This is a genomic window from Kribbella sp. NBC_00382, assembly GCF_036067295.1.
In the GTDB taxonomy this organism is placed as follows: Bacteria; Actinomycetota; Actinomycetes; order Propionibacteriales; family Kribbellaceae; genus Kribbella.
The window spans coordinates 3,491,768-3,545,452 of the sequence record NZ_CP107954.1; the positions used below are offsets into that span (position 1 = coordinate 3,491,768).

Annotated in this window: 62 protein-coding genes (2 of these 62 only partly in view); 35 read left to right on the forward strand and 27 right to left on the reverse strand. The window is 67.8% G+C overall.

Annotated features, from left to right (window positions below):
* Positions 1-359, forward strand: partial view of a bifunctional metallophosphatase/5'-nucleotidase gene (locus OHA70_RS17060; protein ID WP_328333636.1) — the 3' portion only. It extends 1,417 nt beyond the left edge of the window; the window shows 359 of its 1,776 coding nt (coding positions 1,418-1,776); its start codon lies beyond the left edge, outside the window; it ends in the stop codon at positions 357-359.
* Between the two features lie 125 nt (positions 360-484).
* On the opposite strand, the gene OHA70_RS17065 is transcribed toward OHA70_RS17060, so the two are convergent.
* Positions 485-1,420, reverse strand: coding sequence for a hypothetical protein (locus tag OHA70_RS17065; protein WP_328333638.1), 936 nt, complete (start codon positions 1,418-1,420; stop codon positions 485-487).
* Between the two features lie 105 nt (positions 1,421-1,525).
* Positions 1,526-2,146 carry a TetR/AcrR family transcriptional regulator gene (locus OHA70_RS17070; protein WP_328333640.1) on the reverse strand — a complete coding sequence of 207 codons (621 nt, stop codon included), beginning with the start codon at positions 2,144-2,146 and terminating at the stop codon, positions 1,526-1,528.
* Positions 2,147-2,269: 123 nt separating this feature from the next.
* Between OHA70_RS17070 and OHA70_RS17075 the strand changes: the two genes are divergently transcribed.
* Complete coding sequence (locus tag OHA70_RS17075; RefSeq protein WP_328333642.1) at positions 2,270-3,151, forward strand: TIGR03620 family F420-dependent LLM class oxidoreductase; 882 nt, start codon at positions 2,270-2,272, stop codon at positions 3,149-3,151.
* A 31-nt stretch (positions 3,152-3,182) separates the two neighbouring features.
* Entirely contained in the window at positions 3,183-3,941 is a 759-nt protein-coding gene (locus OHA70_RS17080; protein ID WP_328333644.1) for an SDR family NAD(P)-dependent oxidoreductase, read from the forward strand.
* 1 nt (position 3,942) lies between these two features.
* On the opposite strand, the gene OHA70_RS17085 is transcribed toward OHA70_RS17080, so the two are convergent.
* Complete coding sequence (locus OHA70_RS17085) at positions 3,943-4,248, reverse strand: hypothetical protein (RefSeq protein WP_328333646.1); 306 nt, start codon at positions 4,246-4,248, stop codon at positions 3,943-3,945.
* Positions 4,249-4,350: 102 nt separating this feature from the next.
* Positions 4,351-5,061 (reverse strand): winged helix-turn-helix transcriptional regulator, encoded by a 711-nt coding sequence (locus tag OHA70_RS17090; RefSeq protein ID WP_328333648.1) that lies wholly within the window; start codon positions 5,059-5,061, stop codon positions 4,351-4,353.
* Between the two features lie 162 nt (positions 5,062-5,223).
* Between OHA70_RS17090 and OHA70_RS17095 the strand changes: the two genes are divergently transcribed.
* Together OHA70_RS17095 and OHA70_RS17100 are read left to right on the forward strand one after the other, a co-directional pair.
* Positions 5,224-5,463 carry a MoaD/ThiS family protein gene (locus tag OHA70_RS17095; RefSeq protein WP_328333650.1) on the forward strand — a complete coding sequence of 80 codons (240 nt, stop codon included), beginning with the start codon at positions 5,224-5,226 and terminating at the stop codon, positions 5,461-5,463.
* Between the two features lie 37 nt (positions 5,464-5,500).
* Positions 5,501-6,877, forward strand: a complete 1,377-nt coding sequence (locus OHA70_RS17100; RefSeq protein WP_328335150.1) for a hypothetical protein — start codon at positions 5,501-5,503, stop codon at positions 6,875-6,877.
* Here OHA70_RS17100 and OHA70_RS17105 read toward each other — a convergent pair.
* From OHA70_RS17105 to OHA70_RS17125, 5 genes are read right to left on the reverse strand one after another with little or no spacing between them, the layout of a single operon-like run.
* Entirely contained in the window at positions 6,840-7,451 is a 612-nt protein-coding gene (locus OHA70_RS17105; RefSeq protein ID WP_328333651.1) for a hypothetical protein, read from the reverse strand. The two genes, OHA70_RS17100 and OHA70_RS17105, sit on opposite strands and share 38 nt — an antisense overlap.
* The gene (locus tag OHA70_RS17110) at positions 7,448-8,071 is read right to left on the reverse strand and encodes a hypothetical protein (protein ID WP_328333652.1); all 624 of its coding nucleotides are present in this window, start codon (positions 8,069-8,071) and stop codon (positions 7,448-7,450) included. Before OHA70_RS17110 ends, OHA70_RS17105 begins: the two co-directional genes overlap by 4 nt.
* On the reverse strand, positions 8,068-8,691 hold the full coding sequence (locus tag OHA70_RS17115; protein WP_328333653.1) for a hypothetical protein: 624 nt from the start codon (positions 8,689-8,691) through the stop codon (positions 8,068-8,070). Before OHA70_RS17115 ends, OHA70_RS17110 begins: the two co-directional genes overlap by 4 nt.
* A 28-nt stretch (positions 8,692-8,719) precedes the next feature.
* A complete protein-coding gene (arfB, locus tag OHA70_RS17120; RefSeq protein ID WP_328333654.1) occupies positions 8,720-9,145 on the reverse strand; it encodes an alternative ribosome rescue aminoacyl-tRNA hydrolase ArfB in 426 nt (141 codons plus the stop codon).
* 4 nt (positions 9,146-9,149) lie between these two features.
* Positions 9,150-9,770 (reverse strand): TetR/AcrR family transcriptional regulator, encoded by a 621-nt coding sequence (locus OHA70_RS17125; RefSeq protein WP_328335151.1) that lies wholly within the window; start codon positions 9,768-9,770, stop codon positions 9,150-9,152.
* A 70-nt stretch (positions 9,771-9,840) separates the two neighbouring features.
* On the opposite strand from OHA70_RS17125, the gene OHA70_RS17130 reads away from it, so the two are divergent.
* Positions 9,841-10,323: a cupin domain-containing protein gene (locus tag OHA70_RS17130; RefSeq protein WP_328333655.1), complete on the forward strand. Its 483-nt coding sequence runs from the start codon at positions 9,841-9,843 to the stop codon at positions 10,321-10,323.
* Between the two features lie 45 nt (positions 10,324-10,368).
* Here the strand turns inward: OHA70_RS17130 and OHA70_RS17135 are convergent, their stop codons facing one another.
* The 4 genes from OHA70_RS17135 to OHA70_RS17150 all read right to left on the reverse strand — a co-directional run bounded on the left by OHA70_RS17135 (position 10,369) and on the right by OHA70_RS17150 (position 16,457).
* Entirely contained in the window at positions 10,369-11,709 is a 1,341-nt protein-coding gene (locus OHA70_RS17135; protein ID WP_328333656.1) for a UDP-glucose dehydrogenase family protein, read from the reverse strand.
* Positions 11,710-11,788: 79 nt separating this feature from the next.
* Positions 11,789-13,051, reverse strand: coding sequence for a hypothetical protein (locus tag OHA70_RS17140; protein WP_328333657.1), 1,263 nt, complete (start codon positions 13,049-13,051; stop codon positions 11,789-11,791).
* Complete coding sequence (locus OHA70_RS17145) at positions 13,048-15,093, reverse strand: right-handed parallel beta-helix repeat-containing protein (protein ID WP_328333659.1); 2,046 nt, start codon at positions 15,091-15,093, stop codon at positions 13,048-13,050. The genes OHA70_RS17140 and OHA70_RS17145 overlap by 4 nt, the downstream gene beginning before the upstream one ends.
* Positions 15,090-16,457, reverse strand: coding sequence for a glycosyltransferase (locus tag OHA70_RS17150; RefSeq protein WP_328333661.1), 1,368 nt, complete (start codon positions 16,455-16,457; stop codon positions 15,090-15,092). The genes OHA70_RS17145 and OHA70_RS17150 overlap by 4 nt, the downstream gene beginning before the upstream one ends.
* Positions 16,458-16,837: 380 nt before the next feature.
* Between OHA70_RS17150 and OHA70_RS17155 the strand changes: the two genes are divergently transcribed.
* The 6 genes from OHA70_RS17155 to OHA70_RS17180 all read left to right on the forward strand — a co-directional run bounded on the left by OHA70_RS17155 (position 16,838) and on the right by OHA70_RS17180 (position 21,245).
* A complete protein-coding gene (locus tag OHA70_RS17155; RefSeq protein ID WP_328333663.1) occupies positions 16,838-17,914 on the forward strand; it encodes an OmpA family protein in 1,077 nt (358 codons plus the stop codon).
* Positions 17,915-18,070: 156 nt separating this feature from the next.
* Positions 18,071-18,550, forward strand: a complete 480-nt coding sequence (locus OHA70_RS17160; RefSeq protein WP_328333665.1) for a TlpA family protein disulfide reductase — start codon at positions 18,071-18,073, stop codon at positions 18,548-18,550.
* A gap of 33 nt (positions 18,551-18,583) precedes the next feature.
* Complete coding sequence (locus tag OHA70_RS17165) at positions 18,584-19,357, forward strand: RDD family protein (protein WP_328333667.1); 774 nt, start codon at positions 18,584-18,586, stop codon at positions 19,355-19,357.
* A 276-nt stretch (positions 19,358-19,633) separates the two neighbouring features.
* Entirely contained in the window at positions 19,634-20,086 is a 453-nt protein-coding gene (locus OHA70_RS17170) for a DUF4395 domain-containing protein (protein ID WP_328333669.1), read from the forward strand.
* 12 nt (positions 20,087-20,098) lie between these two features.
* Positions 20,099-20,947 carry a sulfurtransferase gene (locus OHA70_RS17175; RefSeq protein ID WP_328333671.1) on the forward strand — a complete coding sequence of 283 codons (849 nt, stop codon included), beginning with the start codon at positions 20,099-20,101 and terminating at the stop codon, positions 20,945-20,947.
* 1 nt (position 20,948) lies between these two features.
* Positions 20,949-21,245, forward strand: a complete 297-nt coding sequence (locus tag OHA70_RS17180; RefSeq protein ID WP_328333673.1) for a DUF1416 domain-containing protein — start codon at positions 20,949-20,951, stop codon at positions 21,243-21,245.
* A 63-nt stretch (positions 21,246-21,308) separates the two neighbouring features.
* Here the strand turns inward: OHA70_RS17180 and OHA70_RS17185 are convergent, their stop codons facing one another.
* Positions 21,309-22,040 carry a LamG-like jellyroll fold domain-containing protein gene (locus tag OHA70_RS17185; RefSeq protein WP_328333675.1) on the reverse strand — a complete coding sequence of 244 codons (732 nt, stop codon included), beginning with the start codon at positions 22,038-22,040 and terminating at the stop codon, positions 21,309-21,311.
* Positions 22,041-22,323: 283 nt separating this feature from the next.
* Between OHA70_RS17185 and OHA70_RS17190 the strand changes: the two genes are divergently transcribed.
* Positions 22,324-23,550, forward strand: coding sequence for a choice-of-anchor P family protein (locus tag OHA70_RS17190; RefSeq protein ID WP_328333677.1), 1,227 nt, complete (start codon positions 22,324-22,326; stop codon positions 23,548-23,550).
* 131 nt (positions 23,551-23,681) lie between these two features.
* Here the strand turns inward: OHA70_RS17190 and dtd are convergent, their stop codons facing one another.
* A complete protein-coding gene (gene dtd / locus OHA70_RS17195; protein ID WP_328333679.1) occupies positions 23,682-24,107 on the reverse strand; it encodes a D-aminoacyl-tRNA deacylase in 426 nt (141 codons plus the stop codon).
* 28 nt (positions 24,108-24,135) lie between these two features.
* Here dtd and OHA70_RS17200 point away from each other — a divergent pair, with 28 nt between their 5' ends.
* Together OHA70_RS17200 and OHA70_RS17205 are read left to right on the forward strand one after the other, a co-directional pair.
* Positions 24,136-24,945, forward strand: coding sequence for a hypothetical protein (locus OHA70_RS17200; RefSeq protein WP_328333681.1), 810 nt, complete (start codon positions 24,136-24,138; stop codon positions 24,943-24,945).
* 13 nt (positions 24,946-24,958) lie between these two features.
* Complete coding sequence (locus OHA70_RS17205) at positions 24,959-25,858, forward strand: 3-keto-5-aminohexanoate cleavage protein (protein WP_328333683.1); 900 nt, start codon at positions 24,959-24,961, stop codon at positions 25,856-25,858.
* Here OHA70_RS17205 and OHA70_RS17210 read toward each other — a convergent pair.
* Positions 25,795-26,256 (reverse strand): hypothetical protein, encoded by a 462-nt coding sequence (locus OHA70_RS17210; protein ID WP_328333685.1) that lies wholly within the window; start codon positions 26,254-26,256, stop codon positions 25,795-25,797. The genes OHA70_RS17205 and OHA70_RS17210 overlap by 64 nt on opposite strands.
* A complete protein-coding gene (locus OHA70_RS17215; RefSeq protein WP_328333687.1) occupies positions 26,253-27,431 on the reverse strand; it encodes a molybdopterin-dependent oxidoreductase in 1,179 nt (392 codons plus the stop codon). Before OHA70_RS17215 ends, OHA70_RS17210 begins: the two co-directional genes overlap by 4 nt.
* A gap of 197 nt (positions 27,432-27,628) precedes the next feature.
* Between OHA70_RS17215 and OHA70_RS17220 the strand changes: the two genes are divergently transcribed.
* Positions 27,629-28,192, forward strand: coding sequence for a hypothetical protein (locus OHA70_RS17220; RefSeq protein ID WP_328333689.1), 564 nt, complete (start codon positions 27,629-27,631; stop codon positions 28,190-28,192).
* Positions 28,192-29,709 carry a hypothetical protein gene (locus OHA70_RS17225; RefSeq protein ID WP_328333691.1) on the forward strand — a complete coding sequence of 506 codons (1,518 nt, stop codon included), beginning with the start codon at positions 28,192-28,194 and terminating at the stop codon, positions 29,707-29,709. The genes OHA70_RS17220 and OHA70_RS17225 overlap by 1 nt, the downstream gene beginning before the upstream one ends.
* Positions 29,710-29,731: 22 nt before the next feature.
* Here the strand turns inward: OHA70_RS17225 and OHA70_RS17230 are convergent, their stop codons facing one another.
* Complete coding sequence (locus OHA70_RS17230) at positions 29,732-30,094, reverse strand: DsrE family protein (RefSeq protein ID WP_328333693.1); 363 nt, start codon at positions 30,092-30,094, stop codon at positions 29,732-29,734.
* 166 nt (positions 30,095-30,260) lie between these two features.
* Here OHA70_RS17230 and OHA70_RS17235 point away from each other — a divergent pair, with 166 nt between their 5' ends.
* A complete protein-coding gene (locus OHA70_RS17235) occupies positions 30,261-30,755 on the forward strand; it encodes an FABP family protein (protein ID WP_328333695.1) in 495 nt (164 codons plus the stop codon).
* Here the strand turns inward: OHA70_RS17235 and OHA70_RS17240 are convergent.
* Positions 30,752-31,429: a response regulator gene (locus tag OHA70_RS17240; protein ID WP_328333697.1), complete on the reverse strand. Its 678-nt coding sequence runs from the start codon at positions 31,427-31,429 to the stop codon at positions 30,752-30,754. The genes OHA70_RS17235 and OHA70_RS17240 overlap by 4 nt on opposite strands.
* The gene (locus OHA70_RS17245; RefSeq protein ID WP_328333700.1) at positions 31,422-32,678 is read right to left on the reverse strand and encodes a sensor histidine kinase; all 1,257 of its coding nucleotides are present in this window, start codon (positions 32,676-32,678) and stop codon (positions 31,422-31,424) included. Before OHA70_RS17245 ends, OHA70_RS17240 begins: the two co-directional genes overlap by 8 nt.
* A gap of 150 nt (positions 32,679-32,828) precedes the next feature.
* Here OHA70_RS17245 and OHA70_RS17250 point away from each other — a divergent pair, with 150 nt between their 5' ends.
* On the forward strand, positions 32,829-34,205 hold the full coding sequence (locus OHA70_RS17250; RefSeq protein WP_328333702.1) for a cation:dicarboxylate symporter family transporter: 1,377 nt from the start codon (positions 32,829-32,831) through the stop codon (positions 34,203-34,205).
* An 81-nt stretch (positions 34,206-34,286) separates the two neighbouring features.
* Here the strand turns inward: OHA70_RS17250 and OHA70_RS17255 are convergent, their stop codons facing one another.
* Positions 34,287-35,111: an LLM class flavin-dependent oxidoreductase gene (locus OHA70_RS17255; protein ID WP_328333704.1), complete on the reverse strand. Its 825-nt coding sequence runs from the start codon at positions 35,109-35,111 to the stop codon at positions 34,287-34,289.
* 107 nt (positions 35,112-35,218) lie between these two features.
* Here OHA70_RS17255 and ygfZ point away from each other — a divergent pair, with 107 nt between their 5' ends.
* The 5 genes from ygfZ (at position 35,219) to OHA70_RS17280 (ending at position 38,848) form a co-directional block, all read left to right on the forward strand.
* Positions 35,219-36,214 carry a CAF17-like 4Fe-4S cluster assembly/insertion protein YgfZ gene (gene ygfZ / locus OHA70_RS17260; protein WP_328333706.1) on the forward strand — a complete coding sequence of 332 codons (996 nt, stop codon included), beginning with the start codon at positions 35,219-35,221 and terminating at the stop codon, positions 36,212-36,214.
* Positions 36,215-36,284: 70 nt separating this feature from the next.
* Positions 36,285-37,280, forward strand: a complete 996-nt coding sequence (locus OHA70_RS17265) for an asparaginase (protein WP_328333708.1) — start codon at positions 36,285-36,287, stop codon at positions 37,278-37,280.
* A gap of 80 nt (positions 37,281-37,360) precedes the next feature.
* Positions 37,361-37,846, forward strand: a complete 486-nt coding sequence (locus OHA70_RS17270) for a helix-turn-helix domain-containing protein (RefSeq protein ID WP_328333710.1) — start codon at positions 37,361-37,363, stop codon at positions 37,844-37,846.
* 23 nt (positions 37,847-37,869) lie between these two features.
* Positions 37,870-38,403, forward strand: a complete 534-nt coding sequence (locus tag OHA70_RS17275; RefSeq protein WP_328333712.1) for a hypothetical protein — start codon at positions 37,870-37,872, stop codon at positions 38,401-38,403.
* Between the two features lie 91 nt (positions 38,404-38,494).
* Positions 38,495-38,848, forward strand: a complete 354-nt coding sequence (locus tag OHA70_RS17280; RefSeq protein WP_328333714.1) for a DUF2516 family protein — start codon at positions 38,495-38,497, stop codon at positions 38,846-38,848.
* A 3-nt stretch (positions 38,849-38,851) separates the two neighbouring features.
* Here OHA70_RS17280 and OHA70_RS17285 read toward each other — a convergent pair whose 3' ends face one another.
* The 3 genes from OHA70_RS17285 to typA form a co-directional block, all read right to left on the reverse strand.
* Complete coding sequence (locus tag OHA70_RS17285) at positions 38,852-39,661, reverse strand: L,D-transpeptidase family protein (protein WP_328333716.1); 810 nt, start codon at positions 39,659-39,661, stop codon at positions 38,852-38,854.
* Between the two features lie 187 nt (positions 39,662-39,848).
* Complete coding sequence (locus tag OHA70_RS17290; protein ID WP_328333718.1) at positions 39,849-40,403, reverse strand: L,D-transpeptidase; 555 nt, start codon at positions 40,401-40,403, stop codon at positions 39,849-39,851.
* Between the two features lie 141 nt (positions 40,404-40,544).
* Entirely contained in the window at positions 40,545-42,407 is a 1,863-nt protein-coding gene (typA, locus tag OHA70_RS17295; protein ID WP_328333720.1) for a translational GTPase TypA, read from the reverse strand.
* A gap of 259 nt (positions 42,408-42,666) precedes the next feature.
* Between typA and OHA70_RS17300 the strand changes: the two genes are divergently transcribed.
* The 3 genes from OHA70_RS17300 to OHA70_RS17310 all read left to right on the forward strand — a co-directional run bounded on the left by OHA70_RS17300 (position 42,667) and on the right by OHA70_RS17310 (position 44,926).
* Positions 42,667-43,302: a TetR/AcrR family transcriptional regulator gene (locus tag OHA70_RS17300; protein WP_328333722.1), complete on the forward strand. Its 636-nt coding sequence runs from the start codon at positions 42,667-42,669 to the stop codon at positions 43,300-43,302.
* A gap of 104 nt (positions 43,303-43,406) precedes the next feature.
* Positions 43,407-43,997 (forward strand): type IV toxin-antitoxin system AbiEi family antitoxin domain-containing protein, encoded by a 591-nt coding sequence (locus OHA70_RS17305; protein ID WP_328333724.1) that lies wholly within the window; start codon positions 43,407-43,409, stop codon positions 43,995-43,997.
* Positions 43,994-44,926, forward strand: a complete 933-nt coding sequence (locus tag OHA70_RS17310) for a nucleotidyl transferase AbiEii/AbiGii toxin family protein (protein ID WP_328333726.1) — start codon at positions 43,994-43,996, stop codon at positions 44,924-44,926. Before OHA70_RS17305 ends, OHA70_RS17310 begins: the two co-directional genes overlap by 4 nt.
* A 6-nt stretch (positions 44,927-44,932) precedes the next feature.
* Here OHA70_RS17310 and OHA70_RS17315 read toward each other — a convergent pair whose 3' ends face one another.
* Together OHA70_RS17315 and OHA70_RS17320 are read right to left on the reverse strand one after the other, a co-directional pair.
* Entirely contained in the window at positions 44,933-45,679 is a 747-nt protein-coding gene (locus OHA70_RS17315) for an SDR family NAD(P)-dependent oxidoreductase (RefSeq protein WP_328333728.1), read from the reverse strand.
* Between the two features lie 43 nt (positions 45,680-45,722).
* Positions 45,723-46,493 (reverse strand): SDR family oxidoreductase, encoded by a 771-nt coding sequence (locus OHA70_RS17320; RefSeq protein ID WP_328333730.1) that lies wholly within the window; start codon positions 46,491-46,493, stop codon positions 45,723-45,725.
* A 142-nt stretch (positions 46,494-46,635) separates the two neighbouring features.
* Here OHA70_RS17320 and OHA70_RS17325 point away from each other — a divergent pair, with 142 nt between their 5' ends.
* The 4 genes from OHA70_RS17325 to OHA70_RS17340 are packed head-to-tail and all read left to right on the forward strand — an operon-like array spanning position 46,636 to position 50,067.
* Positions 46,636-47,529 (forward strand): helix-turn-helix transcriptional regulator, encoded by an 894-nt coding sequence (locus OHA70_RS17325; protein ID WP_328333732.1) that lies wholly within the window; start codon positions 46,636-46,638, stop codon positions 47,527-47,529.
* 4 nt (positions 47,530-47,533) lie between these two features.
* Positions 47,534-48,826 (forward strand): D-inositol-3-phosphate glycosyltransferase, encoded by a 1,293-nt coding sequence (mshA, locus tag OHA70_RS17330; RefSeq protein ID WP_328333734.1) that lies wholly within the window; start codon positions 47,534-47,536, stop codon positions 48,824-48,826.
* On the forward strand, positions 48,823-49,311 hold the full coding sequence (locus OHA70_RS17335; RefSeq protein ID WP_328333736.1) for a YbjN domain-containing protein: 489 nt from the start codon (positions 48,823-48,825) through the stop codon (positions 49,309-49,311). The genes mshA and OHA70_RS17335 overlap by 4 nt, the downstream gene beginning before the upstream one ends.
* A 9-nt stretch (positions 49,312-49,320) precedes the next feature.
* Positions 49,321-50,067 (forward strand): phosphoglyceromutase, encoded by a 747-nt coding sequence (locus tag OHA70_RS17340; protein WP_328333738.1) that lies wholly within the window; start codon positions 49,321-49,323, stop codon positions 50,065-50,067.
* A 62-nt stretch (positions 50,068-50,129) separates the two neighbouring features.
* Here OHA70_RS17340 and phoU read toward each other — a convergent pair whose 3' ends face one another.
* On the reverse strand, positions 50,130-50,837 hold the full coding sequence (gene phoU, locus OHA70_RS17345) for a phosphate signaling complex protein PhoU (RefSeq protein WP_328333740.1): 708 nt from the start codon (positions 50,835-50,837) through the stop codon (positions 50,130-50,132).
* Positions 50,838-51,045: 208 nt separating this feature from the next.
* Here phoU and OHA70_RS17350 point away from each other — a divergent pair, with 208 nt between their 5' ends.
* The 4 genes from OHA70_RS17350 to OHA70_RS17365 all read left to right on the forward strand — a co-directional run.
* Positions 51,046-52,269 carry a sensor histidine kinase gene (locus OHA70_RS17350; RefSeq protein WP_328333742.1) on the forward strand — a complete coding sequence of 408 codons (1,224 nt, stop codon included), beginning with the start codon at positions 51,046-51,048 and terminating at the stop codon, positions 52,267-52,269.
* Positions 52,266-52,943, forward strand: coding sequence for a response regulator transcription factor (locus OHA70_RS17355; RefSeq protein WP_132189066.1), 678 nt, complete (start codon positions 52,266-52,268; stop codon positions 52,941-52,943). Before OHA70_RS17350 ends, OHA70_RS17355 begins: the two co-directional genes overlap by 4 nt.
* Positions 52,944-53,217: 274 nt before the next feature.
* Positions 53,218-53,535 (forward strand): hypothetical protein, encoded by a 318-nt coding sequence (locus OHA70_RS17360; RefSeq protein WP_328333749.1) that lies wholly within the window; start codon positions 53,218-53,220, stop codon positions 53,533-53,535.
* 143 nt (positions 53,536-53,678) lie between these two features.
* A protein-coding gene (locus OHA70_RS17365; RefSeq protein ID WP_328333751.1) for an iron-siderophore ABC transporter substrate-binding protein crosses the window boundary here: on the forward strand, positions 53,679-53,685 show its 5' end (the start). It continues 1,001 nt past the right edge of the window; 7 of the gene's 1,008 nt are visible here — the first part of the coding sequence; it begins with the start codon at positions 53,679-53,681; the stop codon falls past the right edge of the window.

Consider the following 53,685-nt stretch of genomic DNA (forward strand, 5'->3'; position numbering starts at 1 on the left):
ACATGACCGGGACGCAGATCAAGACCCTGCTGGAGCAACAGTTCTCCGGCGCCAACCAGGCTGCGAACAAGGTGCTCCAGGTCTCGGGCATCACCTACACCTACAACCCGGCCGCCGCGCCGGGCGCCAAGGTCGTGGCGGGTTCGATCAAGATCGCGGGCCAGCCGCTGGTCGACGGTACGACGTACCGGATCTCCACGAACAACTTCCTCTCCGACGGCGGTGACGGCTTCCCGGCCTTCACCACCGCGACCGACAAGTTCTTCGGTGGTCTGGACATCGACGCCTTCGCCAACTACCTCGCCGCACACGACCCGTACACCCCGGGCCCGACGGACCGGATCTCGCTCGGTTCCTGACCCACGCCGCAGCACCAAGACGCCCGGGCGGTTCTCCACTGACCGCCCGGGCGTTGCCCCACCGCCGCCAATAGGAACGCACCCAAGGCCTGCGACAGCCGGCGTCGTCGCAAGCTGGTCTGCGGTCAGATGGCGAACTGCCAGTCGTAGCCGCGATCGAGCGGTTCGGTGAAGGTCTCTTCCTCGCAGCCGCGAGTGAAGCCTCGCGCGGCGGCGTCCCAGTCCGAACCGGTCCGGATCGCTATCCCCAATGAGCCGCGCAAGCCCGTAAGTGTTGCTGTGCTCTTGGCGCGCAGATACATCGATGCCTGGGTCTTGCCCGAGGTCGACACCACGATCAAGGCGTCGGTCGAGCGCTTGTTGGTGACCCGGATCTGCGCGGAACCACGCTTCCCGACCCGCTGCACCACGTGTCCGTTGGTCCCACGCCGCGGCGCCGGCATCCGCGGTGGAGCCGGCAGCAACTTGCGGCCGAAGGTGGTCCGTCGGCCTGTCGGATTCATGCCCTGCGTGATCGCGTCGTAGATGTCGAGGTTCGCGAAGTAGATGAAGGTGGCCAGAGGTTCCGCCACGGTGCAGCCGTCGACGGGACTGTTCAGGAGGTCGCCGATCAGACTGCCGGAGAGGGTCTGCAGTGCATCTTCGTGCACAGCGGCGAGCCGGGGCGGAGGGTCGACGAGGCGGAGGATCACGGCCTGTTGGGCGATCACCGCAGTCAGCAGTTCGCGATAGGCGTTCGCCGAGGCGATGGACTTCGCCGCCATCGCCCTCGTCAGGTTGCGCCGCATCGTGGCTTCGATCCGCGCGAGCACCCCCTGGTACGCCGCGACGCTGAGCGGCCCCGAAGTCGTGGCGGTCGGCGCCGGGGTGCTAGTCGATGGCAGGGTGCTGGTCGATGCCGGAGTGCTCGTGGCAGACGCGTTGGCCGCAGCCGCGGGTGACCCTGCGTCCGGCGAACAGCCACCACACACCAGCACGACCCCCACCAGACCAGCAATCCGCCGCCCAGCAATCCACTGCCCAGCAACCCATGGCCGGGCGATCCGCCGTCCAGTAACCACCATCGCTCCTCCGAAGGCCGGGGCCGAAGCCGAGGTCCGGATTGAATGGTCGCCCTGTCGACGGTTGCGCTGAGTCGCCTGTCCGCTTCCTGCCGACGCCGAGAGTCAGCGGTTTCCGCTGGAAGCCGGCTGGGTGGTCATTGCTGTGAAGGCCTGTTCGGCGATGGCCGCAGACTTTTGCAGAGCTTCGCGCGGTACGCCGGCAGCCGCGTGCACCGCATGGCCTTCGGACACCACCATCACGAATCGTGCCAAGGCGTCCGGGTCGGCGTCGGCTGGTAGATCCCCCTGCTCGATCGCCAGACGGAACCGGTCGGCGAAAGCCTTCTCCCCGCCGAGCCGGCTGGCCGCGAGGAACTGCGCGACATCCTGGTTCTCCGCGCTGCAGGACACGCCGCCCTGGATCGACAGGCACCCGTTCGGCTTGTCCTCGAGCGTCACCGCGACCACGTTGTCGCGCAGAAACCGCTGGACCACACCAAGCGCGGTCGGCTCCGCGAGGGCAGCAGCCGCATAGGCCATGTCGTGCTCGGCGTAGTGCGCGATCACCCGGCGGAAGAGATCCGCCTTGCCGCCGAATACGGCGTACAGGCTGGGTTTGTTGACGCCCATGGCGGTGGTCAGGTCGGTGATCGACGTGCCCTCGTACCCCTGCCGCCAGAACACCTCGACGGCGCGCTCCAGCGCCTCGTCCTCGTCGAACGTGCGCGGTCGTCCTCCCGGCATCTGCCACCTCCTGCTCCCGACCCTACAGTTCTTAACCGCTCGGTTCAAAAATTTGCCTGAAGCTTCAACCACTGCTAGCTTGAGTTTCTAACCGAACGGTATGAAACCCAAGGAGTTAGAGCTATGGACGGCAGTGTTGAGCAGGCCCTGGGGCGGGTCGGGGTCTGGAGCATGGAGCTGCGCAATGCAGGGCAGCCAGGGGTCGAGGCCGCGGCCGAGCTGGCCGAGCGGGGGATCACCGCAGTCTGGATCCCAGGCCTCGACGGCCGCGGCATCTTCGACGACACGGACGAGTTGCTGACCGCATCGCCCAGCACGTACGTCGTACTCGGTGTGCTCGGCATCTGGCGCCAGGAAGCATCCGTCCTGGCGGCGAAGGTCCAAGAGCTCGACCTCCGGCACGGCCCGCGGACGATCGTGGGACTCGGTGTGAGTGATCGCAACGCGGCCGCCGCAGTGGGGCAGACCTATACGAGCCCAGTCGGGGCGGTCAGCGACTACCTAGATGAGTTGGCCAAAGAGCAAATCCCGAGTGATCGGTTGCTGCTCGGCGCTCTCGGTCCGCGGATGGCGCAGCTCGCGGCGGACCGTACCGCCGGGATTCACCCCTTCCTGGTGAGCCCGGAGTACACCGCGAGAATGCGCGCCCAGCTGGGTGCCGACGCGCTCATCGCGCCGCATCAGGCGGTCGTGTTCAGCACTGACGCCGAGCAGGCGCGTGCGGTGGCTCGCGATCAGCTCGGGATGTTCATCGGATTCGATGCCTACCGCAACAATCTTCGACGGCTCGGCTACACCGACAGCGATCTTGTACCCGGCGGAAGCGACCGCCTGATCGACGCACTGGTCGCGTGGGGCGACGACGAGGCCATCAGCCGCCGACTTCGCGAGCACCTGGATGCCGGAGCCGACCACGTCGCCGTACAGGTGCTCCCCGCTACACCAGTTGCGGGTCTTCCAGTCAGGGACTGGCGCCGACTGGCGGATCTCGCGCTCTCTATCTGACCTTCTCAACCATCATCGAAAGGATCTCATCATGGGACAGCTGGACAACAAGGTCGCACTCGTCACGGGTGCCACCAGCGGTATCGGCCTCGCTTCGGCCCGCCGCCTCGCGACCGAAGGTGCTCACGTCTTCATCACCGGCCGCCGCAAGCCCGAGCTCGACGCCGCCGTCGCCGACATCGAGCAAGCCGGCGGACAGGTCACCGGAATCGCGAGTGACGTCGCGAGCCTCGACGACCTCGACGCGCTCTTCGGGGCAATCACCCAGTTCGGCCGCGGGCTGGACATCGTCCACGCCAATGCGGGCGGTGGTGGATTCGCGCCGCTCGGCACGATCACGCCCGAGGACTTCGATCAGACCTTCGGGATCAACGTCCGCGGCACGCTCTTCACCGTGCAGAAGGCGCTCCCGCTACTCAACGACAAAGCCACGATCGTCCTGACCGGTTCGACCTCGGCCACCGACGGGACGCCGGCGTTCAGCGTGTACGCCGCGACGAAGGCCGCCATCCGGTCCTTCGGCCGCACCTGGGCCGCGGAGTTGGCGCAGCGCGGGATCCGGGTGAACACCGTCATCCCCGGCCCGACCAACACCCCGGGGCTGGCGGGTCTGGCGCCGGACGCGGAGCAGGCGACCGCGTTGCTGGGCTCGATCGCTTCAGGTGTGCCGCTCGGGCGGCTCGGTGAGCCCGAGGAGATCGCCAACGCCGTACTGTTCCTGGCCTCCAGCGAGAGCAGCTTCATGACCGGCGCCGAGATCTTCGTCGACGGCGGCACCAACCAGCTCTGAGCTAGAGCAGGAACCTGAGGACGACCAGGGCGAAGGCGACGCCGGTCGAGAGGGCGGCCTTGATGGAGCCGACGCCCTGGCGCAGGCCAGTGGCGAAGACGGCCACGGTAAGCGGTACCAGCATGACCAGCAGGGTGACGCCGGCCGCGTGGACGCCGACGTGGGAGCGGCCGGTCAGGACGACCCCGAAGATCAGCGCGAAGGTCAGGCCGAGCCAGGTTGTGGGCTGGATCGGGCCGTCCGTGCGGACCTGACGGTGTGAAGCGCGAGCGCCTCGGCGGTGCGAAGTCGGAGCAGCGTGCGCCATCGGTCACCTTCCGTGAAAAGACCGAATACGCACCGTAGCAGCACGAATACGCTGCGGGTCAAGCCCGGAACTTACGCGCCCGGTCCAGTCCGGAATGCTCGATCAGACGGAGACGTCGGCTGTTTCGCGGTCCTTGGAGGGCGGGATGACGAAGCGGTAGCCGACGTTGCGGACGGTGCCGATCAGCGACTCGTGCTCGGGGCCGAGCTTGGCCCGCAACCGGCGGACGTGGACGTCGACCGTACGGGTGCCGCCGAAGTAGTCGTAGCCCCAGACCTCCTGGAGCAGCTGCTCGCGCGTGAACACCCGGCCGGGGTGCTGGGCGAGGAACTTGAACAGCTCGAACTCCTTGTACGTGAGGTCGAGCGCCCGCCCGTTGAGCTTCGCCGTGTACGAGGCCTCGTCGATCACCACGTCGCCGCTGCGGATCAGCGACGTGTCGGGGTCCTCGTTGCGGGCGGCGGCCAGGCGGCCGATCACCAGTCGCAGCCGGGCCTCGATCTCGGCCGGGCCGGCGGTGTCGAGCAGGACGTCGTCGGCGCCCCAGTCGGCGTTCACGGCGGTCAGGCCGCCTTCGGTGACGACCAGAATCAGCGGTACGTCGATGCCGGTGGTACGGATCAGGCGGGACACCCCGCGGACCGTGACCAGGTCGCGGCGGGCGTCGAGGAGGACGGCGTCGGCGTCGGGCGCGTCCACAAGGGCGGCGACCTCGGCGGGCAGGATGCGGATCTGGTGTGGCAGCAGGGCGAGCGACGGCAGCACCTCGGTGGAGGCCTGCAATGCGTTCGTCAGCAGAAGCAACGTGCTCACGCTGTCTCCTTGTGCTGGTCGTCGAGCCCCTGGTGAGCGACCCGGTCCTTATGCACGTCAGGCCCCAGCGGCGTCATTGCCGGGGGCCCGAGTCACACTGGATAGCAACAGCAAGCTGACATAATAGCTGATGACAAACCCGATCAGTGAGGCCCAACCCAGATGCCGGAAGTGACCATCAGGTACTTCGCCGCTGCGCGCTCCGCGGCTGGGGAGGCCGCCGCGACGGCTGAGGCGGGTTCCATCAAGGATCTTGTCGGTGTGGTCTCGGCGGGGAGACCCGAGTTGGCGCGGGTGCTCGGCATCTGCACCTTCCTGCTCGACGGCGAGCGCGTGGACCTCGACACCGGCCTCACCGACGGCGCCCTGGTCGACGCCCTGCCCCCCTTCGCCGGCGGCTGAGGACCCTCTCCGAGCGGTAGATTGCGCGATTGTGGCGATGGAATCGGGGACGTTGCTCACTACGGTGGGTCGCGCGGGGGCTTTGTTCGGGAAGGCTTGGCCGCGGTTGCTGGCTGTGTTCCTGATTGCGCAGCTCGCGCATCGGGGGCTGCAGTGGGTGGCTGTCCAGGCGGGGGCCAAGGCCGAGGCGGCCGGGATCGCGGTGCTGGCGTTGCTGGTGGTGGTTTCGCTGGCGATGTACGTGACGATGTTCCTCGTACTCCGCGGCGAGCTCCCCTTCCACCGGAGAGCAGTCGCCGAGGGCGTGCTGGCCCCTGACGGCGTCGAGCCGGGCAAGGAGCACCGGCCCATCGACGCGATGGCGGCGGCCCTGCTGCCGTTCCTGGCGTTCTACGCCGCGTACAAGTTCCTCCAGAACGAGGCGCTCGACTACGAGTACCAACTGGCTGTCCACAAGGCCAACGACACCTTGGCGACCGTCCTCAACGGCGGCACGGTCGGCGGCCAGGCGACCGGGCTGCAAGCGCTGTCGACCTGGCTGTTCATCGGCCTCGGCGTCTCGGCGTACCTGCTGCGGTTCTTCTTCAAGCGGAAGAAGAACGCCGCCGCCGGCCCGGTCCGCCGGCTGTTCGTCGCCTATCTCGAGGCGCTCTGGATCTTCGTGGTGATCTACCAGGCCTCCTCCTTCATCCCGTCGCCGAAGGACTGGCTGAAGGACCGCCAGGTCGCCGCCTGGGTGCACGACGGGTACGTCTGGGGACTCGACCACGTGCTCGGCGTCGAGAAGGTCCGGGAGGTCTGGGACACCGTCACCGGATTCGTTGCCGCCGGCATCGGTGACCTGTGGAACGCCGCCGTCTTCCCGCTGATGTGGATCACGATGACCGCGGTGATCTACGGCCGGGCCGTGCACAAGGCGGAGCCGGGCGAGCGGCGCTGGCGGTTCGACCGGATCACCCACCGCTGGCAGCAGACGCCGAAGATCGTCCGGGTGGCCGGCAACTCGGTGGTGTCGGACTGGAAGGACCGCTGGACCCCGGTGGCCGAGGCGTTCCGGCTGGTGGTCCGGTCCGGGCTGCGGCCGATGCTGGGCTACTTTCTCGCCTGGGCGGTGGTCACCTTCCTGGCCAGCGAGGTCTGGATCTTCCTCAAGCTCTACGTACTCGGCCCGCACACCCTGCCGTTCTGGCTGGTCATCGACGAGCCGCTGAACCTGGTCACGGACGGCCTGAAGATCATGCTCCAGGTCAGCCTGCTGGCGGCGGCGTACGACCGGATGATCGGCGGCCTAGCGGGCTACCTGAAGACCAAGACGCACGCGGCCCACGCAGCGCCTGGTCCGCAGGTGGACAAGGGCGTCGCGGACCTGACCGCCGCTACCTCGGGAATGCCAGATACTCAGGAAGTTTCGTAGCCCAGGTGACCGTCGGCTCGACCGACGACGCCACCGAGGTCGGCACGATGAAGATCGCCACCGCCTCGAACGGCTTCCCGGCCACCGGCTTCAGGAAGTACGGCGCGATGCGCGGGTCGCGATAGCTCGCAGGCTTGTCGTCATACCCACCCGTGCAGCCGGTCGGCCGGTCCTGGAACTCGTCCTCCAGGATCGACTCGTCCCAGATCCGCCCGTCCGGGGCCCGGAGGTGGATTTGGCAGCCGCTCAGCTTCTCGAGGTCTTTCAGGTCGGCCACCTGCATCCGCAGGTACACCCGCACCCGCGTCGTCCCGGTCGGCAACGTGCTCGGTACGGCGTTCTTGCGCACCGGCTGCGGATCGAGCTCCACGCTGGCGGCGTACCAGGTGGCTTCCTGGTACTTCGTACCGCCGGCCGCCACCGTCACGGCGTCGCGCGGCTCGGCGTCGTACCAGCTCTTGTAATCGGACCGCGTCGTCCACCAGCCGGCCAGCGGCACCGTGATGACCAGCGACAGCAGGGCCGCCGTGTTCTTCCGGAACCACCCCGGCCGGGCCCGTCGCGCGCTGCTCACAACGCATCCGCGGCGTTGATGATCACCACGTCCTTGCGCAGACCGGCCACCTGGTCCTTCTCGACGCCGAGCGGGATCGTTGCCTGCGGCTCCAAATCGTTCAGGAACGGCTTCTCCATCACCTGCAGCACCGCCCCCGGCAGCTTGTCGGCCGGCATCTCCACCACGAACACCCCACGGGCGGGGATGTCCGGCGCGAACTGGAACCCGGTCAGGTCGACGTCGTCGAGCCCGACCCGGTTCGCGCCGAGGTAGACGGTCCCGTCGGACGCCTTGATCGCCACCTTGCCCAGATGGATCGGCTCGTGCACCGCCGTCACCTCGGCCTCGACCACGACGAAGTCGGACAGCGACTCACGGTCCGGCGCGGACTTGGGGATCCGCAGCTTCTTGCCGACCTGGACACCCTTCACGAGCAGGTCGAACCGCGGCGTCTCGAGCAGCTTGCCGACGGCACCGTTCACCGGGACCGGGTCCTGGATGTCCTTCTGGGTCGGCGTCAGCCGGTACAGGCCGATGATCGCGGCCAGCACGACGAGCACCAGTCCGTAGTTCAGCAGCTTGCGCAGCCGGCCGTTGCGCGGGGCAACTTCCAGCGGCGGCGGCACATCCGCGCTCACTTCGTGTTGTCCTTCACCTTGACGGTGCTCTCGGCCGCGATCTTGTCCGCCATCCACTTCTCGTGGTGGTCCAGGATCGACTCGTCGGTGTGCTCGTAGTGCTGCACGGTGAGCTTCACCTCGGCCGGCAGTTCGGTGATCTTCGGCAGCTTCCAGACGTACGCGACGTCCTCGCCGAACTCCGGCGTCAGTACCGGCGTGGGCGTCCCGTCGCGCAGGTTCGTCGTGCCGATCGGGGCATCGGTGTCCTTGATCCCCGGTACGCCGATCAGCCGGACCAGATCGGGTGGCGGGGTGATGCCGGTGTCGTCGGTCACCTTGAGCTTGGTCACCACGGCGATCAGCGCGCCACCGTCATCCGGCTGGAACAGCGGCTTCAGGTGCTTGACCGTGACCACCCGCTGGATCGTCACCTCGAGCTGGCCGCTGTCGATCGCCGTGCCGGCCGCCACCTGCGGAGTCTCGTCAGCCGCCTTCTTCAGGCCGCCGAACGCCGCCGAGATCGCCAGCAGCACCACGCCCGCGCTGATCCCCCAGGTCTTCAGCGACCGGCCGCGCACCTTCAAGTCCTGCAGCTCCGGCAGTTCCTCGCCGTCACCGCTCCCCGTTGCTTCTGGCACGCCCGAAGCCTAACGACCCAAAGGGGCGTCAGTCGGTGGGCCGTCCCCTTAGGCGCTTGGTGTCACCGCGGCGCTTCTTGTCGTCCAGCCGCCGGCGGACCGCGTTCTTGCTGGGCCGGGTCGGCCGCCGCTTCCGGGGCGGGGCCGCGATCGCCTCCCGGATCAGCGCCGCCAACCGGGTCCGAGCCGCCTCCCGGTTGCGCCACTGTGAGCGCTGCTCGGACGCCGCGATAGTCAGTACGCCGTCGACGAGCCGCGAGCCGAGCCGCTCCAGCGCACGGGCCTTCAGTACTTCGCTGAGCGCCGTGCTGGCCGCCACGTCGAAGCTGAGCTCGACCCGGCTGTCAGTGGTGTTCACCGACTGCCCGCCCGGGCCGCTCGACCGGGAGAACCGCCAGCTGAGCTCGGATTCCGGGATGACAACGCCGTGGCGCACGATCAACCCGGTTTCCATGGGGCTATTCAATCAAAGGGCCCAGTGGTGGCGGGGATCCAGCCAAGGTGGCGGCCAGCAGGGACTGTGCCGACCACTTCATCAACCGGACCGCCTCGGCGTGCGGCAGTTTCGCCACATCCAGCAGCCAGCTGAAGGCTTCGATCCCGGCGACGCTCCGGATCGCGATCGCGAGCTGATGGACGGAATCGGCCGGCAGTTCGTCCCGGAGCGGCAGCAGCGCTTCTTCGATCCAGTTGATCGCGCGGCCCTGGCGCAGCGGGAGGGCCGCTCGCTCGGCGGGATCGGCCTCGAGGGAGAGCCGGAGCATCGTGCGTTGCTGCTCCTCGGTCTCGACGATCAACGCGATGAAGGTGTCGATCACGACCGCCAGACGCTGGCTCACATCGCTGGGCGGATCCGCCGGGAGCAAGGAGGTGGCCGTGGTCTCGGGATGGGCGGCCGAGAGCAGGGCGCGCTGGTTCGGGAAGTACCGGTACGCCGTTGGGCGTGACACCTCCGCGGCTGCCGCTGCCTGCTCGACGGTCGGTGTCACCCCGGCGGCGACCAACTCGCGGGCCGCGGCCACCAGGGCGTCTCTGGTGCGCTGCTTCTGCCGGCTGCGGCCACCGGTCTCGTAGGGCATTGACACAATGCCGATGATACCCCAGTCTCGTGGTGAGACCTAAGTATCATAAGCGGGAGGGGTGGACGTGATGAGTGGATTCGTCAGGGCAGCGGACGATGGCGAGTTGCGGTGGTTCTCCGGGGGTGGGGTGCACCGCTGGATGGCTACCGCCGAGCAGACCGACGGGAGCTATCTGCTGTTCGAGGACCGGATGGAGCGCGGCAAGGTCACGCCGCTCCACTTGCACCCCGACGCGGACGAGTCGATGTACCTGCTGGAGGGGGAGATCCTGATCCACCTGGACGGCGTCGAGCATCGCGTGGGTCCGGGCGGCCTGGTGATGGTGCCGCGAGGGACGCCGCACGCGTTCCTGGTGACGTCCGAGACGGCGAGGATGCTCTGTCTGATCACGCCCGGCGTCGGTCAGGAGTTCTTCTTCGACGCCAGCGAACCGTACGTCGAAGGCGTAGCGCACGAGGTCGACTTCGCCAGGATCCAGCAGTCGGCCAAGACCAACGGCAGCACCGAGATCCTCGGCCCGCCGCCGTTCGCGAAACTGCCGGTGGGGTAGTGCCCCGGCGCCGACCTGGGAAGGCCGGCGCCGAGGCGGAAGCCATCAGGCCGCGGGGTCCACGGCGCGGCCGAGGGCGCGGTAGTCCCAGGAGGCTGCACGCCAGGCGACCGGGTCGAGGGCGTGCCGGCCGTCCACGATCGCCCGGACGGCCACGATCTCGCCGAGCCACTCGGGGTCGATCTCGCGGAACTGGTCCCACTCCGTCAGCAGCGCCACGACCTGCGCGCCCTCAGCCGCCTCTGCGACGCCCGAGGCGTAGTGCAGGTCCGGGTACGCCTTACGTGCGTTGTCCATCGCCTGCGGGTCGTAGACGCGCACGATCGCGCCTTCGGCCTGCAGGAGCCGGGCCACGTCCAGCGCCGGCGCGTCCCGGATGTCGTCCGAGTCCGGCTTGAACGCCGCCCCGAGCGCACAGACCGTCACACCCTCCAGCGAGCCGCCGGCCTGCGAACGGATCAGGTCGACCGTCCGCTGCCGCCGCCGCTGGTTGATCGCGTCGACCTCGCGCAGGAACGAGACCGCCTGCCCGACGCCGAGCTCCTCGGTGCGGTGGATGAAGGCGCGGATGTCCTTCGGCAGACATCCACCACCGAACCCGAGTCCGGGCCGCAGGAAGCGGCCGCCGATCCGCGGGTCGTAGGACAGTGCCGCGGCCAGCTGCTGCACGTCGGCGCCGGTCGTCTCGCACACCTCGGCCATCGCGTTGATGAACGAGATCTTCGTGGCCAGGAAGGAGTTCGCGGACACCTTGACCAGCTCGGCCGTCGGCAGATCGGTCACCACGACCGGTACTTCGGCCTCGAGCAGCGGAGCGAAAGCCGCCTGCAGCTGCTCCAGTGCCCAGTCGGACGCGACCCCGAAGACGAGCCGGTCCGGCCGCATCGTGTCCTCGACGGCGAACCCCTCCCGCAAGAACTCCGGGTTCCAGGCCAGCTCGACCTGGTCACCGGCCGGCGCCGTCGACTGGAGCAGTTCGGTCAGCCGGGCCGCGGTGCCGACCGGGACGGTCGACTTGCCGACCACCAGCGCGCGCCGGGTGAGGTGCCGGGCCAGATCGGTCACCACCGCGTCGACGTACGTCATGTCGGCCGCGGGTGAGTCCTTCATCTGCGGCGTACCGACGCAGACGAAGTGCACGTCGCCGAACTCGGCCGCCTCGGCGATGTCGGTGCTGAACCGGAGCCGGCCGGTCTCCAGTGCCTTGCTGAGCATCTCGGGCAGCCCGGGCTCGTAGAACGGGACGCGGCCGTCGGCCAGGGCCGCGATCTTCGCCTCGTCGGTGTCGATGCCGAGTACGTCGAAGCCGAGTACGGCCATGCAGATCGCGTGCGTTGCACCCAGGTAACCGGTGCCCAGAACGGTGATGCGTGGCTTGGCAGCCATCAGAACCCCCCATAGGTTCGCAGGTGGAAGCTGTCCGTCCGGTCTCTCGCCGGGCGGACGGTCGGGTGGAGTCGATGTGTTATTTGCAGGGAATGTTGCTGAGGCCTTCGCCGGCCCCGGTAAATTTGTTGTCACAGGCAACGACATTGGAAGCGGGCTGGCGCAGCGCGATCGCCAGGCCGGGGCCGTCCACGGTCGCGATGTTGCCGGTGAACACGTTGTGGTCACCCCAGCCCTTCAGGATCTGGTGGGTCTGGAAGCCGTCCAGGGTCGACTTCGTCCCACTGTTGCCCTTGATCAGCCAGTTGTTGCCCTTGACATCCACCCAGGAATCGGCGCCGCTCAGCGCCGAGCCGTCGAAGGTGTTGCCCTCGACCAGCCCCCCGGTGGTGCCTTCCTTGATGTCGACGGCCTCTGAGGTGACCTGCGAGATCTTGTTGCCCTTGACGACATTGCGGTCGCTGCGGTCGGGCTGGCAGTTGTTGGTCGTGCACCAGTTGCTGACCGCGGAGCCGATGTAGACGCCCTCGCCGAACTTGTCCCGGCGCTGACCCGTCTTGGAGATGGTGTTGTTCAGGACGACGTTGTCCGTACTGTTCGCGCGCAGGTGGATCGCCTCGTCACCGATGTCGTGCACGGTCAGACCCTGCACGACCGACCCGACGGTGGTGTCGGCCATCACGCCCTTCTGACCGTTCGTGACGGTGAACCCCACCAGCCGCCAGTACTTGGCCTTGTTCAGGTGGAAGACGTACCCACCCTTGATGCCGTCGCCGTCCAGTACTGCGCCCGCTCCGCCGCACAACCAGATCGGTTGTGCCGCGGTACCAGAGGCCTGGGTGACGAACTTCCCGGTGTACGTGCCGTCCTCGAGAGCGATGCTGGTCCCGGGGGCGGCCTTCGACAACGCTTCTTCGAGGCTCTTGGTGTCCTGCACCGTGACGGTGGCCGCCGGGCAGGTGACCGGTGACGAGTTCGGCAGCGGTCCTTGGCCTGCGGCCGCCGCGTTGGCGATCACCGGCGCGTCTTCCGGCTTCTTCTTGCCGTCGCCGCCCTCGCCGTCGTCCGGAGACTCGCTCTCGGTCGGCTGGGTCGCTGGTGTGCTGGCCGGGTCGCTCGGCTCGTCGGTGATGTCCGGGATGCTCGGCTCCGGCGGTACCGACGGAATCGATGGCCCGACTGATGGCAGTGGAGCGGATGTGTGGTCGTCCGGCCAAGCGGCGGCCACGATGCCGCCACCGACCAGCAGGACCGCCCCGGCCGCACTGCCGGCGATGATCAGCTCACGCCGGGACAGCTTGTTCAGCCTGGTCAGTTCGAGCAGCCGGCTCAGCCGGGTCATCTGGCTCCCAAGTGGTTGTTGTTGTCGCCGGCGACCGGGACCGCGCCGGCCGGCACGCTCCTGCCATCGGTCACCGGGCGCTTGTCGGCGTACGGGTGGACGACCTTCCGGATCCGGCGCGAGCCCCGGGCGGCGGTGAAGATCAGCAGGGCGGCGAGGCAGATCCACATCGCGGTCAGCGGCTGCAGGAACCGCTTCAGGGTGACCACGAACGGCGTGGTGTCGTGCCAGTTGTCCTCGTCGTTCTTCCAGCGGTGCATGTTGACGTCCGCGGCCCGCTTGGTGTCGATCGCGCTCGGGCCCCGGCCGCTGATGGTGTTCTCGGTGACCTTGGTCTCGCTCACCGAGCCGACCAGCGAGATGGCGTGCGAGTCGGCGTCCGACATCGTGTTGCGCTGCACCGTGGCGGCCGAGTCGCGCAGGTACACGCTGGTGTTGCCGCCGCTGATGATGTTGCCGGTGACAACGGACTTGGTGACGCCGTCGCGGATCGCGATGCCTTGCCGGATCGGCTCGGTGACCCGGTTGCCGACCACCGAGACGTCCTCGGCGCCGCCCCGGACCACGACGCCCATGTCGTTGCCCTGCAGGTCGTTCGCGTTGACGCCGATGTTGGTGCCGCCGATCACCTCGACGCCGTACCGGGCGTTGTCGATCAGCTTGCTGTTGGACACGGTGTTGTTGCCGTAGCTGCCCAGGCTGGAGCCGGTCGCGCTCGGTCCGTCGGCCAGCGGCAGGCCGGACATGGTCAGCCCGTTGCGGTGGTTGCGGCTGGCCTCGATCTCGGACAGCACGATGCCGGTCGTTGCCCTGGACAACACGAAACCGTCACCGGCGTTGCCGTCGGCGGTACTGGAGTCGATCACGGCGTTGGTGACGTAGCGGTGCATCACGATGCCGTCGACCAGGCTGTCGTCGAACTTGCTGTCCCGGATGTCGAGGCCGTTGGCGCTGGCCGCGAACAGCCCGAACGCGTTCCGCTTGATCGTGGTGTTCTGGATCAGCGCGGAGACGTAGCTGTACTCCGGATCCGCGATGTCCACCTCGGGCAGCGGCAGCTTGCCGGCCGGGAGGACCTGGCTGAGGCTGTTCTTGCCCGCGCCGTTCAGTCCCGTAGTACCGGGGTCGGCCTTCTTGCCGGCGTCCTTCTCGGCCTGGCGTTCCTTGGTGGCGCGCTTGCCGACCCGCATCGTCTCGCCGAGCTTGTCCAGCGATCCGCTGTTGGGGCGGTCGGTACCGGTGAGCGACAGCCCGCCGGTGCGGCCGCTCCAGAAGCCGAGGTCGGACAGTTCGGCGTACCGGAAGCGGACCTGGCCACCGAGCGAGCGGATGTAGGCCCGGCCGTCGTTGGTCAGCGTGTCCGGGCCGTCGGTGTCGCGGTTCCAGCTGGAGATCCGGACCGGCCGGCCGTTCGCACCCTGGACGTTCAGCACGCCGCCGTAGTTGACGATCGAGACGAAACCCTTGTCGTCGCTGGCCAGTCGCAGCGTGAGGCCGCCGGACGAGGCCAGGTTCAGCGTCGCGCCGTTCTGGATCACGACGTGCTCGGACAGCAGGTAGCCGCCGTCCGGCTGCCGGATGAAGGTCTGCGGGGCGAGCCCGAGCAGGTCCTTGATCGTGTAGACCTCACGGCGCGGCGTCAGGACCAGCGTGTACGCCGAACCAGTGGCGATCCGGTACGGCGAATTGAGGGACGTCTTGCTCCACCGGGCCAGCGAGTCGACCGTGCGGACCTCTACCAGGCGGCGGTCCTCGTCGGCGACGTACGCCGCTTCGGCCTCCGGGTCACCCGGGTAGGGGAGCCGGTCGATCGCCTTGTCGTCCTTGGCCTCGCCGGGTGTGGTCGGCTGGGTCGCGTCCGGTGGCTGCGGCTTCGGGGTGGTACTGGGCGTGGTCGCGCTGGGCTTCGGTGTTGGCGACGGTGTCGCGTTGGGCGAGCCGGAGGCGGTGGTCTGCAAGAGGACGAACCCGGCAATACCGAGCACTCCGACCACGGCGACGGCCCGGAGGCCCTTGCGGCTCTTCTTCTTGGGCTCGGTCATGACGCGGGCTCCGTCTGCAGCTCGGCGGACGCGTGCTTGGGGCGGTTCGCTTCGTTGTGCATGGCCGGCTGCAGTTGGCCCGTGGTGGTGGTGTTCTGGTTCGGGCGGATCAGCGAGGCCGCGTCCTGGCCCTCGCCGCCGATGGTGTCCTCGGACCGGGTCAGCCAGCCCTGCTTGTTCATCGTCACGAAGGCGTACAGCTTGATCGGCAGCGCGATCAGGATGACGGTGACGGCGATCAGCGGCAGCAGCACGATCTCGCCCGGATGTCTGCGCAGGTGGGAGATGCCGCGGATGCCGCGGGCGATCGTCATCCAGACCGCGGCCAGCGCGAAGCTCTGCCAGGTCCAGTCGAGCCGGCTGAAGACCATGTAGCCGATGGTGATGCCCATCGTCACCGGCGTCAGCAGGATCTGCAGCACGGTCACCTTGGTCACCAGCGGGACCCGCCACAGCCAGCCCTTGTAGACGGCCGTCAGGTAGCAGCGGTACGAGTTGCGGCTCCAGCGGATCCGCTGCTTGGCAAAGGCGCGGAAGGTGGAGGGGAACATCGAGAGCGCCTTGGCCGACGACTGGTGCACGGTCTTGTAGCCGGAGGCGAGTACCAGCCAGGTCAGCCGGCCGTCGTCACCGGCGATACAGCGCCGGCCGAGGAAGAACTCGTTCTCCAGGTTCTCCAGCACCGGCATCACGACACTGCGCCGGTACGCGCCGGTGCGGCCCGAGACGCAGGCGACCGCGCCGGCCGCGCCCATCGCGGGCACGTAGTCGTAGTACCGGAGGTTGACCAGCCAGTTGGCGACCCGGCGCCAGACGCTGGTGGTGCGCTCGTGCACGTTCTGCTGGGTGCTGACGGCGCCGACCTCGGGGTCGATGAACGGGCGCTGCACAGCCTTCAGCAGGCCGGGCTCCCAGCTCGTGTCCGAGTCGACCAGCAGCAGCACGTCGTAGGAGGCGGCGCGGATCCCGACGCCGAGCGCGGAGCGCTTGCCGGCGTGCTTGAACAGGATCGGGTTGATCCGCGGGTCGTCGAGCGCGACCAGCCGCTCATAGGCCTCGGTGTCCGCGACGTCCAGGACGATGATGATCTCGTCCGGGTTCTGCGCTCGCCAGCTCTCCAGGCAGCGCATCAGGATGTCGGGATCCTCGTGAAAAGAAGGAACCACCACCGAGGTGGTGGTGGTGAAGTCGTTCTCGATCGGTTTGGCCAGCCGGGACAGAAAGAAGCGGTACAGCCAGAGCGCCCAGACCACAATTCCGGCGGCTGCCAGCGGGACCAGATTTCGCCATTGCGAAAGATCGTCCATGGACAATGAGAAATGCGTGATGCGATCCCAGATGTCAGCCAGGCTGAATCGGCTCATGGGCGTAGTGAACACAATCATTCCTTAATCCCCCCACCGCACGAAGCGGTCGAATGTCACCCGGCCACACCCCTGGGACGGGTGACGCCTCGGCCGAGCCTCACGTCGGCCGTTCCCTGCGACGGCTGCGGACAGTTACCAACCTGACCGCGGCCTCCGTCGAAAGTAGTCGCCGTCGCCGCCGCCGTCAACGCGGTGCGACCAGGTCGAAACTAGTCGGATCCATGGCCGAGCACCCGTGAAGTCAGGATCGTTCACGTAACATTAATCGCTGGGTAACACGTGTTGACGTGGCATTTCCGCCGGTTCCGGCCGCATGCAAGACTTGGCCAATGCGGAATACGTCACGGGTGGTGAGGAGTTGTTTACTCGCGATTGCGGTGACGACTGCTCTGGCGGCTTGCAACGACACCGAAAAGCCCTCCTCCGCGGGTTCCGTCCCGCCGACCGGGCCGTCCTCGGTGACCGCTCCGTCGACTCCTGGCACGCCGTCGACGACCGGTACGACGCCCACGCCCAGCCAGGATCCGGAGTGTGTCCCGGGCGCCGGGCGGACCGTCCGGAAGCTTCCTGGAGTCAGTGTGGCCGAGGTGGTCGTCCCGCCGCTGACCTATGACGACAACGGCACCCAGAAGACCGCGGTCGAGGGATTCACGGTCCCGGCGCAGGTCATCGACGCCGGCTGCGTGATCCAGTACGACGCTCCCGGTGGCTGCCTGGGCGCGGTCAAGATCACCGGCGCGACGATTCCGCCGGTGACGATCCCGGGCAGCATGCTGGCCGGGAGCCAGAAGGAGTTCCCCGGGGTGACCGTGCCCGGCAAGGCGCTGCCTGCCGTGACGTCGCCCCAGATCTGCCAGGTGAAGATCAATGGCGTGCTGCCCACGGTGACCCGCAAGGGCGTAGTACGGCGTGGGGAGTCCAGGAACGGCGCCGCCCGGCCGGGTGGCTTCGTGAAGGGCGACGGGACCGTTCCTGACCTGCGGATACAGACAGTGAAGGTGCCCGAGGTCAGGCTGCCCGACGTGGATGTCGATCCTGCCCGATTGGAGTCCCGCAAGCTGCCCGGGCAAGAGAAAGTCGAGGTTTTCACCGGCGAGGGCAAGATCTCCTACGTCGCTCCCGGTGACGTCCTGTTCGACACCGACAAGGCCACCATCCGTCCGGATGCGGCCAAGGCGCTGCATGCGATCGCGGTCAAGATCAAGGGAGAACATCCGGGCGCGAAGCTGCGGGTCGAGGGTCATACCGACGATCGCGGCGACGCGACGTACGGGCTGAAGCTGTCCGAGCGGCGGGCCCAGGCGGTCGCGCAGTACCTGATCGGGACCGAGCACTTCGCCGCCGCGCAGATCACCACCAAAGGCTTCGGGGAGACCGCCCCGGCCGTTCCGAACACCTCGGATGCCAATCGGCAGAAAAACCGCCGGGTGGTCATCACGGTCGCATCAAGGTAAGGCTTACCTGTCAAATACCCCTTGGCGCCCAACGCCCGTTTGAAATGCCGCCGAGTTTGTCCCGGGCCGGTCGCCGAGTTCTCCATTCTTCGCCGTTCGGTCCACAGGGTGAACGACCGGTTGAGCGTAATCAGGACCGACGTACGCTGGATTGTCATGAGCCCCGGGATCATCGTGCTGGTCAGCGCCGTCGCCCTCGGCGTCGTGCTGAGCGTGCTCAAGTCCCGGTTCGACGGCCGGTTCCGCGGTACCCGCGCGGTCCGGGCAGCTGGTGAGAAGGAAGCAGTGGACGACGCGACATCGGCAGCGGACCGGATCTCGGCCGCGGACCTCGGTACCGGGCTCGGCGAGCGGGCCACCATGCTCCAGTTCTCGTCGGCCTTCTGTGCGCCGTGCCGGGCCACCCGGCGGACGCTCGTCGAGGTCGAGGCGATGGTCCCCGGCGTGAAGCACGTCGAGCTGGACGCCGAGTCACACCTCGAGCTGGTCCGCCGGCTCGACATCATGCGGACCCCGACGGTGCTGGTGCTCGACGCGACCGGCGCGATCGTCACCCGCGCGAGCGGCCAGCCCCGCAAAGCCGACGTGATCGCCGCTCTGGGGACCGCCGTCGATGCCACCATCAGCCCCGGATAGCGGGCTGGACCACCGGTACGTGATGCTTTGGCGATGAGCTTCCCGGCTGGCTGGTACGACGATCCGCAGGACCCGACCCAGCAGAGGTACTGGGACGGCGGGTTCTGGACGGACTACCGCCGGCCGCGCGAGGGCCCGCCGCCGTATCAGGGCCAGTTCGGCCAAGGTGGTGAGCCTGCGCAGGATGAGCCTGGCTTCGGACCGGGGCTCGGGCAGCCGGGGATGGGGCGGCAGGGGTACGGGCCGCAAGGCCATGCCCAGCAGGGATTCGGCTACGGGCCGCGGGTGCCGTCGACCCCGGACGGCCAGCAGCTCGCCGGCTGGTGGAAGCGCGTGGCGGCGCGGATCATCGACTCGATCATCGTGTTCGTGATCGGCCTGCCGTTCACCGGCTACTTCTTCTACCGGTACATCCAGGCGGTCAACGACAGCGACATCTTCGCTACGCCGGCCGCTGGGGCCACGCCGAGCTTCGAGCTGCCGGTGGAGATCTACCAGTGGGCCATCCCGCTGTCGATCATCGGCCTGCTGGTCGAGCTGGCCTACTCCTACTTCTTCCTGACCCGGACCGGCGCGACGCCGGGCAAGAAGGCGATGGGGCTCAGCGTGCGGCTGCGCGCGGTCCCCGGTCCGCCGACCGGGTCGACGGTGCTGAAGCGCTGGGCCAGTACCAGCGTGTTCGGCTTCATCTGCGGCTGCCTGAGCCTGGTCGACGTGCTCTTCCCGCTCTGGGACGACAAGAAGCAGGCGCTGCACGACAAGATCGCCGATACCAACGTCGTGGTCGGGCCGCAGCAGCGCCGGTGAGCCTGACCAGTATGTGATCAGTTGTCTCACCAGATGGGACCATTGCTGGCGGTCACCGATGGTTTCCGTACTCTCGGAACCGTGGAGTACACGACATGGCTGACCAAGCGCAGGGCAGTGGACAACTGCCGCATGCGCTCGTCCCTGTGTCGTACCCACTGACCAGGCGGCGTCCCGAGCGCTCCGGAACCGGTAGCTGAGCACGGTTCCCAGTACGTCGCCTCCCGCAGCCCCGGGCGGGTCCGGCTCGAACCACCTCCTTCTCCGGGAGTCGTCATGTCCACTCCGGCGGCACAACAGCCCCAGGTCGACCCGCGCGGACTGCGGTTCGCCGCGGCGCTGACCACGGTCGTCCTGGCGCTGACCCTGATCCTGAACAACCCCTGGCCACTCGTGGTGCAGGCGGTCGTGTTCGCGATCTCGGTCTTCTTCGGCGTCCAGGCCTCGCCGTACGGGCAGCTGTTCAAGCGGCTGGTCCGGCCGCGCCTCGGTCCGCCCAAGGAGCTGGAGGACGCGGCGCCGCCGCGGTTCGCGCAACTGGTCGGGCTGGTCTTCGCGGTCCTCGGCCTGATCGGGTACTTCGCCGGCGTCGAGCTGCTCGCCGTGGTCGCCACCGGGTTCGCCCTGGTCGCCGCGTTCGTGAACGCGGCCGTCGGGCTCTGCCTCGGCTGCGAGGCCTATCTGCTGATCCACCGCATTCGTACGCCATCCACCGCTACTACTTCTTAGGAGCAGCATTCAATGAGCAGGGAATCCTCGCTCGTCTCGGCCGACTGGGTCGAGGAGCACAAGAACGACGCCAACGTGGTCCTGATCGAGGTCGACGAAGACGTTTCGGCGTACGACGGCGGCCACATCGCCGGTGCGATCAAGCTGGACTGGAAGGACGACCTCCAGGACCAGGTCCGGCGCGACTTCGTCAACCAGGAGCAGTTCTCCGCGCTGCTGTCCGAGCGTGGCGTGAAGAACGACGACACCGTCGTGCTCTACGGCGGCAACAACAACTGGTTCGCGGCCTACGCGTACTGGTACTTCAAGCTCTACGGCCACGGTGACGTCCGCCTGCTCGACGGTGGCCGCAAGCGCTGGGAGCTGGACAGCCGCGAGCTGACCGACGAGGTGGTCAAGCGCGAGGCCACCGAGTACCAGGCCAAGGCACCGAACCTCGAGATCCGCGCCTTCCGCGACGAGGTCAACGAGGCCATCGGCGTGAAGAACCTGGTCGACGTGCGCAGCCCCGACGAGTACGCCGGCCGGCTGCTCGCCCCGGCGCACCTGCCGCAGGAGCAGGCCCAGCGTGCGGGTCACATCCCGACCGCGGTCAGCATCCCGTGGAGCAAGACCGCCAACGACGACGGCACCTTCCGCGTCGACGAGGAGCTGAAGACCCTGTACGCCGACGCCGGCGTGGACTTCGGCAAGGACACCATCGCGTACTGCCGGATCGGCGAGCGCTCGGCGCACAGCTGGTTCGTGCTGCACGAGATCCTCGGCCAGGCGAACGTCAAGAACTACGACGGTTCGTGGACCGAGTGGGGTTCGCTGGTCGGCGTACCGGTTGCCCTCGGCGACGAGCCCGGGAAGGCCTGACATGTGCGGAGCAACGAAGGGCGGCCTCGACCTCAAGGGCGTCGACGTCGACAAGGAAGCCGTGATCCAGGGCCAGGTACTGCGCGGCGAGGAGCCGGTCAACGGCGCCTACGTGCGGCTGCTCGACTCCACTGGTGAGTTCACGGCCGAGGTCCCGACCTCCGCGACGGGGCACTTCCGCTTCTTCGCGGCGCCCGGCACCTGGACGCTGCGGACGCTGGCACCGAAGGCCGACCCGGTCGACCGCCAGGTCGTCGCCCAGTACGGCGAGGTGGCCGAGGTGGCCGTCACCGTCTGACCCTGTTAGTTTGCTGACCCCGAAGGGCCCGTTTGCTTGCGCGACGGGCCCTTCGGCTCGTCCTCAGTCGAGGTTGTAGTAAACGTCGTCCAGCCGGCCGTGGTACTGGTCGTTGTTCTTGCCGGCGCTCTTCGCGCCGAGCGTCACCTGCTGCCCGGCCGGGCTGATCGTGTAGGTCGGCGCCAACGCGGTGCTGCCCCGCACGACGGAGTCGACGAGGATGTCGAGTGAGCTCGCCGTCCGCTGGCAGGACACCTTGTGCCAGTTGCCGTCGGCAACACCGACGGTCGACAGAACCACCACTGGGTTGAGCCCGCCGGCCTCCCGGACCACGCAGCTCGGCGCACCCGTCGCGGGCTTGTCCAGCTGAAGCTTCCACTGCGAGGTGGTCGACAGGCCCTTCTGGTACACGTTCGAGCCGTGGTCGGTGGTGAGCTCGGCCAACGTCACGTTGATCCAGGCGCCGTAGGTGAAGGCGGCGGTACCTGGGTTGAGATCCGCGGCATCAGGGCTGGTGATGACGGCCTTGGCGCACGCGTCGCCCGGACAGACCGCCGGGAACTGCACGGCTTGCCCGATCCCGTCCCGGCCCGGTGCGACAGCGGTGATCTGACCACCGTTGGCCGTCACGGCTGTACCGGTATGGCCCTTGCCGCTGTCGTCGACGACTGTCGTGACGACCGCGCTCACGTTGTCGAACTTCCAGCGCAGTTTCTGTGAGACCGCCATCGCCGGCCCGGCCGTCGCCGCCAGCAGGCCGAGTGCGGCCAGTCCCACCAATACTCTTCGCAACATACTTCCCCCTCGTTGCTGTTGTCTGATCCTTCGGACGCTAGCAACGGGGATCGGTTCTGGCTGCGGCGTGGATCTGCAACTAGCTGCAATATCAGGGACTTCCTGTGGCTTCGCTTACACGAGACGAGGTTACGCACAAGATCTCGATTCTCACGGGGCGGCCGATCAGGTAACGGTTTGATCTCGGAGAGGGAACTTCTCGTTACCTACTGCAACCGGCTGAGTTGTGTCTGTGTCCTGGCCCGCTCACTAGGGTCACGTCATCACTCAGGGAGGAGGGGTCATGAGACCCCGCATCGGATACAAGAAGCTCGCTGCCGTCGGAGTTGCGGCGGTTGTCGGCGTAGCTTCGACGATCGCGCTGACCTCGGGTTCGGCGTCCGCCGCGCCGGTGTTTGGCTACAGCGGTTACTCGTTCGGCACCGGCATCGAGGCCGGTATCGTCCAGCACGGCCCGAACGTGGTCGCGCAGTTCAGCTGCACCACGGACTCGAGCTCGAAAGACCGCAACGATCTCGCCACCGCGAACATCAACAACCAGGCGATCGCGCAGACCGTCACCACCGACACCCACGCGTTCAACGACGCGCACGGCAACGGCGTGACCAGCAACGCGACCGCCGCCGACATCAAGGTCGGCAACCTGCTGCACCTGGTCGGCGCCAAGACCACCACCACGTCGGTCTACAAGAACGGCCAGCTGTCGTACACCGGCAACACCACCTTCGCCGCGGTGAAGATCGGTGGCGTCGTGGTTCCGTCGCTGCTGAAGCCGAGCCCGAACTTCAAGGTCGCCGTCCCGGGCCTGGGCTACATCGTGCTGAACCGCGTCGGTGGCGTGAAGACCAGCGCCGGCATCTACTCGTACGCGCAGGCCGTCGTGCTGCACGCGAACGTGAAGAACAAGTACATCCCCGAGGGTGTCGACGTCGCGGTCCTGAAGACCCGCGCCGAGATCACCAAGCCGGCCACGGCCATGGTGATGGGTGACGCCTACGGTTCGACCGTCCAGGTCGACAAGCTGGTGAAGTCGGGCAAGACCTCCTACCAGGCCACCTGCCAGGGCACGGAAGGAAAGACGGTCAAGAACTCGATCGCCGGTATCGAGATCCCGAAGGTCGCCTCCGTGGGCGCGATCTACACCACGAAGAACGGCTACATGGGCGCCGAGAAGTCGGCCGTCAACTTCACCTCGCACATCGCCGGCGTCCGCGTCGGTAGCCTGCGCGTCGGTGCGATCGAGTCGTCGGCTTCCGCCTGGAAGACCAAGGACGGCAAGGTCGGCATCCACTCCTCCTCGAGCGTCGCCTCGATCCAGGTCGGCAACAAGACCTACCAGGTCGCGACCGGCCCGAACGCAGTACTGGACATCCCCGGTGTCGCCAAGCTGACCTTCAACCAGGTCGTGCGTCAGAGCCGGTACGTGTCCGTCAACGCCCTGGTGATCGACGTCTACAGCCTGAACACCAAGGTCGTCCTCGGCCACTCGGCCGCCGGTGTGATCGGCTGATCCAGCCACCACACCACCACCTCGCTGAGCCGAACCTCACCGATTCAGCCAGGTAGCTCTCCAGGACCCCCGGGTCCGGATCCTCGAGATCCGGTCCGGGGGTTCTGTCTGTCCCGGTTCAGTCGTCGAGCTCAGGCGTCGAGGATGAGGGTGACCGGGCCGTCGTTGACGAGGGACACCTGCATGTCGGCGCCGAACCGGCCGCGCTCGACCTTGGCGCCGAGGGCCTCCAGTGCGGTGCAGAACGCGTCGTACAAGGGTTCGGAGACGGGACCGGGTGCCGCGGCGCTCCAGGACGGGCGACGGCCCTTGCGCGTATCGGCGTACAGGGTGAACTGGCTGATGGCGAGGATCGGGGCCTGCTCATCGGCGCAGGACCGCTCGTCACGCAGGATCCGCAGGGTCCAGATCTTCGCGGCCAGGCTGGCCGCCTTCTCGGGGGTGTCGTCATGGGTGACGCCAAGCAGAACCAGCAGCCCGGGTTGGTCGATCGCGCCGACCACTTCACCCTCGACGCTGACCGCTGCCTGACCGACCCGCTGCACTACTGCTCTCATGCCCCCAATTCTCTGTCACCCTCAACCCATGCGCCGCCTACTGCGATGGGTGTTCCTGATCGGCCCCTGTCGCCTGTACATCCTCGGCGAACTGAACGGCGGTGTCGTCCCCGTCGCGGCGCTCGCGGTGATGGTTGCTTTCATGGCCGTGAGCGGCGGCGTCGGTGCGCTGGTTGCCGTCCTCACCGGCGGCAAGGTCGGGGACGCGTTGTTCAACTGGGGCCTCGGCGGGCTGCTGGTCTTGCTCGGCTGGCTGGTCTACAGCCTGCTGCTGTACGCGGTCCTGTGGATAGCCGGCCGTTCGCCGTTGACGGTCGCGGGCCTGGATGACGGCGAAAGCCATGCGCGGCATGCCGCCGGGACGGGTGACTCGCACTGGCGGCGTCGGGGGCGGGATCCGTTGGTGCCGTTGAGTCTTGCTGGGTTCTTTCTGCTGATGGTCGGCTTTCTCTTGGTCGGGTCGACCGTGACGGCGGTGCAGGAGCGGAAGTACGGCGGGGAGAAGGTGGTCGTCGCCGGGGATGTGCTCCGGTACGACGATGGGCCGGGCGGCTTCGGCAAGCGTCACCTGGTGGTGCGGTATCCGGTGGGGGACGAACTGATCACCGGAGATGTGCTGGCTGATGACCTCGACCTGGATCGTGATGTCCCGCGTCCTGGGCAGCAGGTGGACGTCGAGTACTTGGTGGCGGATCCGCACCAGGTCCGACCGGCCGGAGCGACCAAGCGGGTGGCTGACGATGTCGCCCAGGATCGGCTGATCAGTGGGATCTGTGGTGGGCTGGCGGTGCTCTGCGGTGGCGCCTGGCTGGTCGGCAGGTGGCGTCGCCGAGGGTGAGGTGGGCGGGAGAATGTCCGGTTTTCGGGGCGTAGTACGGCGGAATATCCCGTCTGGGGCCGGGATCTGGCACGATTCGTTCATGACGTCGACGTTGATCACCGTTGCTCCCACCGGCGCCGAGACCGCTAAGGCGGACTGTCCGGCGCTGCCTACGACGCTCGAAGAGCTGGTTGAGACGGCTAAGCGGTGTGAGGCGGCGGGGGCCGCGATGATTCACCTTCACATCCGCGACGGGGAGCACCGGCCGACGCTGGATCTCGGGCGGCTGACCGAGTCGGTGGCCGCGGTGCGGGAGAACACGGCGCTGATCGTTCAGTTGTCAACCGGCGGTGCCGTGACGGATCCGTTCGACCACCGGCTGCGGGTGCTGGACGCGGCGCCGGACTCGTGTTCGCTGACGATGGGGACGGTCAACTTCGGGGACGACGTGTTCATGAACCCCTGGCCGTTCGTCACCGAGCTGTACCAGCTCACGCAGGAGCGCGAGGTGGTACCGGAGTTTGAGCTGTTCGACCTCGGACAGGTGGCGGCACTGGGACGGCTGCTGGACAAGTACGGGCTGCCGTACGGCGGCAAGGTGCACTGCGATCTGGTGATGGGCGTTCCGGGTGGCATGCCCGGTACTACGAACGCACTGGTTGCCGCAGTCAACGGTCTTCCCGCGGGTGTGACGTCTTGGTCGGCGACCGGCGTCGGCCGTACGACGCTGCCGGTCGCGCTGGCCGCGTTGTCCTGCGGCGGGCACCTCCGGGTCGGCATGGAAGACACGCTCACGTTGGCCAAGGGCCAGCCGGTCACCCACAACGCGGAGCTGGTCGAGCGCGCCGCCACCATCGCGGCGCTTGCTCAGCGGCCGCCGATGTCGCCCGACGACGCGCGCGACTTGCTGAATATCAAGCGCCGCCCCTGAAGTACGCCGATCACCACGCCGGCGACGATGATGGTGGCCTCTAGCAACAACCAATCGCGCAGGTAGTCCCGCGGCAGCACAGTCGGGTTGACGCCTTTCCCTTGCCTGATCAGCAAGGGAATCGCAACCACCGTCGTCACCCCGACATACAACAACGTCGTCCGGACGACCCCGACGATCCGATGCCGCCCGGGCCCGATCGACCATCGGGTCAGCAGCCAACCTGCGGCCACTGTCAACGGCACCAAGAAGAAGTCATCAGTCACCACCGCGCCCCCGAGCCATAGCGGCAAGCGCACCAAGGCATCCACGCTGACGGCTTGTAGTAGGAGCCGGAGTCCCCACAGGCCGAAGCCGACACCGACAGCACCCAAGGCCGTTCTGATCCAGCGGGTCATGTGAGTACCTCCAGGCGGTGGACCCATTTGGTTTGGAAGACGCCGGGGCGGTTGGGGGCGATGAGGCGGGCGGGGTAGCCGTGGTCCAGGGCTAAGGGGGTGCCGTTGAGGCGGAGGGCTAGGAGGGTTAGGGGGTCTTCGGCGAATTGAGGGGGGAGCTCTCTGGTGGCGTAGAAGCCGCCCTTTTCCATGGAGATGACTCGGAGGTGGGAGCCTTCGGGGGCGCCGCAGAGGGCTAGGAGGTCTCGGATGCGGATGCCTTCCCAGTGGGCGCCTTGGCTCCAGCCTTCTACGCAGGCGATGGGGAGGGCGGAGCGGCTTTGGGGGAGGGCGCGTAGTTCGTCTAGCGAGTAGGACAGTGGCGTCGGGCCTTTGACGGTGAAGCGCCAGTTGGCTTCTACGGGGAGTACTCCAGCGGCCTCGGCAGTTCGGTTGACGGGCAGGCCTTGGGGGCCGATGTTGGGTTTGCGGGGAGCCAATACAGCGATCGGGCCGAACGCCGGTACGGATTGACCGATGGACGCGATGCCGACCAGCGAGGCGGCGCCGGCGACCGTGCGGAAGAGGCCGCGGCGGCTCAGCCCGGTGATTGCTGGCGGCAACGAGTCGGCTTGGTGCGGTACCGGCGTACGGTCGGCTGGAGTACGGCGCCAGTTCGCGATGATGAGCGGGAGCTTGACCGCGAGGTGGACGAGCAGGGCGCCGATGATGATCCAGGCGAGGGCGTAATGCGTTTCCTTGAAGGGGAACGGCCACGGGTACCACTGCAATGTGTTGAGGAAGCCGATGAAGAGCTCCAGCGCCAGCGCCGAGACCAGCACCAGGATCGAGCCGCGTTCGAGCACCGTACCGAGTGCCTTCCTGCTCGGCGGCCAGGGCAGCTTGGCGAACAGCTTCGGGTAGACCGTCCACAGTTTCGCCAACAGGAGCGGTACCGAGACGATCCCGCTGAGCACGTGCAGGCCCTGCGTGACGCGGTACAGGCCGGCCGGCCGGCTGGGGATCACGAGCCAGCCCGGCGTCGCCTGCTGGAAGTGGCTGAACAGGCCGGTCAGGAAGCAGATCGTGATCGCGACCCCGAGCCACCGCCCGAGCACGGTGGCCACGCGCGGATGGTGCAACGGCGACGGGAACGATTCCTCGGTCGGGGGCTGCGGCAACTGCGGCAACTTCATGCTTCTCATCAGAGCGCAGAAATCGCCCACCCAGCGCCCTCCTCCGGTTACTGCTCGCGAACGCCCAGCCGGTACGCCGGATCGCCGCTTACGGCTCGCGTACGAGACCCGATATCCACAGGCCAGGGCTTGCTTCCCAGCGCTATGCCACCCCTTCGCTTTAGGCTGAGCAGGTTCGAGTGAGAGGAGCGGGACAGGTGAGGACGCAGCAGCGGTCGTCGGACGATGACGAGCGCGCTCTGGCCGACCTCGCGGAGGTGTCCGACTGGAAGCGCGTCTGGGGTCCGCCCGAGACGGGGCTGGACGCGATCCGCACGCTGGTGTCGCGCGTCACCGCAGCCACCGGCTGGCGTCCCTGGGCTCCCGGCAACATCGACCCGGACCGCTACACCTGGGGTCTCGTGACCGCGCGCCGGACCGTCATGCTGGTGCTGCCCGATGCCGTACTCCCGGACAGCCCGCGCAGTGGCTGGTCGGCGTACGAGATCGGTGCCGACGAGGTCCGCGCGGCTGAGGACGGCCTCGACGACCGCTGGCCCGACCAACTCGAACTGGCCCGGCGGCACTGGGGTCAACCGGTCTTCGTCGGGCCGGGCACCGATCCGCGGATTCCGCTGGAATGGCGCGACCGGCGCCGCCATCTGGCAGTCTGGTTACGGCCTGGCGCCGAGATGCACCTGTACGCGACCCAGCCCAAGGCCGACCCGGCGGGGACCAGCGCCGGCTTCGGGTACTCCGTCTATGCGAGCGAGGTGGCCTGATGGCGTCGATCGAAGAAGACATGCTCCGGGATATCTACAAGGTGTTCCGGAAGATCGCCGCCAAGTACCTCCGCAAGCGCGGTCCCAGCCTGTCGCAGCGGATGCGGCAGGCACAGGCGCGGCAACAGGCGCAAGCACTCGAGGCGATGCGGGAGCAGGAGTACCGCTCGCTGGTCGAGGACATGCAGAACGAGCGCCGGAACAACCCGGAGTACGCGAGCGCGCTCGACGGGCTGTCCGATGCGGAGCGGACCCAGCGGATCGAGGCTGAGGCGCGTTGGCAGCAGGATCAGCGGGATCGGATGGACGCGGATCCGAACCTGACGCCCGCCGACATCCAGCGGGAGGTCGACCGCGACCTCGACTTCGACGACAACGGGCTCGACGACCGCCTGGACCGGCAGCGGGATGCGGAGGACTTCGAGCGGAACGTCGTCGACCCCAACGGCAACGACAAGGTCGACGCGGTCGAGCAGCGTCAGCAGGCGCAGGCCGAGCGCGACGCCGAGCAGGCGCGAAAGCAAGAGCAGGAGCGGAACGCGGAGGCGCGCGAGACGGAAGGGGCGCGCGGCGGCGATGCGCTGCCGGCGGCCGCTGCGGCTGGGGCTACTGCGATCGCGGCTGAAGAGGTCGCGGAGGGGTTGCAGGAGGAGCGCCAGGAGCAGGAACTCGAGGATCAGCAGGAAGCCGAGGTCCTGAACGAAGACGGTAGTTCGCCGGAGGTGATCGGGGAGACTGAGGCGGAGCGTGACGATCGGACGGCGGAGCCTGAGGTTTCACAAGACGACCGGCTGCTCGATGAGGACGGTGCCGCGCCTGAGGTGATCGGCGAGACCGAAGCGGAGCGCGACGATCGGCTCGCGGAGCCTGAGGTTTCGCAGGACGACCGGATCCTCGACGAGGACGGTGCGTCGCCTGCGGTCATTGGTGAGGACGCGCAGCAGGCTGGGCTGGATCAGCAGGAGCAGGATGACCGGATCCTCGACGAGGATGGTGCGTCGCCTGCGGTGATTGGGGAGGACGCGCAGCAGGCTGGGCTGGATCAGCAGGAGCAGGGGGAGCTCGGGCAGGACGAGGCTGAGTCGGGCGGGCTGGAGCAGGGCGGGACGGAGCGGGAGCGGCGGGAAGAGCAGGTTCAGCAGGGGGAGGCTGGGCCTCAGCCGGGGTTGCCGACCGGCGGAGATCAGGCTGCGGCGGCTGATCAGGAGGCGCAGAACGAGCAGCGCGGTCCGGATTACGTCGAGACGACATTGGAGCAGGCGCGCTCAGAGCAGAACGGCCAGAACGGCCAGAACGGCCAGGGCGAGCAGAACGGTCAGCGGCCGGGGATGTCCCAGGACGAGATGGACAAGCTGCGAGGACTCCAAGGTGGACAGGCCGACGCCGCCGAGGCGACCCGCCCACGCTCCGGGGAGCCCGTCGAGGTCGGTGCAGGCGGCAAGAACCCGGGTGCCCGCGCAGCCGAGCTCCGAGCCGACAAGGGCAGCCGCCGCGACGGCCCCGGCATGGGCGAGTAGCCCGCGCGTACCGGCGTACGGGTTAGTAGACGATTGCTTGGGTGTTTTCGGTGAGGATTTCTTCGGTGAAGGCGGGGGCGCCGGCTATGCGCGTGCCGGGGAGCAGGTCTGCCTCGGTGAGGTCTCGGCGTTTGGCGCATTGGGTGCAGACCGTCAGTTGACCGCCGGCCAGAACGGCGGCCAGGAGGTCGGCGGCGGGGGCGGCGTGGGGGAGCTCGAAGGCTTCGGCCCGGCCGGGGACGGCGAACCAGACGGCCTCTCCGGTGAGCCACAAAGAGACCTGTGCGCCGGAGGCTACGGCGGTGGCGGCGACTGTCAGGGCTTGGTTGGCGCGCTCAGGTTCATCGGCGCCTGCGGTCAGCTTGATCACCAGCGTGCGGGACATCACGCCACCGTAGCTCAGACCGCTGCCGCCATCCCCTAGACTGACAAACGTGCTTCACGTCATCTTCACGACCCTGCTGGTGCTCGTCACCGTGTTCATGGGCTGGTTCTCGGCGTTCGTCGTCTACCGGCTGTACCGCGGCCGCGCGGCGAACTGAGGCGGGCTGATGGCGTTCGAGATCTCGCAGGATATGCACCCCGACCTGATGCCGCTCGCCTGGCTGCTCGGCCGGTGGGAGGGCCGCGGTCACGGTGACTACCCGACGATCGAGAAGTTCGAGTTCGGCCAGCAGATCGACTTCAGCCACAACGGCAAGCCGTTCCTGCACTACGTCAGCCAGACCTTCGTGGTCGGCGAGGACGGCAAGCGCGAGCGCCCGCTGGCGATGGAGACCGGGTTCTGGCGGCCGAAGCCGGACAACAAGCTCGAGGTCGTGATGGCGCACCCGACCGGCTTCGCGGAGATCTGGTACGGCGAGACCGACGGCGCCAAGATCGAGATGCGCACCGACGTCGTGGCCCGCACCGTGACGGCCAAAGAGGTCAACGCCGGCCACCGCCTCTACGGCCTGGTCAAGGGCGAGCTCCTCTGGGCCTACGACATGGCCGCCGAAGGCCTCCCGCTCCAGCCCCACCTATGGGCCACGCTAGTCCGCGTCTAGCTCTCCGACACCCAGGAGTACTCGACCTTCGGTCGTCCGCTCCGCCCGTCGTAGCGCTGTGTGCGCAGCGCCTGGCCTTGATCGGCCAGGTGCTCCAGGTAGCGGCGAGCCGTGATCCGGGACGTACCGATCGACGAGGCGACCTCCTCGGCTGTCCACCCTTCGCGGTCGCCGAGCAGCGTCACGACCCGGTCCAGTACGGATCCCGCCAAACCCTTCGGAACCGACGAGCTGGTTGCCGGGTGCAACAAACGGTCGACCTCGTCCTGATCCGCGACGACCTGCCCGGACTCCGCCGCACGCCGCTGCCGCGCATAGGCCGTGAGCCGATCCCTCAACGTTTCAAAGGCAAACGGCTTCAGCACGTACTGCACGACCCCGATCCGCGCAGCAGCCTGTACTGCGGCAACCTCGCGCGCAGCCGTCACGGCAACCACATCAGTTTGGTTGCCAGCGGCACGCATTCGCCGTACGACGTCCAGCCCGTGCCCGTCCGGCAGGTTCATGTCGAGCAGGACGAGATCGATCTGCTCTTGACTCAGCACATGCAGGGCGCGGGCCGCAGTACCGGCGAGACCGATGCAGACGAACCCGGGCAGCCGATCGACGTACACCCGATGCGCCTCGGCCGCGACCGGATCGTCCTCTACGACCAAGACTCGTAGATCAGGCACTCGCGCTCACCGCCCGCGGCAACCGCACCCGGACGGTCAGCGCCGGTACGTCGTCCAGCTCGGAATCCGGGTCCACCATCAACGTCCCCTGCCAGCGCTCGACGGTACTGCGGACCAGTACCAGCCCTAATCCATGCCCCGGCTCGGCCTTCGTCGTCCAGCCCCGGTCGAACATCCGCGCCAACTCGGCTGCCCCCAACTCGGCGCCGGTGTTCGTCACCGCGAGATCGATGTGCTCGGCGCTCGTCGATGCTTTCAGCTCGACCCGGCGTGGCGCAGTACCGCCGCGCGCCGCCTCGACCGCGTTGTCGAGCAGGTTGCCGACGACGGTGACGATGTCCTGGGCCGGGAGCTTCGTATGCAACGCCTCGGAGCCCAGCTCGAGCGTGAGCAGCACCCCACGCTCCTGCGCCTGGGCGAGTTTGGCGAGCAGCAGCGACGCGAGTACCGGGTCGCCGACTGTGCCGACGACGCGGTCGGTCATCGCCTGGGCGAGCTGCAGTTCGGAGACGGCGAACTCCCGCGCGCGCTCCGGCCGGCCGATCTCGATCAGGCTGACGACGGTGTGAAGGCGGTTGGAGGCCTCGTGGTTCTGCGCCTGCAGTGACTCGGCCAGGCTGCGGACCGCGTCCAATTCGCCAAGCAGGGCTTGCAATTGAGTGTGATCTCGCAGCGTGACGATCCGGCCGGAGCGGGCGGGCTGCTGGTTGACCACGACGACTCCGTGCGCCCCCAGATGCAGTTCGTCGTACGCCGTCCGGCCGGCGCGCAGGAGTCCCGACAAGGTCGCTGGGAGGTGGAGGTCCTCGACCGTCGTACCGGGGGTGAGCTCACGCAGACCGAGCAGCCGCCGAGCCTCGTCGTTGACCAGTTGGACGTGTCCGTGCGAGTCGACCAGGATCAGGCCTTCGCGCGCAGCCCGGAGTACGCCTTCGTAGAAGTCGAGCATCCAGGCGAGCGCCTGGGTGCCCATCCCGCGAGTGGTGTGCCGGACCCGCCAGCTGACCAGCGCATTGCCGGCCACCGCGACGCCGAGCAGCAGACTGGCGACGCCGAGCATGGACCGCAGCTCCATCTGGATCAGGTCGCCCCAGCTGGTCGGCGCGATGCCCGCCGCGGCGGCGTCCCGGTCGGACTGGGTCCGGGAGTGCGCGAGCAGGACGATCCAGACCAGCGCGATCATCACCGAGACCGTGGCCGTCTGCAGCCAGAACACCTGGCGGCGCAGCTCCCACGGGCGGTCTCTCATAGCCGCCATTCTCCACACCACTGCCGCAACTGGCATGCCGCGCGCCTGGCAGCGGGAATCGACTGCGAACGATATGAACGAAATGCGCAGTTGTCCTGTGCGTCACGTCACAGTTACCAGAACCCGCCCGCCCGGCATTAGGAGTCCCCCATGGCGAGCCCCACCGCACCCCGACCGACGCCGGTCCGCAACGACCGGACCCACTTCCTCTACATCGCCGTCATCGTCGCCGTGCTGCTCGGCATCGGTGTCGGTTTCATCTTCCCGGACTTCGCGATCGAGCTGAAACCACTCGGCACCGGATTCGTGAACCTGATCAAGATGATGATCAGCCCGATCATCTTCTGCACCCTGGTCCTCGGCATCGGCTCGGTCCGGCAGGCCGCCAGCGTCGGCAAGGTCGGTGGCCTCGCGCTCGGCTACTTCCTGGTGATGTCGACGGTCGCGCTCGCCATCGGGCTGGTCGTCGGCAACCTGGTCCAGCCGGGTTCCGGCCTCAACCTGACCGAGAAGCTGCGCGACGCCGGCCAGAAGCAGGCCGAGGGCGCGCACGAAGGCACCACCGACTTCCTGCTCGGCATCATCCCGAAGACGATCGTCTCGTCGCTGACCGAGGGCCAGGTACTGCAGACCGTCCTGGTCGCCCTGCTCGTCGGCTTCGCGCTGCAGGCGATGGGCTCGAAGGGCCAGCCGGTCCTGGACGGCATCGGCCACATCCAGCGGCTGGTGTTCAAGGTGCTGTCGATGATCATGTGGGCGGCGCCGGTCGGTGCCTTCGGCGCGATCGCCGCGGTGGTCGGCGCGGCCGGAAGTACCGCGCTGGTCAGCCTGCTGAAGATCATGCTGGCCTTCTACATCACCTGTCTGCTCTTCGTGGTCGTCATCCTCGGCACCATCCTGCGGGTCGTCACCGGGCTGTCGATCTTCCAGCTGCTCAAGTACCTGGGCCGCGAGTTCCTGCTGATCGTCTCGACCTCCTCGTCGGAGACCGCGCTGCCGCGACTGATCGGGAAGATGGAGCATCTCGGCGTCGACAAGTCGGTCGTCGGTATCACCGTCCCGACCGGTTACTCGTTCAACCTGGACGGGACCGCGATCTACCTGACGATGGCGTCGCTGTTCATCGCCGAGGCGATGAACCAGCCGTTCTCGATCGGTCAGCAGATCTCCCTGCTGGCGTTCATGATCCTGGCCTCGAAGGGCGCCGCGGGCGTCACCGGCGCCGGACTCGCGACGCTGGCCGGTGGTCTGCAGTCGCACCGGCCGGAGCTCGTCGACGGCGTCGGCCTGATCGTCGGTATCGACCGGTTCATGTCCGAGGCCCGGGCGCTGACGAACTTCGCCGGCAACGCGGTCGCCACGGTCCTGGTCGGCCACTGGACCAACAGCTTCGACAAGCAACAGGCCCTCCAGGTGTTCTCCGGCGAGGACCCGTTCGACGAGGTCGCCTTCGCAGCCGGCGACACCCACGCAGGCGACGTACCGGAGCCGGCCCCAGCCATCGAAGGCCGTCCCGCCGACCACTGAGCCTCAAAAGACCATCTGTCCCACCCCTCCACGCTGCCCGTCAGCTCCCAACCGTCTGGGAGCTTGACGGGCAGTGTGCTGTTACCTGCCGTTGAGCATCTCGACTACAGGGGCGAGCTCGTCGAGGTAGTCGGTGTTGACGGTGATGTACGACGCCCCGAACTCGTCCCGCCGGCGCTGGAGTTCGTCGGCCATCTCCTGTGGGGTGCCGCGGAGCAGCATCAGCGAGCCGCTGTTCTCCAGCTCGGCGGGGTCCAGGCCGGTCGCCTGCTTGCTCCACGCGGGCAGTTCGGTGGTACCGGCGGCGAACAGGTTCATCGCCAGCTCGATGTGGTCCGCACGCGGGCCGGCCAACTCGCGGAGGTCCTGTGCGAGCTGCCGCAGCTCCTCGCGGGGTGCCGTCGCGGGCTTGGCCAGCGAGACGATGTCGGCGCGGGCGGCGGCCAGTGCGAGCGACTTCGGCCCACCGGACGCGAGCATGATCGGGGTGTGCTGGTCGCCGTCGAGCTTCGCTAACTGGTCCAGCGTCTCGGTCACCTGGTCCCGCCGCTCCTTGGCCGTCCCCCACGGCAGGCCGACCTCGTTGACCTGCTGCTCGGCCTGGGGGCGCCCGGTGCCGATACCGAAGTCGAACCGGCCGTTGGTCAGTACGGAGAGCGTGTGCGCGTCCCAGGCGGCTGTACGAGCCGGCCGCAGGGGTGCGGCCGCTACGAAGGTCCCGACGCGGATGTCGGCCACAGTGGCGGCTACTGCGAGCGTGGGGAAGGGCGACAGCAGCTGCAAGCCGTCCGGCATCAGCACTGTCGAGTACCCGAGCCCGGCGGCCCGGCGTACGGTCTGCTGCCACTCCTCGGGGCCACGGTTGGCACTGCCCACCACACCGAACCGGAATGCCCTGTTCGTCATCGTCCTGCTCCTCTCGAATTGGTAGTACCAGCGTCGCGGACCGTGGTGTTGTCCACATCCCACAGCGGGAGGCAGTCGGCGTACGCCGGTGGACGTACTCTGGTGACATGTCATTGACGCGCAGCCCCCTGCTGGACCTCCCAGGCGCCGTCGAGGCCGACGGACTGGACGCCGGGGTTGCCGCGCACTACGGCTCCGACCTGCGCGAGCAGCGGGCCCTGGTCGCCGGCAAGGGCTTCGTAGACCGCTCCAACCGCGACGTAGTCACCATCACCGGCCCTGACCGGCTCACCTGGCTACACGCGATCACCAGCCAGTACTTCGAGGGGCTGCGGCCAGGCACCTCGACCACTGCCCTCCTGCTGTCGCCCACAGGCCACGTCGAGCACGCCATGTACGGGGTAGACGACGGCGAGACCTTCTGGCTCCACACCGAGCCCGGCGCCGCAGCCCCGCTCGTCGAGTGGCTGCAGAAGATGGTCTTCATGTCCCGCGTCGAGATCAAGGACGTCACCGCCGACTACGCCATCGTCTGGCGTCCGGGCGCAGCACCTGCAGAAGGTCCGTTGACGCGCAGTGGGCAGGACTCACTGGGTGGACATGAAGTGTTTCTTCCCAGGCAAGAGCTCAGTGCGCTTGAAGGACCCGCTGCGGGTGTCTGGGCGTACGAGGCGCTGCGGATCGAGGCTGGTGCGCCGCGGCTCGGGCTGGACATGGATGAGCGTGCGATCCCGAACGAGCTCGGCTGGCTCGGGGTTGGCGTGCACCTGGACAAGGGCTGCTACCGCGGTCAGGAGACGGTCGCCCGCGTGCACAACCTGGGCCGTCCGCCGCGGCGGCTCGTCCGGCTGCACCTGGATGGGTCAGTCGACCACCTGCCGGCGCACGGGTACGCAGTACGGGTGGGGGACAAGCAGGTCGGGTTCATCGGCTCTGCGGCGCGCCACCACGAGTACGGGCCGATCGCGCTCGCGCTGATCAAGCGCAACGTGGACCCGGAGGCTGTGCTCGAGGTCGTCGCCGAGGACCAGCCGACGGTCACCGCCACGCAGGAGCTGCTCGTCGACCCCGAGGTCGGCCTGCACGTCCGCGCCCGGCTCTGAAAAACCTGTGAGCCGGATCATCTCCTATCCACCTGTTTGCACCTGACCTCTGAGCCGTACAGTTTCAGCCGTGACCGAACCTGTGCTCCTGGCCGACGTCGTCCGCAGCGGTTTCGTCGAGGGCCATCATCGTGGCTCCGTCGTGGTGACCGCGCCCGACGGCTCCGTCGAGTGGTCGGCCGGCGTGATCGACCAGCCGATGTTCCCGCGCTCGTCGAACAAGCCGATGCAGGCGCTCGGCATGCTCCGCAACGGCCTGGAGCTGGACGGCGAACTACTCGCGCTCGCCGGCGCTTCCCACTCGGGTGAGTCGTTCCACCTGGACGGCGTACGCCGGATCCTCGCCGGCGCAGGTCTCGACGAGTCGGCGCTGCGCACACCCCCGGCGTACCCGATCGACGACCAGGCTCGCGACGAGTGGGTCCGCGCCGGCCACGGCCTCGACCGCATCACCATGAACTGCTCGGGCAAGCACGCCGCCATGATTGCCACCTGCGTGGCCAACGACTGGCCGTTCCACGACGACACCAACGCTCAAGGTGCCGAGTGGGGACCGAACGACTACCGCTCCCCGAACCACCCGCTGCAGAAGGCGATCCGTACCGCCGTCGAGGACTCAGCCGGCGAGAAGGTCTCCTACGTCGCCGTCGACGGCTGCGGCGCCCCGATCCTCGCCATCACCCTGTCCGGCCTGGCCCGCTCCTTCGGCCTCTTCGCCGCCGCCGCGCCCGACACCCTTGAAGGCAAGGTCGCCAACGCCTTCCGCGCCCACCCCGAGTACGCCAGCGGCTCGCGGCGCGACGAGTCCGCCCTCATGCGCGCCATCCCCGGCCTCTTCTGCAAGGCCGGCGCCGAATCCGTCTACGCAGTAGGCCTCGCGGACGGCCGAGGCCTGGCAGTGAAGATCGACGACGGTACTCCGCGCGCCCGCGCCGTAGTGATGGCCGCGACGCTGCAGAAACTCGGCGTCGACCACGAGGAGATCACCAAGCAGACCCGTTCCCCGCTCTACGGCGGCGGCATCGAGGTCGGCGCGGTGCAGCCGCACCCCAAGGCCTTCGCCTGATCGTCCGCTACCCGGCGTAGTGAGCGGCCTCACGTCGGGTCTGCTTGCAATTGCAAGCACTCTGCTAGCACTATGGACGTATGGCCAGATTGAGTGATCGTGCAGCGGGTGCTGTCGGTTCGGTGGGGGAGTACCTCGCCGAGCAGCGCCGGCACGCGCAGTTGTCGTTGCGGCAGCTGTCCGATCTGGCCGGGGTGTCCAACCCGTACCTGAGTCAGATCGAGCGCGGGCTGCGCAAGCCGTCCGCGGATGTCCTGCAGCAGTTGGCGAAAGCCTTGCGGATCTCGGCGGAGACGCTGTACGTACGGGCCGGCATCCTTGATCCGGACGAGAGCGAGGACGGCGCACGGCGTACGCCGGGAGTGGTCGACGCCGTCTTGCTCGACCCTGCGCTGAACGAGCGGCAGAAGCGCGTACTGCTCGACGTGTACGCCTCGTTCGTCCGTGAGAACACGACCGACGGCTCCGAAGAGCCCACAACGGCACCCGCGCCGGCGAAGAAGCCCGCGGCGGCCAAGAAGACCCCTGCAGCAAAACGCACCACAACCAAGACCCCGCTGAAGTAAAAAACCTCACGAGGAGATGCCTGATGGCAACCCGTACCCCCGTCACGCCCCTGTACGCGATCGCCGGCGCCGGCGACCTGGCCGTGGAGAAATTCCGCGCGGTCAGCGAAGACGTCACCACCCGGTTCGCGAAGCTGGACCAGAAGAGCCTGCAGTCGTCCCTGCAGACCGAGCTGACCAAGCGTCAGGCCGAGCTGAGCAAGCGCCTCGAGGTGCTCGCCGCCGAGGCCAAGACGGTGCCGGCCAAGCTGCGTGAGCTGCCGTCGGTCGCGCAGGCCGGGCTGACCACCGTGCTCGGCCAGGCCGAGGAGACCTACGAGGACCTCGCCGGTCGCGGCAAGGACCTGGTCACCCGGATCCGCACCCAGAAGGCCACCGAGGACCTGGAGGCCCAGGCGAAGACCACGGTGAGCAAGGCCAAGGCCACCCGCACCACCGTGAAGAAGACCGCCGACACCGCGTCCCGCAACGTCAAGGCGACCGCGACCAGCGCCCGCAAGACGGCTGCGAAGGCCACCAAGGCTGCCGAGGCGGCCGCCGGGAAGATCGGCGACTGAGAGTAGCTTTCCGGCTCTGCGTAGTACGGGTGGTCCTGATTCCGGGGTTCGACGGATCGTGGGCCACCCGTGCCTACGTTAGGCTCGTTGCATGCTCGCACTCGCCACGTTCCAGAACCTGTTCCCCGGGTTCGTTGGTCCCATCAACGTGATCTGGTGGATCGTGCTGGGTCTGAAGCTGGTCGCGCTGGTCGATGCGGCCTTCCGGCCCCGGGCGGTGTTCGTCGCCGCCGACAAGCTGACCAAGCCCGGCTGGGTGCTGATCCTGTCGGCCTTCACGCTGTCGCAGATCTTCCAGGGCGGCTGGCTGAGCTTCTTCGGGCTGATCGGTATCGTCGCCGCCGGTGTCTACCTGGTGGACGCCCGTCCCGCACTGCGGGCGGCATCCGGCCGGGGCCGCGGCGGCTGGGGCATTCGCCGCCGCCGGGGTCCCCGCCCGCTCTAGAACCTACGAGCGGTAGACGATCACCTTGTCGCCGACGTGCACCTCGTCGAAGAGGATCTTGATCTTGGCGAGGTCGCGGACGTTGACGCAGCCGTGCGAGGCGCCGTTGTACCCGCGGGCCGCGAAGTCCGACGAGTAGTGCACGGCCTGGCCGCCGCTGAAGAACATCGCGAACGGCATCTTCGAGTCGTACAGCTTCGAGACGTGGTCGCGGCTCTTCCAGCCGACCGTGAAACCGCCTTCGCGGGTGGCCGTCTTCTGGGCGCCGAACCGGACGTCCAGCTGCATCTTCACGACGCCGTTCACCACGTACCGCAGCTTGCGGGTGGTCTTGTCGATGCAGAGCGCGACGCCTGTCGCGCAACGCTGGTCGAGCTTCTTGCCGTTCACGACCGGGGCCGGCGGGAAAAGCTCGGCCTGGGTGGGCTCGTGGGTGGCGGCGCTCAGCTGGGCCCAGGTGTTCTGGTCGACGTACCCGAGCGGCGGGATGCCCTTGGACTTCTGGAACTTCTTCACCGCTGAGCGGGTCATGGTGCCGAAGTCGTTGTCCATCCACTGCTGGTCGAGCAGCTTGAGCTGCACCAGCCGCGCCTCGACCTTCCGCACCTCGGCACCGCTGGACCCGTTGCTCCACAGGGCCTTCGGGTAGATCGGCAGCTCGCCACTCACCTCGAACGGCACCGGCTTCACTTCGGCGGTACCGGCCTGCTGCTCCGGCGCTGCCGACGCGGTGATCGCCGTCCCGCCGATCGCGGTCACCACCACGACCGCCAGCACATTGCGAACAACCAGCGCACTACGAATCCAGCGCATCGGAACCCCTCGAGTCGATCCGTCCCAGTACTACTAGGACGCCACCACGGATCACTTGGTTGGCATCGGGCGGACACCAGTACCGGAGCGTAACTCCGGTATCACCCAAGCCTAAGCCATTCCGGGCCCAGGCAAAGCGAAACGGCCGGCCCCGCGAGGGGGCCGGCCGTTCGTAGTACCAGGTGGATCAGGCGTTGTAGACGAAGACCTTGTCGCCGACCTTGACCTTGCTGAAGATGAAGTCGATCTTCTTGCGGTCGCGCATGTTCACGCAGCCGTGCGAGGCGCCGTTGTAGCCGCGGGCCTTGAAGTCCGACGAGTAGTGCACCGCCTGGCCGCCGCTGAAGAACATCGCGTCGGGCATCGGCGAGTGGTAGATCGAGGAGACGTGGTTCTTCGACTTGCGGTAGACCTTGAACGATCCGTTGCGCGTCGGCGTCTTGCTCGCCCCGAAGCGGGCGTCGCCCTCGGCCACCAGCTTGCCGTTGACGATGAACATCACCTTGCGCGTCTTCTTGTTGATGCACAGGTAACGCCCGGTCATGCACACCTTGGCAATGTGCCGTCTGCCCGGCACCAGGACCGTCTTCTTCGCGGTCGCCTTGGTGGCGACAGCGGCCTTGGTGGTCACCACGGTCTTGGCAGCCGGAGCGGCCTCCGCCGTCGTCGCGGCGGTGAGAACGCCTACTCCCAGCATCGCGACCGCCGTGGTGGTGGCGCCGAGCTTACGCAGAATGCCCATGGTCCTTTTCCTTCCCCCAACTTGTTGTGCTTCCGATATGTCAGACGCCGTAGCCCGCCACCTGGTTCATAACGATCCGGAACTTTCCCCCGCCGGATCGCGCAACCAGGTGAACGGGCTACGTTGAACTAGCTAGCGCTCTCAGGCCTTGTTCTTGCGGCCGAGCTTCGCGCGCTCGATCTGAGTCAGCGCGAGTTTACGGATCCGGATGGCGTCCGGAGTGACTTCGACACACTCGTCCTCGCGGCAGAATTCCAGCGACTGCTCCAGCGACAGCTTGCGCGCCGGGACCAGCTTCTCGAACTCGTCCGCGTTCGACCGGACGTTGGTCATCTTCTTCTCACGGGTGATGTTCACGTCCATGTCGTCGGCGCGCGAGTTCTCGCCGACCACCATGCCCTCGTACACATCGGTACCGGGCTCGCAGAACATCGTGCCGCGCTCCTGCAGGTTCACCATCGCGTACGACGTGGTGACGCCGGTACGGTCCGAGACGAGCGAGCCCGACGGACGGGTCCGCAGCTCGCCGAACCACAACTCGTAGCCCTCGAACACGTGGTGCGCGATGCCCGTACCGCGGGTGTCGGTGAGGAACTCGGTCCGGAAGCCGATCAGGCCGCGCGCCGGGACCAGGAACTCCATCCGGACCCAGCCGGTGCCGTGGTTGGTCATCTGCTCCATCCGGCCCTTGCGGACCGCGAGCAGCTGGGTGACGGTGCCGAGGTACTCCTCGGGGCAGTCGATGGTCAGCCGCTCGACCGGCTCGTGCCGCTTGCCGTCGATCTCCTTGGTGACCACCTGCGGCTTGCCGACGGTCAGCTCGTAGCCCTCGCGGCGCATCTGCTCGACCAGGATGGCCAGCGCCAGCTCACCACGGCCCTGCACCTCCCAGGTGTCGGGACGCTCGGTCGGCAGCACCTTGATCGACACGTTGCCGATGAGTTCGCGGTCGAGCCGGTCCTTCACCAGACGTGCGGTGACCTTGGTGCCCTTGACCCGGCCGGCCAGCGGCGAGCTGTTGGTACCGATGGTCATCGAGATGGCCGGCTCGTCCACGGTGATGAACGGCAGCGCCTTCGGGTTCTCCGGGTCGGCCAGGGTGTCGCCGATCATGATCTCCGGGATACCGGCGATGGCGACGATGTCGCCCGGGCCGGCCGAGTCGCCGGGGACGCGCTCGAGCGCCTCGGTGATCAGCAGCTCGGTGATCTTGACCTTCTGGATGGTGCCGTCGTGCTTGCACCAGGCGACCTGCGAGCCCTTCTTCAGGGTGCCTTCGTGCACCCGGACCAGGGCGAGCCGGCCGAGGAACGGCGAGGCGTCGAGGTTGGTGACGTGGGCCTGCAGCGGCGCGCCCTCGGTGTACTCCGGGGCCGGTACGTTCGCCAGGATGGTCTCGAACAGCGGCTCGAGGTCCTCCGAGTCCGGCATCCCGCCGTCGGCCGGCTGAGTCAGCGAGGCGCGACCGGCGCGGGCCGAGGCGTAAACGACGGGGAAGTCCAGCGCGGACTGGTCGGCGTCGTGGTCGAGCAGGTCCAGGAACAGCTCGTACGTCTCGTCGACGACCTCGGAGATCCGGGCGTCCGGCCGGTCCACCTTGTTCACCACGAGGATCACCGGCATGTTGCGGGCCAGGGCCTTGCGGAGTACGAACCGGGTCTGCGGCAGCGGGCCCTCGGAGGCGTCCACCAGCAGGACGATCGCGTCGACCATCGACAGGCCGCGCTCGACCTCACCACCGAAGTCGGCGTGGCCGGGGGTGTCGATGATGTTCAGCGTCATCTGCTCGCCGTTGGCCATCTTGTGCCGGACGGCGGTGTTCTTGGCGAGGATCGTGATGCCCTTCTCACGCTCCAGGTCACCCGAGTCCATCGCTCGTTCGTCGACGTGCTGGTGGGCTCCGAAGGCACCGGACTGCCACAGCATCGCGTCGACCAGGGTGGTCTTCCCGTGGTCGACGTGGGCCACGATGGCCACGTTGCGCAGATCATTACGGAGGGGCATGCGGAAGCGCTCCAAGCAAGTCGGATTGAGGTCAGGCGGTGGCTACGGCAAGTCCTACGTGCCACTGGAGACGCAGTGCGCAGCCATCTCATCCTACCCGTCACCGGGGGTAGCGCCGAATCCGGTTGAGCCTTTGACATTCGTTCGCTGGACGTACAGTCTATGAGTGGACGCCTGGGGAGGGGTCCAGCCCCGGGAGGCCGAGTGACCGTGGGGGGTGGACTCGGCCTCCGGGGGCAACAATCGAGGAAGAATCCACGTGCCGCGATCGGCCAGTACGAACCGTGAGCAGCGCCACAAGTCGCGTGAGCGCATCCTGAGCGCTGCCCTCGAGGTGTTCGCCGAGAAGGGCTACGAGGCCGCGTCGATCTCCGACGTCACCCAGCGCGCCGAGGTCTCCCGTGGCCTGGTCACCTACTACTTCGCCACCAAGCAGTCACTCGCCGCCGAACTCCTCGATCGCTGGCTGGACGGCATCGGCGCGATCCTCACCCTGCAAGGGAATGCGGACGAGCGGCTGGCCGGCATCATCGACGGCACCCTGATGGCGGCCGCATCGACACTGGAGATCCAGCGGCTGGCGATCTCGCTGATGATGCAGCCGGCCACCCATGACGTCTTCGCCGAGGTCGAGGCGGCCAAGAACGACCAGGTGGTGGAGATCGAGGACGCGATCCGGTCGATCTTCGCCGACCGCGGCGCGGCTGATCCGGCCGTCGAGGAGATGTTGCTCAGGGCAACACTCGAAGGCGTGACGGTAAAGCTGGCGATCTACCCGCAGACGTTCCCGGTAGAGGCAGTCCGGCGCCGCCTGTACGTGTCGTACGGCCTCCCGGAGCCCGCGGCGCCGCTGCCGATCAACTCACCTGTGGCCGATCGGCTGCGCGCCAAGTAGGCAGTCGACCGTCCGCGCCGAGGTTGTGGATGACGGATTGGACACGACGCCGTGAGTGGATCAATATGTCGCACGGACAGTGGAGTCGTGTAACACTTTCATCCATGAAAGAGGTCGAGGGGACGTTGCCGAACACGTTCACCACGCGTACAGCCCTGGGGCTTGGAGTGCATTCGCGCGACCTCTATGCCTGGCGCGACGACGGCAGCATCCTCGAACTCTCGCGGGGTGTCTTCCGCCGTGCCGACGCTCCGGAGCCCTCATATCCGGACCTGCTGGCGGTTGCCCATCGGTCTCCAGGCGCCGTCGTCTGTTGCGTCTCAGCCGCGGCCGTCCACGACCTGACCGATGAACTGCCTGTGACGGTCCAGATCGCCGTACCTACTCGCTCGAGGACGCCGCGAATCGACTATCCCCCGACAACAGCTTTCCGTTTCGACGAGGACACCTTCGAGGTCGGTCTCTCCCGGATCGAAGCGGCGCCCGGTGAATCGGTGCGCATTTACAGCCCGACCCGAACCGTGGTCGATCTGATGCGTTTACGAGGGCGGCTGGGTGAACCGTTGGCCTACTCAGCCCTTCAGCGCTATCTGCGGTCGCGGTCGGCCAAGCCCGGGGTGCTTCTCGATTTCGCCGACAAACTAGGTGTCTACGGTCCGGTACGCCGGGCGCTCGACGTCGCGAGCGCCGGATGAGCCGCCCGACCAGGCAGAGCCAGGGCGGCCGTGTCTACCTCGATCTGCAGAATCGTGCCCGCCGCGAGAAGCGGGGAACCCAGGAACTCCTCACCTTGTACGTGGTCGAACGATGGCTTGCCCGGCTCGCCAGGTCGCAGTACGTCGAAGACTTCGTTCTGAAGGGAGGGATGCTGCTTGCTGCCTTCGGTCAGCGACGGCCGACAGTCGATGCGGACGCGCTGGCGCGCAACCTGGCACGTGATGCTGCGGCCGTGGCGGCTCGGGTCGCCGCCATCGCGGCACAGCCCGATCCCGAGGACGGCGTCGAGTTCCTCATCGACACGGTGAAGACAGCGGCGATCCGCGATGACGCGTTGTACTCCGGGGTGCGAATCGTCATGGAGGCCCGGATCGCTACTGCCGCGGTCAAATTCCGTCTGGATGTCAATATCGGGGACCCGGTCACCCCTGCGGCTCAGCTGATCCGGCTTCCCTCCCTGCGGCCTGAGTCGCCGGCGATCCGCGTGCTGGGATATCCGGTCGAGACGGTGCTCGCGGAGAAACTCAGTACAGCCGTCGCTCTCGGCGCCGCCAGTACTCGAGTGCGGGACTACACCGACATCTACACATTGGCGGCGACGCAGCCGCTGAACCATCGGGCGGTCCGAGCCGCCTTGCTGGCTACTGCACGGTTTCGTGACATCGACCTGCAGCCGCTGTCCGCGGTTGTCGGCAATTTGGTGGAGCTCAGAACTGGCGCCTACCTGGCCTATCGTCGCGGCCTCGGCCCGGACGGTGACCATCTGCCGTCCGAATTCGCCGAGGTGCTCGCAACTGTCGTCGCCTTCGGCGATCCCCTGATGATCGAGGATCCGGCGGCTGGCGACTGGGATCCGGTCCGTCGTAGTTGGACAGCGCCCGTCAGACGGATGCATCTTCCGAGCTGATCCGGCTCAGGTGACGCGGTGGACCTTGTGTTGCGCGGCTTGGGCGCGGGGGCGGACCGTGAGGCGGTCGATGTTGACGTGCTTCGGGCGGGTGGCGACCCACGCGACGATGTCGGCGATGTCGTCGGCCAGCAACGGTTCGGCGACCCCGGCGTACACGGCGTCGGCCTTCGCCTGGTCGCCGTCGAAGCGGGTGATCGCGAAGCCCTCGCTCTTCACCATGCCGGGTGCGATCTCGCAGACCCGGACGGGCTGGTCGAAGAGCTCCAGCCGGAGGGTGTCGACGACGGCCTTCGTTGCGTGCTTGGCCGCGACGTACCCGCCGCCGCCCTCGTACGCGACCTGGCCGGCCGTCGAGCCCATCACGATGATCTGGCCCTCGGCAGCGATCAATGCCGGGAGCAACGACTTGGTGACGGCGGTGACACCGATCACGTTCACCTCGAACATCTGCCGCCAGGCCTCCAGATCGGCTTCGGCGACAGGCTCGAAACCGAAGGCGCCGCCCGCGTTGTTCAGCAGCAGGTCGACCCGATCCCCAACGGCTGCGGCCAACGCGGCGACGTCCTCAGCCTTGGTGACATCACACTGCACCGCGCGGCCGTCGATCTCCTTGGCCAGCGCCTCGATCCGGTCCAGCCTGCGCGCGGCGCAGACCACCTCGAACCCTTCCCGGGCGAGATACCGGGCCGAGGCGGCCCCGATCCCACTGCTGGCTCCGGTGACGACGGCGACAGGACGGCTGGAAGTCATGCCCACAGTCTTTCACCAGCAGGATTCGGGGCCCAACGGCGTCTCACGCCTGCCGGGTCGGCAGGACGACGAGGTGGCTCAGGTTGACCTCACGTCGCCGGGAGACCACGTACGCGACCAGGTCGGCGATGTCGGCTGAGGCGATCGGGCCGATTGCGTCGGCCATGCCCGCCAGGCCGGTCTGGGCCTCCTCGGACAGGTGGGTACCCAGCTCGGACTCGGTCAGGCCGGGCTCGACGTTGGTCACGCGGACGTCGTACGGGGAGAGGTCGGCCCGGATCGCGTTCGAGAGTTGGGTCACAGCCGCCTTGGTCGCGCCGTACACGCCATAGCCGGGGAAGACGAGGTGCGAGCCGATCGACGAGATGTTGACCAGATCGGCCGTACCGCCCTCGGCCGCCGCCTCGATCAGGCCGGGGGTGAAGGCGCCGATCAGGCGCAGTACGCCGGTGACGTTGGTGTCGATCATCCTGGTCCAGTCGTCCGACCGTGCCTCCTGGATGGGCGCCGCGAGCATGACGCCGGCGGCGTTCACGACCAGGTCGACCCGGCCGAGCCGTTCACCGATCACCGCGACACCGCGGTCGACCGATGACTGCTGCGTCACGTCCATACCGACTCCGAAGGCGGATTCACCGATGCGCTCGGCCAGTTCGTCGAGACGGTCGGTACGCCGGGCCAGCAACGCCACCGAAGCGCCGTCAGCCGCCAGCCGCTCGGCGATGGCGGCCCCGATGCCACTGGCCGCGCCGGTCACGACGGCGGTCCGGCCGGTCAGGGGCAGGGTGCTGGTGGACTGCTGAAGAACGGTCATCGTTTTGCTCCTTGGAAGGTTGATGACCTCAGCCTGGCCGGGCCGCGAGGTGTTACCCAGACGTCTGTCGACCCTGGGTCCTGGCAAGCCTGGTTCTGCCAGGACCAGGCTCAGCGGACCTCGAACGCGGATACTGAAGGACATGGACCGCCGCGAGGAGCTGACCGAATTCCTGAAGTCGAGAAGGGCCCGGGTGCGCCCGGAAGACCTCGGTCTGAAGGTGTTCAACGGCCGTCGACGCGTGCCCGGGCTCCGGCGTGAGGAGCTGGCGCAGGCGTCCGGAGTGAGTGCCGACTACTACGTCCGGCTGGAGCAGGGGCGTGCCGATAACGTCTCGCAGGAGATCCTCGACGCCGTCTCCGAGGTGCTCGGGCTGGACGACGCCGAGCGGGATCACCTGGCCCGGTTGGCGAAACCGGTACGACGCAGGCGCCAGCGGCGTACCGTCCAGCGGATCCGGCCGGCCCTGCAGCAACTGCTGAACGCGATGGACGGCGTACCGGCATTCGTGCTCGGCCACCGGATGGATGTGCTCGCCTGGAACCGGCTGGCCGCCGCCCTGGTCGGCGACTTCGCGGAGCTGCCGCCGAAGGAACGGAACATGCCGCGTCGGGTCTTCCTCGACGAGTCGTCCCGGGAGTTCTACCCGCAGTGGGACGCGGTCGCGGCGGAGAGCGTCGAGTACCTGCGTCTGTACGCCGGCCGCTACCCCGACGATCCCGAGCTGGCGGAGCTGGTCGGCGAGCTGTCGATCCACAGCGCCGAGTTCCGGGAGCTCTGGGCCCGGTACGGCGTCAAGGACAAGTGCTTCGGCGTCAAGGTGATGCACCACCAGCTGGTGGGGGAGCTCACCCTCCAGTACGAGACCTTCACCCTGCCCGACGACCCCGACCAGATGCTGGTGACGTACTCCGCGGTCCCCGACTCCGACTCCGACCAGGCCCTCCGCCTCCTGACCAGCTGGACCACCCCCGCGCCCGATCAGGCCGATAGGGAGAAGTCCCGATTTCCCGAGACGGCGCCGGAGTTACCCTGACGAGGTGACCCAACCTTCGGCAGACCGTCCTCTCCGGCGGGTCGCGATGATCAGCCTGCATACCTCACCGCTGGACCAGCCCGGGATCGGTGACGCCGGCGGGATGAACGTCTACGTCGTCGAGCTGTCCAAGCGACTGGCCACGCTCGGGATCGAGGTCGACGTGTTCACCCGCGCCACCTCGTCCGCGCTGCCCGCGAAGGTCGAGTTGCTGCCCGGCGTCACCGTGCGCAATGTGGCCGCGGGGCCCTACGAGGGCCTGTCGAAGAACGAGCTGCCCTCGCAGCTGTGTACTTTCGCCCGCGCCGTACTGCGTGCCGAGGCGGTCCGCGAACCCGGGTACTACGACGTCATCCACTCGCATTACTGGCTGTCCGGCCAGGCCGGCCTGCTCGCCCGCGACCGCTGGGCCGTCCCGCTCGTGCACACCATGCACACGATGGCGAAGGTCAAGAACGCCAGCCTGGCCGAGGACGACGTACCGGAGCCGCCCGCCCGCCTCCTCGGCGAGGAGCAGGTCGTCGAGGCCGCGGACCGCTTGCTGGCCAACACCGACGACGAGGCCAACGAGCTCATCAGTCTGTACGGCGCTCAGCCGGCGAAGGTCGGGGTGGTCAACCCCGGCGTCGACCTGGACGTGTTCAGCCCGGGCGACCAGCTCGTGGCGCGCAAGGCGCTCGGGTTGCGCCCGGACGCGATCGTGCTCGCCTTCGTCGGCCGGATCCAGCCGTTGAAGGCGCCGGACATCCTGATCCGGGCCGCCGCCAGGATGCTCGAGAAGGACCCTTCGCTGCGGGACCGGCTGGTGGTCGCGATCATCGGCGGTCCGTCCGGCAACGGGATGGAGCACCCCGAGTCACACGCCCAGCTCGCCCGTGAGCTGGGCGTCTACGACGTCACCTGGTTCGTGAAGCCGATGGCTCGGGCGGCCTTGGCCGACTGGTACCGGGCAGCGTCGGTGGTCTGCGTACCGTCGTACTCGGAATCCTTCGGCCTGGTCGCGCTGGAAGCACAAGCCTGCGGTACGCCGGTGGTCGCCGCGGCCGTCGGTGGGCTGACGACCGCCGTCGCGAACGGGGCGACCGGGCTGCTCGTGCCCGGGCACGACATCGGTGACTTCGCCGACGCGCTGCACCGGATCGCGACGGATCCGCTGCTGCGCGAGACGATGAGCCGCGCGGCGGTCAAGCATGCCGGTGGCTTCGGCTGGGAACTGACCGCGGAGAAGACGCTCGCGGCGTACCGGACGGCGCAGCAGACGATGGCGGCCGAGCTGGCCCAGGAGGTCGATCGATGAGGGTGTCCGCGGCGGATGTGATCCGTCAGGTGCTGGACGAGAACGAGCTCGACTACACCGAGGCCGAGCCCGGGGTGTTCAGCGCGGATCTGCCGGGTGAGCGCAAGCTGAAGACGACGGTGGTGCTCACGGTCGGGAGTCAGGCGGTCCAGGTGCACGCGTTCGTCGCGCGCCGGCCGGACGAGAACCACGAGGCCGTCTACCGCTGGATGCTGGAGCGCAACCTCAAGATGTACGGCGTCGCGTTCGCGGTCGACCACCTGGGCGACATCCACCTGGACGGCCGGGTCCCGCTGCACGCGATCACGCCGGTCGAGGTCGACCGGTTGCTGGGAGCGGTACTGGAGTACGCCGACTCGTCCTTCAACACGATCCTCGAACTGGGCTTCGGCTCGTCCATTCGCAAGGAATACGAGTGGCGGATCAAACGCGGCGAATCGACCCGGAATCTGGACGCGTTCATGGGCTGGCTGGAGCCTCGCTAGTCTGAGGGCATGACATACCGCCTGATCCTGCTGCGCCACGGCCACAGCGACTGGAACGCCAAGAACCTGTTCACCGGCTGGGTCGATGTCGACCTGAACGACCAGGGGGTGACGGAGGCGCACCGCGGTGGCCAGTTGCTGCTCGAGCGCGGGCTGCTGCCCGACGTCCTGCACACCTCGGTCCTGTGGCGCGCCATCCGGACGGCGAACATCGCCCTCGAGGAGGCCGGCCGGTCGTGGATCGACGTCCGCCGGTCCTGGCGGCTGAACGAGCGCCACTACGGCGGGCTGCAGGGCAAGGACAAGAAGCAGACGCTGGAGGAGCTCGGCGAGGAGCAGTTCATGCTGTTCCGCCGCTCCTACGACACCCCGCCGCCGGCGATCGAGCGCGGCTCGGAGTTCGACCAGGCCGGCGACCCGCGGTACGCCGGACTGCCCTCTGAGTTGCTGCCGGCAACGGAGTGCCTGAAGGACGTCGTCGAGCGGATGCTGCCGTACTGGTACGACGCGATCGTGCCGGACCTGCGGGCCGGCAAGACCGTCCTGGTCACCGCTCACGGCAACTCACTGCGCGCCCTGGTCAAGCACCTGGACAACCTGGACGAGAAGACCATCGTCGGCCTGAACATTCCGACCGGCGTCCCGCTGTACTACGAACTCGACGACGACTTCAACCCGCTCAAGCCGGGCGGCGAGTACCTCGACCCCGAGGCCGCCGCGGCCGCGATCGAAGCGGTCAAGAACCAGGGTCGCTAGGCAAACAAGTAGCCCTCGGCAACCAGTTGGTTGCCGAGGGCTACTTTGTGGTTCTGGGTGGCTCAGTTGCCGTTCGGGCTCGGGGTGGAGGCGCCGGCGCCGGAGCCTGCGGCGGTACCGCCGATGGCGACCGGGAGCTCGCCGGTGACCAGGTAGACGACCCGGCGAGCCATCGAGACCGCGTGGTCGGCGATGCGCTCGTAGTACCGGCCGAGCAGCGCGATGTCGACCGCGACCTCGACGCCGTGCGGCCAGGAGTTGTCCATCATCAGCCGGAACTGGCTGGTGCGCAGCTTGTCCATCTCGTCGTCGGCGGACTCCAGCGCGGCGGCGGCCTCGACATCGCGGGTCTTGATCACGTCACCGGCGGCATCGACCATCTGGCCGGCCACGGTGCTCATGTCCTCGATCACCTTGTGCAGCTCGTCCGGGATGGCCGGCGAGGGGTAGCGCAGCCGGGCGATCTTGGAGACGTGCGCCGCCAGGTCACCCATCCGCTCCAGGTCGGCGACCATCCGCAGCGCGGCGACCAGCATCCGCAGCTCGTTGGCGACCGGGGCCTGCCGGGCCATCAGCTCGAAGACCTTCTCCTCCACGCCTTCGCCGGCCGCATCCAGCTGGATGTCGGCGGCAATCACTTCCTCGGCCTGGCGGATGTCGGCGGTCAGCAGGGCCGTGGTGGAGCGGCGTACGGCGGTCGACACCGTCCGGGTCATCCGTTCGAGCTCGGCGAGAATGTCGTCGAGCTGCTCGTGATAGGTGTCGCGCATCGTGTCTGCATCCGATCTGTGGTGTCCGCTACTGCGGTGGGCGGGCTCCCGCGGGCACGGCTCAGTACCCGCCCACCGTGGAACATATGCCAGCCAGGTTGCCGGGCGGCGACGAGTGGTGAACGCCCGATGAACAGTTGAGACGCGTTCCGGTCATCGGGTGCTCATTCGGTCTTTCCCTCCTGGTTGCCCGCGTAGCATCGTTGTCGTGGACCCCACGCTGGCTGCGGTGCTGGGCGGCGTCATCGGCGCGGCCCTGGCTCTGCTTTCACTCGGTGCGATGATGCTTTCCGAGCGATCTCAGACCAAGGTGCCGGTCTCCCCGGACCCGATCGTGCCCAACGGCGTCGCCACCGTCTTGTCCGTCCTCCGCTCCTCCGCGGTGGTGATGGGCCCCGAGGACCAGGTGCTCCAGGCGAGCGCCCCGGCCCACGTTCTCGGCATCGTACGAGGCGAACGGCTCGTCGTGGAGGACCTGCTGACCATGGTCCGGGCGGTCCGCCGCGATGGCGAGATCCGCCAGCAGGACCTGGAGATCGTCCGCGGCCGGCTCGGCGCCACGCAGTACGTGAGCGCGCGGGTCGCCCCGCTGGGCAGTCAGCTGGTGCTGGTACTGGTCGAGGACCGGACCCGGGAACGCCGGCTGGACGCGATCCGGCGCGACTTCACCGTCAACGTCAGCCACGAGCTGAAGACCCCGATCGGCGCGATCATCCTGCTCGCGGACGCGGTCGCGGAGGCCTCCGACGACCCCGAGGCCGTGCAGCGGTTCTCCGGCCGGATGCGGATCGAGGCGAGCCGGCTGAGCCGGCTGGTCAAGGAGATCATCGAGCTGTCCCGGCTGCAGGGCGACGATCCGCTGGAGCACCCCGCGCCGGTCGACATCAACGGCGTGATCGAGTCCGCGGTCGATCGTTGCCGGGTCGACGCCGAGGACCGCGACATCAACCTGGTGGTGAAGACCGACCCCGCCCTCGAGGTGATGGGCAGCGAGGACCAGCTGGCGATCGCGATCGGCAACCTGGTCGAGAACGCCGTCAACTACAGCCCCGACGGGACCCGGGTGGCAGTCGCCGCCCACCCGATCGGGGACCTGGTGGAGATCACCGTCAGCGACCAGGGCGTCGGGATCCCGAGCAGTGACCTGGAACGGATCTTCGAGCGCTTCTACCGGGTCGACCGGGCCAGGAGCCGCGAGACCGGTGGTACCGGCCTCGGCCTGTCCATCGTCAAGCACATCGCCTCGATCCACGGTGGCGACGTGCGGGTCTGGAGCGTCGAGGGCCAGGGATCCACCTTCACCGTCCGACTCCCGCTGCGGCTCGATCCCGCGACCGGGCAACCGACGGACCCCTCCATCCAGGAGGAGTCCGACACCCCCCTGACGCCGACCCCGTCGGAGGATCAGAAAACCAAGGAGGCAGCTTCGTGACCCGAGTGCTGGTCGTCGAAGACGAAGAGAGCTACAGCGACGCGTTGTCGTACGTTCTGCGCAAGGAAGGGTTCGAGGTCGCCGTGGCCGAGACCGGACCGGACGCGCTGGACGAGTACGACCGGGCCGGCGCCGACATCGTCCTGCTGGACCTGATGCTGCCGGGCCTGTCCGGTACCGAGGTCTGCCGCGCGCTCCGCAGCCGCGGCAACGTCCCGGTGATCATCGTGTCGGCCAAGGACACCGAGGTCGACAAGGTCGTCGGCCTCGAACTGGGCGCCGACGACTACGTCACCAAGCCCTACAGCCCGCGCGAACTGCTGGCCCGCATCCGCGCGGTCCTGCGCCGCGGCCAGGACGTCGAACTGCTCCCGGACACCCTGGAGGCAGGCCCGGTCCGGATGGACGTCGAGCGGCACGTGGTGACCGTCTCCGGCACCGAGATCCGGCTCCCCCTCAAGGAGTTCGAACTCCTCGAGATGCTGCTCCGCAACACCGGCCGCGTCCTCACCCGCGGCCAACTGATCGACCGCATCTGGGGCGCCGACTACGTAGGCGACACCAAAACCCTGGACGTCCACGTCAAACGCCTCCGCTCCAAACTGGAGAAGGACCCCTCCAACCCATCCCACCTGGTAACCGTGCGAGGCCTGGGCTACAAGTTCGAAGCCTGATCGCGACGTAGGAGCCGTCCCCACGCGCCCGGCGTGCTCGCTCCTACGTCGCGAGCCCGGCGTGCTCGCTCCTACGTCGCGCGTGGCGCCTTCGGCGTACAGGCGCTCTCGCGCGATGCGCCTTCGGCGTACCGCCCCTACGTCGCGAACTCGCCTACCGACCGGGCTGGCGTCGACTTTGTGCTCCACCTGAGCAAGTCAGCTGGGCTGGATCCGCTCAGACGAAGCACAAAGTCGGTGGTGGAGGTGTCTGCGGCTCGGCAGACTGGATGGCGTGTCAGAGCATCTCGGGGATCGCAAGGCCATCGAGCATCTCATCGGCCGTCCCTTGGCCCAGGAATGGCCACGAGATGCAATGGCGGCGGGGACCCGCGTCACCGTGGTCCAGGATGAGAACGGGGCCGGTCCATGGCGACAAGTCTTCACCGGAACCATCAGCGGTATGGCTGCCCCGGAACCTGTCGACCACCCGATGGCCCACGACGGTGAACTGGCCTACTGGGTCGACTTCGACGAGCCGCAGCACGACATCTCCGACGACGGCCCCTACCGGAAGGCCCAGATCTGGGCTCGCTACCTCCGCGCTGACTAGCGGCGGACAACCGGGTGTACGCGTCATCGAACTGCAAGCTGACTGGCGGGGGCGTGGGGAATGCCACGGGTGGGGCATGGGGTGGTATTGGGGCTCTTAGCTTAGGCTGTCCTAAGTTTCCAGCCCTTTAAGGAGTAGTGCTCATGTTCT

Excerpts from the sequence above, each read along its gene's own strand:
- OHA70_RS17190 (WP_328333677.1), top strand. The coding sequence starts at position 22,324 with ATGAGACCCCGCATCGGATACAAGAAGCTCGCTGCCGTCGGAGTTGCG.
- OHA70_RS17270 (WP_328333710.1), top strand. The coding sequence starts at position 37,361 with ATGGCCAGATTGAGTGATCGTGCAGCGGGTGCTGTCGGTTCGGTGGGG.
- OHA70_RS17205 (WP_328333683.1), top strand. The coding sequence starts at position 24,959 with ATGTCCGGTTTTCGGGGCGTAGTACGGCGGAATATCCCGTCTGGGGCC.
- OHA70_RS17080 (WP_328333644.1), top strand. The coding sequence starts at position 3,183 with ATGGGACAGCTGGACAACAAGGTCGCACTCGTCACGGGTGCCACCAGC.
- OHA70_RS17315 (WP_328333728.1), bottom strand. The coding sequence starts at position 45,679 with ATGACTTCCAGCCGTCCTGTCGCCGTCGTCACCGGAGCCAGCAGTGGG.
- OHA70_RS17175 (WP_328333671.1), top strand. The coding sequence starts at position 20,099 with ATGAGCAGGGAATCCTCGCTCGTCTCGGCCGACTGGGTCGAGGAGCAC.
- OHA70_RS17185 (WP_328333675.1), bottom strand. The coding sequence starts at position 22,040 with ATGTTGCGAAGAGTATTGGTGGGACTGGCCGCACTCGGCCTGCTGGCG.
- phoU (WP_328333740.1), bottom strand. The coding sequence starts at position 50,837 with ATGCGCGACACCTATCACGAGCAGCTCGACGACATTCTCGCCGAGCTC.
- OHA70_RS17320 (WP_328333730.1), bottom strand. The coding sequence starts at position 46,493 with ATGACCGTTCTTCAGCAGTCCACCAGCACCCTGCCCCTGACCGGCCGG.
- OHA70_RS17180 (WP_328333673.1), top strand. The coding sequence starts at position 20,949 with ATGTGCGGAGCAACGAAGGGCGGCCTCGACCTCAAGGGCGTCGACGTC.
- OHA70_RS17140 (WP_328333657.1), bottom strand. The coding sequence starts at position 13,051 with ATGACCCGGCTGAGCCGGCTGCTCGAACTGACCAGGCTGAACAAGCTG.
- OHA70_RS17305 (WP_328333724.1), top strand. The coding sequence starts at position 43,407 with ATGAAAGAGGTCGAGGGGACGTTGCCGAACACGTTCACCACGCGTACA.
- OHA70_RS17285 (WP_328333716.1), bottom strand. The coding sequence starts at position 39,661 with ATGCGCTGGATTCGTAGTGCGCTGGTTGTTCGCAATGTGCTGGCGGTC.
- OHA70_RS17280 (WP_328333714.1), top strand. The coding sequence starts at position 38,495 with ATGCTCGCACTCGCCACGTTCCAGAACCTGTTCCCCGGGTTCGTTGGT.
- OHA70_RS17100 (WP_328335150.1), top strand. The coding sequence starts at position 5,501 with ATGGAATCGGGGACGTTGCTCACTACGGTGGGTCGCGCGGGGGCTTTG.
- OHA70_RS17070 (WP_328333640.1), bottom strand. The coding sequence starts at position 2,146 with ATGCCGGGAGGACGACCGCGCACGTTCGACGAGGACGAGGCGCTGGAG.
- dtd (WP_328333679.1), bottom strand. The coding sequence starts at position 24,107 with ATGAGAGCAGTAGTGCAGCGGGTCGGTCAGGCAGCGGTCAGCGTCGAG.
- OHA70_RS17325 (WP_328333732.1), top strand. The coding sequence starts at position 46,636 with ATGGACCGCCGCGAGGAGCTGACCGAATTCCTGAAGTCGAGAAGGGCC.
- arfB (WP_328333654.1), bottom strand. The coding sequence starts at position 9,145 with ATGGAAACCGGGTTGATCGTGCGCCACGGCGTTGTCATCCCGGAATCC.
- OHA70_RS17125 (WP_328335151.1), bottom strand. The coding sequence starts at position 9,770 with ATGCCCTACGAGACCGGTGGCCGCAGCCGGCAGAAGCAGCGCACCAGA.
- typA (WP_328333720.1), bottom strand. The coding sequence starts at position 42,407 with ATGCCCCTCCGTAATGATCTGCGCAACGTGGCCATCGTGGCCCACGTC.
- OHA70_RS17290 (WP_328333718.1), bottom strand. The coding sequence starts at position 40,403 with ATGGGCATTCTGCGTAAGCTCGGCGCCACCACCACGGCGGTCGCGATG.
- OHA70_RS17235 (WP_328333695.1), top strand. The coding sequence starts at position 30,261 with ATGGCGTTCGAGATCTCGCAGGATATGCACCCCGACCTGATGCCGCTC.
- OHA70_RS17215 (WP_328333687.1), bottom strand. The coding sequence starts at position 27,431 with ATGAAGTTGCCGCAGTTGCCGCAGCCCCCGACCGAGGAATCGTTCCCG.
- OHA70_RS17245 (WP_328333700.1), bottom strand. The coding sequence starts at position 32,678 with ATGAGAGACCGCCCGTGGGAGCTGCGCCGCCAGGTGTTCTGGCTGCAG.
- OHA70_RS17340 (WP_328333738.1), top strand. The coding sequence starts at position 49,321 with ATGACATACCGCCTGATCCTGCTGCGCCACGGCCACAGCGACTGGAAC.
- OHA70_RS17255 (WP_328333704.1), bottom strand. The coding sequence starts at position 35,111 with ATGACGAACAGGGCATTCCGGTTCGGTGTGGTGGGCAGTGCCAACCGT.
- OHA70_RS17335 (WP_328333736.1), top strand. The coding sequence starts at position 48,823 with ATGAGGGTGTCCGCGGCGGATGTGATCCGTCAGGTGCTGGACGAGAAC.
- OHA70_RS17250 (WP_328333702.1), top strand. The coding sequence starts at position 32,829 with ATGGCGAGCCCCACCGCACCCCGACCGACGCCGGTCCGCAACGACCGG.
- OHA70_RS17145 (WP_328333659.1), bottom strand. The coding sequence starts at position 15,093 with ATGACCGAGCCCAAGAAGAAGAGCCGCAAGGGCCTCCGGGCCGTCGCC.
- OHA70_RS17130 (WP_328333655.1), top strand. The coding sequence starts at position 9,841 with ATGAGTGGATTCGTCAGGGCAGCGGACGATGGCGAGTTGCGGTGGTTC.
- OHA70_RS17150 (WP_328333661.1), bottom strand. The coding sequence starts at position 16,457 with ATGAGCCGATTCAGCCTGGCTGACATCTGGGATCGCATCACGCATTTC.
- OHA70_RS17165 (WP_328333667.1), top strand. The coding sequence starts at position 18,584 with ATGAGCTTCCCGGCTGGCTGGTACGACGATCCGCAGGACCCGACCCAG.
- OHA70_RS17170 (WP_328333669.1), top strand. The coding sequence starts at position 19,634 with ATGTCCACTCCGGCGGCACAACAGCCCCAGGTCGACCCGCGCGGACTG.
- OHA70_RS17160 (WP_328333665.1), top strand. The coding sequence starts at position 18,071 with ATGAGCCCCGGGATCATCGTGCTGGTCAGCGCCGTCGCCCTCGGCGTC.
- OHA70_RS17210 (WP_328333685.1), bottom strand. The coding sequence starts at position 26,256 with ATGACCCGCTGGATCAGAACGGCCTTGGGTGCTGTCGGTGTCGGCTTC.
- OHA70_RS17230 (WP_328333693.1), bottom strand. The coding sequence starts at position 30,094 with ATGTCCCGCACGCTGGTGATCAAGCTGACCGCAGGCGCCGATGAACCT.
- OHA70_RS17275 (WP_328333712.1), top strand. The coding sequence starts at position 37,870 with ATGGCAACCCGTACCCCCGTCACGCCCCTGTACGCGATCGCCGGCGCC.
- OHA70_RS17135 (WP_328333656.1), bottom strand. The coding sequence starts at position 11,709 with ATGGCTGCCAAGCCACGCATCACCGTTCTGGGCACCGGTTACCTGGGT.
- OHA70_RS17310 (WP_328333726.1), top strand. The coding sequence starts at position 43,994 with ATGAGCCGCCCGACCAGGCAGAGCCAGGGCGGCCGTGTCTACCTCGAT.
- OHA70_RS17075 (WP_328333642.1), top strand. The coding sequence starts at position 2,270 with ATGGACGGCAGTGTTGAGCAGGCCCTGGGGCGGGTCGGGGTCTGGAGC.
- OHA70_RS17085 (WP_328333646.1), bottom strand. The coding sequence starts at position 4,248 with ATGGCGCACGCTGCTCCGACTTCGCACCGCCGAGGCGCTCGCGCTTCA.
- ygfZ (WP_328333706.1), top strand. The coding sequence starts at position 35,219 with ATGTCATTGACGCGCAGCCCCCTGCTGGACCTCCCAGGCGCCGTCGAG.
- OHA70_RS17095 (WP_328333650.1), top strand. The coding sequence starts at position 5,224 with ATGCCGGAAGTGACCATCAGGTACTTCGCCGCTGCGCGCTCCGCGGCT.
- OHA70_RS17200 (WP_328333681.1), top strand. The coding sequence starts at position 24,136 with ATGCGCCGCCTACTGCGATGGGTGTTCCTGATCGGCCCCTGTCGCCTG.
- OHA70_RS17225 (WP_328333691.1), top strand. The coding sequence starts at position 28,192 with ATGGCGTCGATCGAAGAAGACATGCTCCGGGATATCTACAAGGTGTTC.